This window comes from Frankia sp. AiPa1, assembly GCF_023243075.1.
GTDB lineage: Bacteria > Actinomycetota > Actinomycetes > Frankiales > Frankiaceae > Frankia.
In genome coordinates, this window is record NZ_JALKFZ020000031.1 from 57,672 (window position 1) to 115,342 (window position 57,671).

The following is a 57,671-nucleotide window of genomic DNA, read 5'->3' on the forward strand; positions in this document are numbered from 1 at the left end:
GAGCGCGCCGCACCCTCGAGTACGACGACGATTCGCTCGGGCGGCCTGACCGACTCGGGTGATGCGCGCTGGACGCCGGACTCGTCGATCCACGCCGAAATGGCGGCGATCAGCCGGCGGGCGGCGCCTGGACGGTCGCGCCACCAGCCGTCGGCACCGGCCCCAATCACGTTGGCGCCGTCCATCACCCACGTCTGTGGGTACTCATCCGTGCGCCGAGGCATAGGGTCGGCGCCGGAATCAGGCGTACTCATCCGCCGCGCCGATCTCCAATGGCATTCGTACCGGTCGGTTCCGCTCCCTGCGCCGCCGCCCCAAAGCACCCACCGGCTCATGGCCGCCGATTGCCAGGCAATCACCCGGGGAGTCGGTAGACGAACACGATCGGTGTCCCAAGCTCGGTGGACATGCTCGCCGCCTGGCCGACGGCCGCCCAACTGTCCGGTTGCGGTCGGCGTTTCGGCTGGGAAGGTGTGATTCGCAGAACATGATCACTCCCTATCGCGACGGGCTTGGCACCCAGCTTTGGGTTGCGCACTCCGAGCACCACACCGCCGAGCGCTAGTCCGTCTCTTGGTGTTCGGCAGCTCGAGTTCGCGACTCCGTCCAAGCGCGCGTGACAGTTCCTGGTGTTCTCGTGGTAATACTAGACGCGTGAGTTCTGCGGTCCGCTGACCTGAAGGAGAGTGGCATGGCTCAGAAGACCATCGTCTCGTTGATTGACGATCTCAGTGGAGAAGAGGCCGACGAGACTGTCCGCTTCGGACTCGACGGTGCGCAGTATGAGATCGACCTGTCGGAGAAGAACGCCACGAAGTTGCGCGAGTCCCTGGCTCCGTTCGTCACCGCGGCCCGCCGTTCCGGCGGTCGTGCGGCCGGCAGTCGCCGTGGCGTGCGTACCCCTTCGCGGCGTACCGGTGGAACCGACCGCACCGCCGACATTCGTGAGTGGGCGCGCAGCAACGGATACACGGTGAGTGACCGTGGCCGTATCGCCTCCAACATCGTTGAGGCGTACGACAAGGCTCACTGATCCTGGCCTTGACGGCTTTTCCGGGCCGAGGCGCTTGAAGCAGTGGACCCCGTAGTACCCATCGCGCTCGCGGTATTCCGCCGCGGGCCGCGCGCCTCGCTGGCCCTGGACCTGCCGGTCAGGTTTTCCCGGGGCGTGTTCCTGCCACACCGGCATGGCTGGTGTGGCAGGAACGTTTGACCACCGGCCGCCGACGCAGACTGTCGCCGGCTCTGTTCGTTCCGTCAGTTCGGCAGGTGTTGACCCATCCAGTTTTCGACCTCTTCCGCCGTTCGCGGAAGCGCGGCCGACATGTTCTGGCATCCATCCCTGGTGACCAGGATGTCGTCTTCTATCCGCACCCCGATGCCGCGTAGCTCCGGGGGGACTGTCAGGTCGTCGGGCTGGAAGTACAGGCCAGGTTCCACAGTGAGGACCATCCCCGCGGCGAGGGCGCCGTCCCGGTACGCCTCATCCCGCGCCGCGGCGCAGTCGTGCACATCCAACCCCAGCATGTGGGATGTGGAATGCAGGGTGTATCGCCGGTGCAGGCCGGCGTTCGGCGCCTGCGGATCCTCGGACAGTGAGGCCTGCGCCCCGCCGGGAAGCAGCCCCCAGTCCTCGAGCGCCGTGGCGATGACCCGCATGGCCGCCCGATGCGGATCCAGGAAGGACGCGCCTGGCCGGACCGCCTCGATGCCGGCCTGCTGCGCGTGAAGTACCACGTCATAGACCTTCCGCTGCAGGTCGGTGAACCGACCGGTGATCGGCAGCGTGCGGGTGACGTCGGCGGTGTAGAGAGATCGTCCCTCCACTCCCATGTCCAGCAGGGCGAGGTCACCGGCACGCACCGGGCCGTCGTCGCGGACCCAGTGCAGGGTCGTCGCGTGCTGCCCGCAGGCAACGATCGAGCCGTATCCCACGTCGTTGCCGTCGACCCGCGCCCGGCGCCAGAACGTGCCCTCCAGCCAACGTTCTCCGTTGGCCAGTGTCATGGCGTGGCCGATTTCCCCCACGCACTCGGTGAAGCCGCGCGTGGTGGCCGCGACGGCATCGTCAAGCGCGAGGAGCTCGAAGTCGTCCTTGACCAGCCGAAGTTCGGAAAGTGTCTGGGCCAGTTGGGCGTCGCGATCGACATCGGCGCCGTCGGCTGACCAGCGCAGCACCGAGCGGTCTACCAGCGGATCGATTCCCCGCAACACCCTGGTGTTTCGAGGCGCGAGTCGGGCGAGGGCGTCGGAGAGTTCGGACAGGGGCCGACATTCGATCTCCAACGCTGTCTGGGTCTCGCGCACCCCTGGGCGGGGCCCCACCCACAGTTCGCCGTATCGACGATCGGCGTAGAACGCTGAGGTGGACCGATCCGAGCGGCCGGGGACATACAGCGTTGCCGTGTGCTCGCCGGCCGTGTTCGGTAGCAGAACCAGTACGGCGTCCGGTTCATGACAACCTGTCAGCCAGAAGAAGTCACTTCCCGGACGGAACGGATAATCTGTGTCGTTTGCCCGCACCCGCAGGCCACCGGTCGGCACTACCAGGACGTCCGTGGGGAACCGCGCACCCAACAAGTCGCGTCGTTTCGAGGTGTAGGGTGCGCAGTCATCGCGGGATGGCAGAGCGTTGTCCAGGGGGGCCCAGCCGGCCGCCATAAATCGCCGGAACGCCGCGTGCGGTACCTCATCGTGGCTGACCTGACCCGTTTCGCGCCGGGAAGCGGGCTGGTCTTCCGAACCCGGGCCGCCTTGGTCGGAGTCGGCGGCAGATGTCAAATCCACTCCGGAGCCGATGGAATCGCGCGCCTCGTCCGGCCCATCGGGACGGACGAGATCCGCTCCGCCGGCGCCGATGTTCTGGTCGCGCTCCGCCGAGGCGGTCCCGGGTACGCTTGGGCCGCGCGGTGTGGGTGTGCTTTCGTCGGACTGGCCACTCATACGGTTAACGGTAGGGCGACGGGGCTTCCACGGGTAGTGCTCCGCTCCCCAGGTGGCGCGATCCTTCTCGGGTAGTCCTCTACTACGCCCGCCTGCCGGCAACCCGGCCACGATCCAGATCTGATGTGTCGCGGATGTACCCAGCCATCCGGAGCGTGCGGCAATCTGGTGCGCCGCCACCTGAGTGAACCGTCATCTGAGTGGTCCGCCGCCCGGGCGGCGATCCCGCGCGCATCCGGTCGCCACCGATTGGTGGACACAGACATGCGGCGGGTTGTCTGGGATCGGAATAATCTGCAGATCTGTGACTACCTGTTGCCAAATGTTTACGCATCCCCGGGCGGCGTGATGGGGACGTGCCGGAAGTGCGGCCGGGCTTCTCGGCGGGTGCGGATGTCCATGCGTCCGGTGAAATTCGGGACGCATGGACATATCCCCGGCCGAACGGAGGAACTACCGGAGCCGGAGCGGTGCCACCCCCGACGGGGCGCGCGGCCACCGCAGACGCGGATCCGAGCCGGTCGTGCCGGTGTACGTGCGGGTCTGCGGGCCGATCGGGGACCCGTAAGGACGCTATGGTATAAAATACGCCGCTCTGCCCCTTTTTGTCGCCGTCTGGCGTCGGCCACGCGACAGGCGGGTGGGGCGTCCGCGGTGTTCTCGCCGGAGGATCGGTGAGAAGGTGTCCAGGAGTGTTCCGTTCGCCCGCCGCTGACACGGCTGCCGCTGACACGGCCCCGGCCACTGCCGACACGGCCACGGCCGCGGTCGCTGTGGATATGGCCGCCGACATGGCTGAGGGCTCGCGATCGAACGGGCGGTCCGCCGACGGCCGGGTCCTGCGCCGGCTCCACCGGCACGGATGATGGTGCCCCGGTGGACGAGGGAGGGAAGGCAGCCATGACCTGGCCTCCGGATCGGCCGGAACGCGATGGCCCACCCGAGGCCGGTCGGGGGGACCGCCCCGGACGGGGTACGCCTGCCCCCCGCGGCCGTTCCCCACGGGATCCCGCCCGACGTGATGATCAGCGTGGTTCCCCGGCCGGGAACTGGCCCGCGAACGCGCACCCTCAGCGTCGGCGCCCGGCCGACGATCCGCGCTCCGGGCGGTCCGAGAGAGGCCGTTCCGACCCGCGCGTCGCGCGCCGTGCGCCGAACCATGACGAGCCGCCCACGAGGCGTTACCCGGCTGGCCGTCCCGACCGCGACGGCCGCTTTCCGGACGGCCACCATCCGGACGACGGGTCCCCGCGCGGCCGGTACGGCGTCGGCCCGTACCCAGGGGCCATTCCGCCCACCGAGGTGGATCTGCCCTCGCCGGACGAGCCGGAGCCTGCTGCCCGCCCGGGCGGTGTGCGCCGCACGGTGACCGCACTGGCCGCCGTGGTCGCCGCCGTTGTGCTGATCCTGGCCACGACGGGCTGGGCCGTGCTGCGTCACTACGACGGCCGGGTGAATCATATTCCGCTGACCTTCGGCTCCGGCGTCGACCGACCGTCACCCGCCGGCGGCGGGACGCAGAACATCCTGCTGGTCGGGTCGGACTCGCGGGCTGGCACGAACGGGGCGTTCGGCGAGGCGGAAGGACAGCGCTCGGACACCACGATCCTCGCTCATCTGGACGCGAACGGATCGACCACGTTGATCTCGTTCCCCCGGGATCTGTGGGTGACCATCCCCACGTACACCGACTCCCGCGGCACCAGGCACACCGCCCAGCGTTCCAAGCTGAACGCCGCCTTCTCCTATGGCGGGCCGTCCCTGCTGGTGTCGACGATCGAGACGCTGACCGGGATCCGGGTCAACCACTACGTCCAGATCGACTTCGTCGGCTTCCAGGGGATGACCGACGCGCTCGGCGGGGTCACCGTCTGTGTCAAGGAGCTGCCGGCGTCGCTGAAGGCGCAGGGTTTCGACAATGTGCACGACCACTACTCCGGATGGTCCGGCCAGGTCGGCGAGAACCGTCTCAACGGTGCCCAGGCGCTCGCCTTCGTCCGGCAGCGCTACGGCCTGCCCGAAAGCGACCTGGACCGAATCCGCCGGCAGCAGCAGTTCCTTGGCGTGATCTTCAAACGCATCGCGTCCACCGACACCCTGTTCAACCCGTCGAGACTGATCAACGTGGTGGATGCCGCCACCTCGGCACTGACCCTCGACGACGGCACATCACTGGCCGATCTGCGTCTGCTCGCGCTCCGGATGCAGTCCATCGGCTCAGGCGGAGTGCAGTTCGCCACAGTGCCCGCGACGGCGGGCAGCCGCGCCGGCCAGAGCGTGCTGGTGCCCGATCCGAACCAGCTCGGCACCTTCCTCGCGCCCTTCGGAGGCGCGCCGTCCCAGCAGGGCACGACCGGGGCTCTGGCCGTCCCGGGCGGCTCCGGCTCCGTGGCGCAGGCGGCACGTGAGGCAGGCTGGGGGCAGGCGGACGGCCCGGCGGGCTCGGTGGCGGCCGTCGGTCTCGCCGGTTCCGCTCGTTCCACCTCCCTGGCTGCGATCTGGTCGGAGCCGGTCACGGCACGCGTCGAGGCCGCAGTAGCTCCCGCCGCGGAATCCGGGGTGGGTTGCACCTACTGACCGTCCGGCCCGGCCTCTGGTGTCGGTTCAGCGTCCACCGCTGGACCAGCATCGATCGTCGGCTTGCGGACGTCCTCGTCCAGAGCTGCGTTGAGCTCGGCGCCGAGCAGCACGGCCAGAGCGGTGATGTAGAAGAACAGCAACGCTGCCACCGGCGAGCCCAGCGTGCTGTAGACCAGCTCGTGGCTGAACACGAACTCCAGGTACAACCGCAGCGCGTAACTGCCGACCAGCCAGCACACCAGGGCGAGCGACGCGCCGGGCAGCGCCCGCCACCAGCGGCGGCGCACCGGCAGCGACAGGTGGTAAAGCGAGGTGAGCATGGTGAGCGCGACCAGGCCCACCACCGGCCAGAAGAGCAGGGTCAGCACTCGGTCGACAGACGGGTGCCGGTCGGCGTCGAGGATCCGGGAGATCAGCCCAGGACCGAGCACCAGTGCCGGCAGAATGATCACACCGCTGGTGATCTGACCGACGAACAGCCCGAGTGCCACCAGCCGGCTGCGTACCGCTGACCGCAGGTCACGTTGACCGTAGGCAATGGTGATCGTGTTCACGAAGGTGGCCATCGCGGTCGATCCCGTCCACAGCGACAGCACGAACCCGATGGAGATCACGTCCGGGCGGCCGCGGGAAAGGATCTCGTCGACGGTGGGCCGCACGGCTTCGTCGACGACGGACTTGGTGAGCAGGTCACCGGCGCCGTCGAGGATGCTCGTGCGGATGCTGCCCAACGCGTTGTGCCCGATTGCTTCGGCTACATAGCCGAGCGCCCCGAGCAGTGACAGCAGCAGCGGTGGAAGCGAGAGCAGCTGCCAGAACCCGGCCTCCGCGGCCAGCCCCAGCACCCGGTGCCGCCAGGCGTTGGAGACGGTGTCGCGGATCAGGGCAACGGGCCGGCGAGGCACCCGTCTGCGCTGTTGGTCGAGCCGGTGGTAGACGGCGCTACCGCGCACCTTCGCCTCCGCGACGTCCCGACCCCGCCGGGCCTGCGCCACCAGGCCCGGGGCAGCACCGACGGTCGCCGCGCGCCGCAATACCACCGCGGCACGGCGTGCTCGGCCGCTCTGCGCTGTGGTGGGCGGCCCACTACCGCCGACGGCCACGGTGTCACCGTATGGCCTACTACGGTGCCTGCCACCCAACGGCGCTCGCGTACGGGTCGGATGCCGCTCCCTGACGCGATCGGTCACCTGGGCAAGGCCGTCCACCGGATGGACCCGCGGCCGGGACGTGCCCCGTTCGACCCTGCCCCAGGCAGCGAAAAGGGCACGCCACGTCGCCGTGACATGCCCCTTCGGCTATCTGACGAGCGCGTCAGGAGACGGTGAGTTTGTCGGTCTCGTCGTGGTACTCGACGGCCATCTCACGCAGCTTGGAGTCGTGCGACTTGGCATGGTGCCGGCAGAACAGAAGGTCCCCGCCGCCCGGCAGCACCACACGCACGTATGCCTGGGCACCGCACCGGTCGCAACGATCGAGGTTGGTCAGCGTCGGCTTCGTGGTAGTCCCTGTCACATCTACTCCAACTGTGTTAGGCGGCCAGACGTTCCGGCTGACCATGTGACGGTTTACTCACAGCCGGCTCTCGTGGCGTCTTTGCATCCAGAGCGGCGTGGTGCCTGCGGCGGGTGATGGCCGCAGACGTTCTCGGATCGGACCCGTCGGAGAGTTCATGTCCGCCGAGCACCGAAGACGATGTCGTCCCATGCTGGCACTGACTTGCGCCCGCGTCGACCGCCTGCGGGGCGATCCCCCCCACGGGTGCCGGTGTTCTGACGGCCTCGTGACGCACCGGGTCCGTTTGGCTTCTCTGCGCTTGCATCTTCGCTGCTGTCCGTGCTCGCATCCTCATTTTGGGTAGCAGCCTGCTTGCGTTTGGCGGCGGCCGCGCCCGCGGCCGGTCGACCTCGGGTGGCGGGTGCAGCCGCGCGGGAAGGCGTGGAATCGCCGCTATCGGCCGAGGTCGCGGCGTCGGCGATGGCGGTGTCCGCTGGCTCGGCGTCGGCGGAACGCGCCGCCAGGGCGGGTGATCCGGCGCTGGCCGGTCGGGAGACCGGCGAGGTGGCGGTCGCGGCGGCGGCCCGACTGCGCGCGGGCGTTGCATCCGTGTTCGTCGGACTAGTGACATCTGTCGACTTCGATGTGGCGGAAGTCACTGCCGGGCGGCTGGCCTGGGCGACGGCCGCCCGGGGGGTTTCACCTGTACGTCCGGAACGTGCCGTCGGGGTGGCCGCGGCGACCGCGGCCCTCCCCGTCTCTGTCGGCCGCGCGCCGAGGTCCGGTGCGCGGCGCTCGGCGGCCGGCGGAGCCGTGGCCGGTGGGGGAGCGGCTGGTGAGGCAGCGGCCACGGCGGCCACGGCGGCCGCTGGCGGCGGCGTGGCCGCCGGGCTGGCCGGCGTCGGCGCGGAGGGGACAGAGGAGGTGGGAACAGCGGTGCGGCCGGCTCCCGGCGCGCTGGGAACTCGGCGACCGGTGTTGCGGGGCAGCGAGTTGACCCGGCTGGCGGCGGTCCGCCGCGGTGGCTGTGGCTCGGGCCGACGGGTGTGGCTGCTGTCGGACGCGTCCACCGCCTGGGTGGCCTCGAGCTCGGTCCCCTCGTATCCGGCCTCGTCGTTTCCGACGCCTTCGTTTCCGACGCCTTCGGGCCCGGCCTCATATGCGGTGCTGTCGGAGGCGGGTGCCGCGGACGGTGCCGACGACCTGATCCAGGTCGCCTCCTCGTGCACGTCCGCCTGGAGGTCCGCGTCGACCAGGGAGGCGCCCGCCTGGGGCGCCACGGCCGTCTGCCGTATCCCGGTCGGCGCCGGGTCCGCCGGCCTGGACGGGACGTGGCCGTACCCGGGTGAGTCCGGGGCGGGCTGGTAGGCGGGGGCGGCCGGGTAGTCCGGTGCGCCATGCTGCGCCGCCTGGAGGCCCGGGGCAGCCTGGAAGCCCGGGGCAGCCTGGAAGTCAGAGGCCGCCTGGAAGCCCGGGGCCGCCTCGTAGGCGGATGCGGCCTCGACACCGTGGGCCGGTTCGCCGTCGGCCGTCTCCGTCGGCCCGAGCGTGCCGCCAGCGGCGCCGTGGCCGGCGTAGGCGGGTCCCTGGGCGTCGGCGGCGGGGTAGGGACGCGCGGCCGCTGGTGCCGTCACACCGGCGGCCGAGGTGCGCACGCCGGAGCCGCCAAAGGCGGCCGGAGTCGCCGGCCGGGCCGGCGTCCCCGCGCGGAAGGTTTCGGGCGCGGGAGGAGCGGCCTGCCCGGCGCCGGCGGCCGGCCGCACTCCGGTGGCCGTCGGGACGTAACCACCGGGCCGTGGCGCGGGAGCGGCTGGTTGCGGTGCGAAGCCGGCCGCGGGCGCAGCTGGATGAACCGGGCTCGGCGGCGGTGCCTCCCACTGCTGGGCAGTGGCCGGGTAACGACCGTCAAACCGGGCGGCGGTCCGCAGCGGCTGCTCATCGCCATCCGGGTAGGCGCCACCGGGGTGGGCGCCCGGCCGTGGCGCGGCCGCGGGCAACTGCGCGGGCTGGGGCTGGGTGCGGGCGGCGGGCTCCTGCGGGGCGAGCGGGGCTGGGCGAGCGGACACCGGGGGCCGGGCGGGAACAGCCGTCAGTCCCTGGTCGGGCACGAGTGTGAGCGCCGGGGTACCAGATCTCGGCGCGGACCCGCCGGGTGCAGAGGCCGGCGGTGTGGAGGGAACGCTGGGCGCGGGCGGTTCGACACTCTCCGGGGCGACGAGCGCCCGGGCGGCGTCGTCGTGCGGGCGCACGCGGCGGACCACGGGATCCCACGTCCAGCGCGCGCAGCGGCTCTCCGAGGTGAGCTGGACCAGCCAGATGCCGTCGACCCGGCGCCAGGCATCCCACTGGGCTGCGGCGGGATTGTCCTGGGCGACGACGAGCCGGGCGTCCACGACCTCCCCGAGGGGACGGCCGGGTACTCCACCCGGGTCCTTGGGGAGCAGGGCCGCCCGTGCCTCCTGGACGACGCGGGCGCGTTCGGCCAGCACCGGCCCCTCGTACCGTTCCACCCGTTCCACCGGGATTCCGGCGGCGCGCGCGACCTCGGCGGCCGTCTCGCCGGCTCGGAGCCTGGCCTGGATCTCGCGCGGGGTCAGCGCGCTCTCCGTGCGTACCTCGCTGCGGCGCACGCCGCGCAGTGCGGCCCGGAGCCGGTCGTCCACCGGCACCCGGAACTGCTCACCGTCGGTCCTGCCGGTCGCGTCCGCGAGTACGAGGTAGCCGCCGTCCTCGCTGAGTGCGATCGCCCGCAGCTCACGCATGGCGCCTCCTGTTCTCCTGAAGCCGTACCGTGCCCACCTGGACTGCCGTGCCCATCTGGACTGTCGTGCCCCACCACACGGCCCGCCCGCTCGGGCCGCCCCGCCCGCTCGGGCCGCCCTGCCTGGCCGGGCGGCGGTGCCCGACCGGACTGCCGCATCCGATCGGAGCCGTACCCATCGGACCGCCCCCGACGCGGGACACGCGGCGGGGGACGTTCCAGCGGGCAGGTCGGCATGACGCACCCGAACCCGCCTTCGGCGAGTGCGTCCCGGTAGATGACAGCCTGCCATCGATACGGCCACTCGGCCGGCTGCCGGCGGGCGACACGCGCAGTCTGACCGTGTCGGGCCTGTCCGGTCGGGCCGGATCGGGGCGGATGGCGCCGGGTTCGGGCCGGATCGTCCTACGGACGGCGACCGCCTGGTGGGCGGGTTGCCGGGCCACGACGGCGCGTGGGCCGCGCCGCGGGCCGCGGACGGGACTGGTCACCGAGACCCGCGAGCGCCGCCCCGACGATGCCCGCCTCGTTCTGTAGCTGAGCGGGTACCACCTTCGTCCGGACCTCGAGTGCGTCGAGAAACCTCTCGGCCTTCTTGCTGACCCCGCCGCCGATGATGATGAGATCCGGCCACAGGAGCGCCTCGAGGGCGGACAGGTAGCGGGTCACCCGCCTGGCCCACTTGTCCCAGGACAGGTCCTCGCGCTCCCGCGCCGCGTCGGAGGCGCGGGTCTCCGCGTCGTGCCCGTGGACCTCGAGGTGCCCGAGCTCGGTGTTGGGCAGCAGCTGGCCGTGCAGGAACAGCGCGGTACCGATGCCCGTCCCGAACGTTGTCATGATCACGAGGCCGCTGGCGTCCCGGCCGGCGCCGAAGGCCATCTCGGCGATGCCGGCGGCATCAGCGTCGTTGACCGTTGTGATGTCGGACGCGGCGCCCGCCGGAGCCGGCGGAGGGGGCACCGAGGTGGCGTCGATCCCGGCCTGGGCGAAGGCGGCGGACAGCACCGCGACCGTGTCCGTGCCGATCCAGGAAGCGTCGATGTTCGCGGCCGTCAGTGCCACGCCGTTCTTCACCACCGCTGGCAGCGCGACCCCGACGGGCCCGGACCAGTCGAAGTGGCGCACCACCTCGGCCACGGTCGTCGCCACCGCGTCCGGGCTTGCCGGCTGCGGTGTCACGATCCGGTGCCGAGGAGCGGCGAGCGTCCCATCCTCGACGTTGACCGGAGCGCCCTTGATGCCGCTTCCCCCGACGTCAACCCCGAAGACCTGCATGACCGAGCCCTCCCGTACCTACGGCGTGCGACAGCGGGCCGGCGCCACCGGCCCCCGACGGTCGGATGCACCCGCGGCACACGCGTCGCACAGGACGACCCGTGGCCGGTTCGACGACCGCCGAAGAACAAGTCTCTCAGGCCGGTGGACCATGGTGGCGTCCACCCGGTTACGGCGAGCCGTCCGGGCGGACGAGCACGCCCTGCGGTCGGCGGCCACGGTGCCGTCACGGTCCGGTCGTCGCGCGGTCGCCGTGCCGTCGCGAGGTCGTCATATAGGCGTCGGAAGATCGTCACCAGGGAGTCGCGGGTGGGGTGGACTCCGATCGCCGCGACGTCCCCGCCGCGGCGTGAGCCGAAGCGATCGGTTGAGTCCGGCGAAAGCCTCTATACGCTGGGATGATGCGGCTAGTTGACACTTTTGGTCGGCTCTCGACCGATCTGCGAGTGTCGTTGACCGACCGTTGCAACCTGCGCTGCGCCTACTGCATGCCCGCCGAAGGCCTGCCCTGGCTGCCGTCCGAGCGGCTGCTGACCGACGACGAGGTGGTGCGCCTGGTGGGGGTCGCGGTGCGCCGGCTTGGTGTCACCGACGTGCGTCTGACCGGCGGGGAGCCGACCCTGCGCCCGGGCCTCGCGGATCTGGTGGCCCGGTTCGCCGCGCTGCGTCCACGGCCGCGGCTGGCCCTGACCACGAACGGTCTGCGCCTGGCCGGTCTCGCGACGGGGCTGCGCCGGGCCGGGCTCGACCGGGTGAACGTGTCGCTGGACACACTGGACCCGGCCCGCTTCGCCACCCTGACCCGCCGGGACCGATTCGACGACGTGCTGGCGGGGCTGCGGGCCGCCGCGACGGCCGGGTTGACCCCGGTCAAGGTCAACAGCGTGCTCCTGCGCGGGGTCAACGACGACGAGGCGGTCGCGCTCCTGCGCTGGGCCCTGGACGAGGGTTACGAGCTGCGGTTCATCGAGCAGATGCCGCTGGACGCCCAGCACGGCTGGCGACGCGCCGACATGGTGGGCGCCACCGAGATCCTCGCCGCCCTGCGCACCGCGTTCACCCTGGATCCCGTGCCCGGTCGGGGCAGCGCGCCGGCCGAGCTGTTCGAGGTCGACGGCGGCCCCGGTCGGGTGGGGGTGATCGGCTCGGTGTCCGCCCCGTTCTGCGCGGCCTGCGACCGGGTCCGGCTGACCGCTGACGGCCAGGTGCGCAACTGCCTGTTCGCCCGGCAGGAGAGCGATCTGCGCACCGCGCTGCGGGCCGGCGCGGACGACGACGAACTCGCCCGGCGGTGGTGTTCGGCTGTGTGGGGAAAACACGCCGGCCACGGCATCGGCGAACCCGACTTCCGCCAGCCCGACCGGCCGATGTCCGCGATCGGCGGATGATCAGCACCACCGCGGGCGAGACGCCGGCGGCCAACTGGAGCGCGCTGCTCTGCGCGGGCGGCGCCGCCCGCCGTCTCGGCGGGCGGGACAAGCCGGCTGTGGTCGTCGGCGGGTCGACGCTCCTTGACCGGGTGCTCGCCGCGACCGCGGGTGCCGTGCGGCAGATCATCGTCGGGCCTCGCCGGCCACTGGACGGACCGTCCGACGCCGTGGACTGGCGCCGCGAGGAGCCACCCGGGGGCGGCCCGGTCGCTGCCATCGCCTGCGGACTCGACGCGGTCACCACGCCGTTCGTCGCGGTGCTCGCCGCGGACCTGCCGTTTCTCACCAGCCGTGAGCTCGGTGCACTGCTACGGACGGCCGGCACGACAGAGGTGGACGTCGCGGTCCTCGTCGATCCGGACGGCCGGGCGCAGTACCTCGCCGCCGTCTGGCGGACGGCCCGGCTGCGGGCGGCGATGCCCGCCGACCCTGTCGGCGCCCCGGTGCGCGCCCTGTTCGCCGGACGTCCGGTGGCCACGGTGCCCGCCGACGCGCGTGCCTGCCTGGACTGCGACGCCCCGGCCGACGTCGAACGAGCCCACCGCTGGGCCGCCACAGACGCTCCGTGACCCGCGTGACGTGGGCATCGAACCCGGGCGGTATCGGCTAGCCCATCCGGCCGGGGCCGGCCTCGTCGAGGTAGCCGCGCATGTCGATCGCCATGGTGCGCACGGCGTCCTGGTCGGGCTCCTCGTACGGCTCGCCGCTGCCCGCGCGGGCATAGCCGAAGGTCAGCCTCGGCAGCACCTGGGTGGGTGTGTCCATCCCACCGTCCCAGTCGGGCTCGTCGCCGGAGAAGGCGGCGGGACCGGACGGCAGGTCCTCGGCGCTGGGCGAGGCGGTGACGATCGCCCAGTCGATCACGCCGAGCACGAGGATCACCCCGAGCGCGGGCAGCGCGGCGATCGGGTTCCAGGCCGACAGGCCAACCAGGAGGAACACCACGGCCACGGTGACTGCGCCCACGAGATGGCGGCGGCCGGGGCGAAGCGCTGGAACCTTCCGACCGCGCCGATAATGCGCCATACCACCAGTGTGCCGGACATGGCTCGTGTCCCCAAGTGGCCGGGTGGCGCTGCGCTGATCGTCATCCCTGGCCGTGCGCCACCATGGTCCAGACACCTCGTCCAGACACCTCGGCCAGGCAGGTCGGCCAGGCAGGTCGGCCCAGACACCTCGGCCAGGCAGGTCGGCCCAGGGCGACGCCGTGCCTTGCGGCGGGTGGATCTCCCGGCTCCCTCGGCTCGGGTGACTGTGCGCGGCCACCCGAGGGGGCCGGGTTCGACCGGTGCCCCCCCGGGTATCGCCGGGCGGGATGACTCCGAGGGCCGAGTCGAGTCGTGTCATGGCGTTGCGGAAGGACCGGATGGGGAAACAGGCCGCGGGCTCGCGACCGCAGAGGGTGGCAGCGGCCACCCTTTCTGGTGAATGTTCCGCGCTTCCGCGGCGATCTGGTCCACACTTTCCAGGAATGCGTAGGACCATGGCCCGACGGCGCACCATGCGTTCAACCTCGCGAGGCTGGAGGTTTGCCGTGGAGTCTCGACGCTGGACATCAGGTCCGCGCCGAAGGTCCGTACCGGCTGTCTTCCTGCTGGTCACCGCCGCTGTGGTGCTGCTGGCGGGTGGCTGCGGCTCGCCGAGTTACCAGTATGTGACAAACAAGAAAGACGGCGCGTATCTGCGCGTCCCGAATAGCTGGGATCACCAGGAGATGCCCGGTCCCGCGTTGTTCGGGATCGACGCCCGAAACGTCAGCCCAGAGATGCTGCAGGGGCTGATGTCCCGGGAATGGGTGGTCGGCATCGACGCTGGTGCGCGCTTCGACGCCACCCGGCTGCTCGTTCCGGATGCGGTGCAGCCCAAGGGATTCGTCCAGGTTCGCCACCTCCTGCCCGAGGAGGCGAACGCGGTGTCCACCAACGACCTGCGCAACTTCGTGCTGTCGGTCGACGACGCGCAGGCCGCCCAGGAGCAGGCGGTCCGTCAGGATCCGTACGGAGCCCGGCTTTCCCCGAGCTTCCTGCTGCTCACCGACGAGGTCGTGCACAAGAAGGCCGGCGTACACGGAGTGCACCTCGTCTACCAGGTGAAGACCGATGCCGGGCTGGTGACCATCGACCAGACGAGCCTGCTCGACTCCGGGCAGACCATGCTCTACCAACTCATTCTCGCGTGTTCGTCGCTGTGTTACGCCCAGCACGGAGCGCAGATCAGCGACGTGGCCAGGTCCTTCACGATCGAGCCGACGGATCAGGATCAGTAGGGATGGGCGTGATGGACCACGCAGACCGGATCACGGACGACGCCGGCGCCGGACGGCAGCCCGTGCCACCCCGGGCCGTTCCCAGCACGTCGGCGCCGTCATCGTCGGCGGCTTCGGCGTCGCCACCGTCGGCGTCGGGATCTCCGGCGTCGGGATCTTCGCCGTCGGCGTCACCGGACTCGGCTCCGTCGACCGGACCGGGCAGACGACGGCGGCCGCTGTCGATGTGGGACCGATCGAAGTTCCTCCTGCTGCTCGGCGCGGTGTTCCTCTTCGTGGTCGCCGCGGAGGTCTCCGGCGACCCGCTGATGACCTGGGGTGACGCGTTTCGGATCCAGGCCCGCAAGAGTGCCTGGGTACTGGTCCTGCTGGGCCTCGAAGTGCTGCGCCAGGTGCACATGGTCGTCGGTGAACGCTGGTCGGCCTACTACGTCTTCTGGACCGACCGGGTCTTCGCCCGGGTCGAGCGGCGGTTCCTGCGGATCAAGGACTGGAACCGCTTTCGGCTCTCCCGGGCCGCGAAGTGGGTCGCGGGTCTGGCCCTGGCCCTGTTCGTCTATGCCCGGCTGTCGCACACCTCGGTCTTCGACGCGCTGGTGAACGTACCCGGCGCGGTGTGGGACGCGATTCCCGTCGTGCTGCAGATCGTCCTGCTGATGGTCCTCGTCGTCGGCCAGTTCGTGGTGATGTTCTGGTTCCTGTCCAAGGGTGGCGTCGAGACGTACTTCCCCGAGGACATCACCACCCGCTTCGCCGATGTCTGGGGTCAGGACCACGTCGTGAACAGGGTGCGGGAGAACGTCTTCTACCTGGAGCGCCCCGAGGAGATCGAGAGCCGGGGCGGCCATGTTCCCGGCGGCATCCTGCTGTGGGGGCCGCCAGGAACGGGCAAGACGCTCCTCGCGGAGGCGGTGGCCGGCGAGACGGGCAAGCCCTTCGTCTTCGTTGACCCGGGCGCGTTCTCGGCGATGTTCGTCGGGGTGGGCATCCTGAAGGTCAAGTCGCTGTTCCGCAAGCTGCGCAAGCTCGCGCTCCGGTACGGCGGCGTGATCGTCTTCTTCGACGAGGCGGACACGCTGGGCAGCCGCGGCCAGCTCGGCGGCAGTTTCGGCGGCGGCGGGGTCGGCACCGGCGCCCGCTCCTACTTCGCCCGGCAGGGACCGCTGGCCACCCGCCATGGCGAACGGCCGATCGGCACAGCCGCGGCCTTTGGACGGCGTGCGGGATCGGGCGACCCGTCCGGACAGATGTGCAACGGGCTGTCGTACCTCAGCGCGGCGGCGCGGGCGGAGATCGGCCGCGAGCAGGCCCGGGAGCAGTTCGTGGTCGGTGGGGGTGGGGGTGGCGGCGGCGGGTTCGACGGCACCCTGCAGGCGCTGCTGACCGAGATGTCCGGGCTGAAGAAGCCGCGCGGGTTCCTCAACCGGATCGTGCGCCGCACGCTCGGCATGCGGCCGAAGCCCCCGCCGAAATATCGCATTCTCGTGATGATGGCGACCAACATGCCCCAGGCCCTGGACGAGGCGCTGCTGCGTCCCGGCCGCATCGACCGGCAGTACAAGGTCGGCTATCCGAGCAAGGAGGGGCGGGTACGGACCTTCGAGGGCTATCTCGCGAAGGTCCGCCACGAGCTCACCGGCGAGCAGGTCGACCGGCTCGCCGTGATGAGCCCCGAGGCCACCGGCGCGACGATCAAGGACACCGTCAACGAGGCACTGGTCCAGGCGGTCAAGGACGGTCGGGAGGTGATCACCTGGCAGGACATGCTGCGCGCCCGGGTGATCAAGGAGTACGGCCTCGCCGACGACCACGAGCACATCGACCGGGAGCGGCACAGCATCGCCCTGCATGAGGCCTGCCATGCCGTCGTCGCCTACCGGATGCAGCGGGGGCGGGTCATCGACCTCGCGACGATCGAACGGCGCGGTGGCGTCGGCGGCTTCGTCGCGCACGTCGCGGTCGAGGACCGGATGTTCATGTGGAAGTCCGAGATCGAGATCCAGGTGATGGTCTCCCTGGCCTCACTCGCCGGCGAGCGGATGTTCTTCGAGGGCGACAACACGGTCGGCGTCGGCGGGGACCTTCGCAGCGCCACCATGCTGGTGGCCGGCTACATGTCGTCGGCGGCGATGGGCGACACGCTCGCCTCCCGGCTGGCCATGCTCGAGCAGCAGATGGGCAACCTCTCCCTGGACGCCGACCGCCCCTTCGGGGAGCAGATCGAGGCCAAGCTGCGGGAACTCTACGAGCGCACCGAGGTGGTCCTGCGGGAGAACCGCCGCGAGATCCTCGCCCTCACCCACGCCCTGGAGGAGCACAAGACGATCACCGGCGAGGACGTCGAGGCCATCATGGAGGGCACGGACGGCCCCACCGTCGATGGCCGTCGCTACCGCGAGCCGGACTTCCTCACCGTGTTCGAGGGCTACCACTCCCATGCGGTCAGCGCGCACCGAGGCCAGACCCGGGAGGCGCGTCCCTTCCCCGAGCTGGGACGGGCCGCCGCCAGGAACCGCGCGGAACCCGACCCGTCGGCCGAGCCTGGACGGCACACCGAGACCGGTCATCGCGGCGGGAGCGGGCTCTCCACCGAGAGCGCCCGTCCCGCTGACGGCACCGTCGGCGCCGTCAGTGCAGGGACCCGTCCGGCCGAGAGCGTGGGGAAACGTGGGCGAAGCGAGGCCAACGCGTAGCCGGCGGCCACGAGCGCCGCGACCCCCGCCAGTACCAGGCCAGAGCGCGCCCCGAAGCTCTGCACCACCCAGCCGGCGATCGGCCCGCCGAGCGGCGTCGTCCCGAGGAATGCCACCGACCACAGCGCCATCACCCGTCCCCGCATCGCGGGGTCGGCGGACAGCTGGACGGTGGCGTTTCCGGTCGAGATGAAGGCGACGCTGCCCGCGCCGACCAGCACCAGTGCCGCGATCTCCAGCGGCAGCGTCGGCGCGATCGCCGCCAACAGCAGCGCGCCCCCGAACATGGCCGCGATCCAGCCGAGCGGCCGCACACCGATCCGTCGCCGGCGTGCCACAGCGAGCCCGCCGACCACCGCCCCGGCCCCCATCGCGGACGTCATCAGGCTGTAGGTTCCGGCCGTTCCGTGGAAGGTCTCCCGTGCCACCAGCGGCAGCACGACCTGGAACTCGTACGACAACGCGCCGATGACCACCATCATGATCAATGGAACGCGCAGTGCCCCGGTCCGCCTCGCGTAGCGCAGGCCGGCCCGCAGCTGTCCGGGGGCCCGGCGCACCGATGCCCGGGAGTGCAGCTCGGCGGTGTTCATGAACCGCAGTGCCAGCAGCACCGCCGCGAACGACGCCGCGTTGAGGAGGAAGCATCCCGAGGTGCCGATGCCGAGAATGATGACGCCGGCCAGCGCCGGACCGACGATCCGGGCCGCGTTCATGGTCACCGAGTTGAGCGTGATCGCGTTGGGCAGGTGATCCGGCCCGACCATCTCCTGCACGAACGTCTGCCGGGTCGGGTTGTCCACCGCGTTGCACAGCCCGATGAGGGACGCCGTCACGGCAACCATCCACAGCTGGGCGACACCGGTCAGATCGAGCACGCCCAGGGTGAGCGCCGCCAGCCCCGACCCGGACTGCGTGATCATCAGCAGTCGCCGCCGGTCGGCCCGGTCGGCGATCACACCGCCATAGGGCCCGAACAGCAGCACCGGCAGGAACTGCGCGGCCGTCACCAGGCCCAGCGCCGTACCCGATGCCCCCAGCGACAACACCAGCCAGCCCAGCGCGATCGTCTGCATCCACGTGCCGCACAGCGACACGATCTGCCCGGCAAGGAACAACCGGAAATTGCGGATCCGTAACGCGGCGAACGTGCCCCCGGTCGGCCCCTTCGGGTCCGGCCGGGCCGCCGTGCCCGGCTGGGTGTTCACCTGGGTCGTGGTGTTCAGCTGAGATGTCGGGTGCGGCGGCGGTGTCTCCGCGCGCGGCGGTCGGACTGCGCTGTCCACCTGCAGGACCATGCTTGCACCTCCACCTGCGCGTAACGCCGCCGAGGGCGATCGTTATTTCGCATCAGCTAAAGATTATCCGTCATGGCGATCGGCGGGCGGTTGGCGTGTACGCGATGCCGTACCTGTCGCGTCCGTGCGCGCTGGAAGGTCTGCCGGGGTGGCGGTCTCGCCGGCTCGTCTGCCCGGCCACCCTTGACCCTCATCGTGACGCGTGACCCTCATCGTGACGTGTGACCCTCGTCGTGCCGTGACCCTCGTCGTGACGCAGCCGAGCCGCCGGTTGGCATGCGTTGGCGCCTGATCTATTATGCGAACATGTGTTCGATTCCGGATTGCCGGCGGTCGGTGGGGGCGCTCGCCGCCGCGTTGGCGCGGGAGGGTGGTCGACCGTGATCAATGTCGAGTCGCTGCTGGCCGGTGTCGTCGTGCCGGAGGTGGGCGATCTTCCTGACGTCGAGGTCGCTCTGCTGGTCGTCGAGCTGCGGCGCCTGGTCGATGCGACGGATGCGCTGTGGGCCCGGGCGCTGGCCGAGTTCGACCAGCGCGAGCTGTGGCGGGTCGACGGGGCGCGTTCCGCCGTGGCCTGGCTGCGCCGCGAGTGCCGGCTGGTGCATCCCACGACGGCGACGGCCCTGGTCGTCGCGCGGGCCGCGCGTGTCCTGCCGGCGTCCGGTGCCGCCTTTCGCGCCGGAGACATCAGTTTCGAGCACATGCGGGCGATCGCGCCGGCGGCCGAGCCGCCGCGGCGCGAGGTGGCGCTGCGGGCGGACCCGATCTTCGCTCGTGCGGCGCTGTGGATGAACCCGCGGCAGATGAGCAACGTCGTGCGCACCTGGCTGCAGCTGGCGGACGGATGAGGGCCGGCCCGGCAGGCAGGTGGGGCCGGCGGTGCGCGGGTGGCGGTGTCTGGCCTGTCCGCGAAGCCTTCGCCGGGTGGTGCGGGTCGGCGCTGCGAGCCCGGCCCCAGGGGCAGTGGGGGCCGAGAGCTCCGGGGGGCTCCCGGTGTCGCTGGAGCCCGCCGCCGCTACAGCGGGATGTTGCCGTGGACGTTCTTGTGCGCGCGGGCGTCGGCGAGCGCGCCGGCCAGTGCCGAGGCGACGATGCCGCGGGTCTGGCCCGGGGCGATCTCCGCGTCGACGGCGCCGAGTTCGATGGCGCGCTCGACACCCCCGACGGTGCGCACGTGCTCCTCGGCGAGCTCGGCGAGCACAGTGGGCCGGCGCTGCGCCGGGACGTCCGCGAGCGTGCGTCGGTGCAGGATTCCCACGGCGGCCTCAGCGCCCATCACGGCGAGCTGGGCGCCCGGCCAGGCGTAGACGGCGGTGGCGCCGAGCGAGCGGGAGTTCATCGCGATGTAGGCGCCGCCATACGACTTGCGCGTCACCACGGTGACCCGGGGCACCGTGCACTCGGCGAAGGCGTAGAGCAGCTTGGCGCCGCGGCGCACGACGCCCTCCCACTCCTGCCCGACACCCGGCAGGTAGCCCGGAACGTCCACCAGGACGATGAGCGGCACACCGAAGGAGTCGCACATCCGCACGAACCGGGAGGCCTTCTCCGCGGAGGTCGAGTCGAGGCAGCCGCCTCGGCGCAGCGGGTTGTTCGCGACCACGCCGACCGTGCGCCCGCCGATTCGGCCGAGGCTCGTCACGACGTTCGGGGCCCACTTGGGGTGCAGCTCGATGCCCTCGTCGTCGAGTACCGCGTTCACGAGCGGGCGGACGTTGTAGGCCCGGCGCGGGTTGTCGGGCAGCAGGTCGGCGAGCTCCCGGTCCGGGACCTCGCCGATGTCACGCTGGTCGGCGAGCAGCACCGCGAGCTCGCGGGTGCGCTCCATCGCCTCGTCCTCGGAGTCGCACGTCACGTGCACGACCCCGCTGCGCCTGGAGTGGACCTCCGGGCCGCCGAGGCTGGTGGCGGTGCACTCCTCGCCGGTCACCGAGCGCACGACGTCCGGGCCGGTGACGAAGACCTTGGCCTCGGGGCCCATGATGACGATGTCGGTCAGGGCCGGCCCGTAGGCCGCGCCGCCGGCGGCCGCGCCGAGCACCAGCGACAGCTGCGGAATGCGTCCCGAGGCGCGGACGGTCGCGGCGAAGATCCGCCCGACGCCGTCGAGCGAGGCGACGCCCTCCTGCAGGCGGGCGCCGCCGGAATGCCAGATGCCGACCACCGGGCAGCCCAGACGCGCGGCGGATTCGATGGCGTGCACAATGCGGGCGCAGCCATCGCGCCCCATAGCACCGCCCTGTACCGTTGGGTCGGTCGCAAAAGCCACAACTTCGTTGCCCCGGACCAGGCCATGTCCGGCAACCACACCGGAACTGTCCGCGGCCGCGAACTCGGACAGGGTGTCGGGGTCGAAGAATCGGGCGAGCCGAGCCTCGGGCGCGCGTGGGTCGACTCGGTCGAGCGTGGACAGACTCACCGTGCGTCTCCTTGCCTGGACGGCGTCGAACTGGGATCGGCGGAAGGTCGACGTGCGACCCCCCGGGCCTGCACGCCGGTGTCCCGTCAGATCACGGTCCGGCAACCATGGGCGCCCGTCAGCGAGACGGGCGTGGCCGTGGCATCGGGGGAGCGGCCGGCGTCACGGCGATATAGGGTTGTATGCGGCTTTCTAGTTGGCCTGCGGTGTGGCGCTCAACATGTGCGGTGCGCGGGTTGCCCCTCTCCAGGTCGGTGCGTCCCCACGCGTGCCCGAAGGTGCCGTGGATGCCAGGGAGCCCGGCGTCCACGGTCATCCCGGCGGTGGGTCGGGCAGGTCGGTGGGCCAGTCTGCCTGACCGTGCCGGGCGGCGGCCTGCTCCGCCCGGCACGGCGTGACGCGTCTCGGATTCCACGGGCGACCCGCACGGCAGGAAGATCACGAGTCGACGGTCACACCGTGAAGGCCAGGCACACGTCGTGGCCGCCGAACCCGAAGGAGTTCGACAGGCCCGCGCCGGCGCCGATCGTGCGGTTGTCGACGCTGACCACGTCGAGGGCGATCTCGTCGTCGAGCGCGTCAAGGTTGCGCGTCGCCGGGACGGTCCGCTCGCGCAACGCGAGCAGGGTGGCGATCGCCTCCACCGCGCCGGCCGCGCCGAGCAGATGACCGGTCATCGACTTCGTCGCGGTGATGGCCACCGAGTCGATGTGGCCGCCCAGCGCCGAGCGCAGCGCGACGGCCTCGGCGAGGTCACCCGCGGGGGTGGACGTCGCGTGCGCGTTGATGTGGACGACGTCCGTCGCCGCGAGCGACGCCGAGCGCAGTGCGGCACGCACCGCCCGTGCCGCACCCGCTCCCTCGGGATCAGGAGCGGCGATGTGGTAGGCGTCCGAGCTGATCCCGGCACCGGCGAGCACCCCGTGCACCCGGGCACCCCGGGCGGCCGCGTGCTCGGCGGACTCCAGGACCAGGATGGCCGCGCCCTCGCCGAGGACGAAGCCGTCGCGGGCCTTGTCGAACGGGCGCGATGCGGTCTGCGGCGTGTCGTTGCGGCGGGACAGGGCCTGCATCTGCGCGAACCCGGCGATCGGCAGAGCCGCGATCGCCGCCTCGGTGCCGCCGGCGATGACGACATCCGCCCGGCCGGCCCGGATGATGTCCAGGCCGAGGGCGATCGCCTCCGAGCCGGAGGCGCAGGCGCTGACCGGCGCGTGCACCCCGGCCTTCGCCCCGAAGGCGAGTCCCACCGTGCTTGCCGGCCCGTTGGGCATCAGCATCGGCACGACATGCGGCGAGACTCGCCGTGGGCCCTTCTCTCGCAGCACGTCGTGCTGGCTGAGCAGGGTCTGCACCCCGCCGATCCCGGAGGCCACGCAGGCCGCGAGGCGTTCCTGGTCGACGTCGGGGGAGCCCGCGTCCGCCCAGGCCTCCCGGGCGGCGACCAGAGCCATCTGCTGGCTGCGGTCGAGGGTCCGGGCCTCCACCCGGCCCAGCGGCGGCTCCACCGCGAGCGGCGCGGCGATGTGGACCGGGAGTTCTTCGATCCATGCCTCGGTGATCCGCCGCACGCCGGAGCGGCTGGCGAGCAGCCCCTCCCACGTCGAGGCGACATCGCCACCGAGGGGAGTGATTGCCCCGAGGCCGGTGACGACAACCTGCCTGGGGGTGGTGGTCACGCCGCCACACCCGCCCGCTGGATGTACGACACCGCGTCACCCACGGTCTTGAGGGACTTCACGTCGTCGTCCGGGATCTTGACCGAGAACTTCTCCTCGGCGGCCACGACGACCTCGACCATGGACAGCGAGTCGACATCCAGGTCGTCGATGAAGGTCTTCTCCGGGGTGACGTCCGACGGGTCGACACCGGCGACCTCTTCGAGGATGTCGGCGAGTCCGGCGAGGATGTCCTGGGACATGTGGTGCCTCCTGTGCGATGTGCGATGGGGATGGCGGGTGCGCTCACGGCTGGGCAACCGCCGCGGGCGCAGGCCGCGGAACGTGGGCCGGGGTCAGGGGTGGTGGACGCGGGCGACCCGCCGCGGGCGGAACGTCGCGTCGGATGATGCGAACCGAAGCGAGCGGGTCACGAGGTTCGGGTCATGTAGTGCGCGTGGTGCGGCGGCTCGGCTCACGGGCATCGGATGACCTGACCGCAGAAGGTCAGCCCCGCGCCGAACCCGAACAGCAGCACCGGGTCGCCGCGGCGGATCTCACCGGCGTCGATCAGGCGGGCAAGCCCCAGCGGGATACTCGCGGCGGAGGTGTTGCCAGCGTCGACGACGTCGCGTGCGATGGCGGCGTTCGTGGCGCCGATGCCCGTCGCGAGTGCCTCGACGATCCGCAGGTTGGCCTGGTGCGGAACGATACCCGCGAGCTCCTCGGGTGCCACTCCGGCCCGTTCGCAGATCTGCCGCACCGTCGGAACCAGGGAGATCGCCCAGCGGAAGACCGCCTGGCCCTCCATCCGGAACGCGTTGTCGCCGCCGCCGGGCACACGGATCACCTCGGGGCGGGAGCCGTCGTGCCCCCACACCGGCGGGCCGATCTCGTCACTGTCCGATGCGCCGACCACCGTCGCGCCGGCGCCGTCGGCGAGCAGGATGCAGGTGGTGCGGTCGTCCCAGTCGGTGTAGTCCGACAGTCGCTCGGTGGCGACGACAAGCACGTGGCGCACGCCACCGGCGCGGACCAGGTCGGCCGCGGTGGACACGGCGTAGCTGAAACCGGCACAGCCGCCGTTGAGGTCGAACGCGCCGGCCCGCGCCGCGCCCACCCGGTGCGCGATCTGCGGCCCGACCCCGGGGATCTGCGACGGCGAGGTGCAGGTGGCGGCGATGACCAGGTCGATGCTGTCCGCGGCGAGGCCGGCGGCGGCCAGGGCCTTCTCCGCGGCCGCCGCGCCCATCACGGCCGTGGTCTCCTCAGCGTCGGCGATCCGCCGGGCCGCGATGCCGGTGCGGGTGCGGATCCACTCGTCGGAGGTGTCAACCCGCTGGGCCAGCTCGTCGTTGGAGACGAGCCGGGCGGGCCGGTACACGCCGAGCCCCAGCAGCCGGGCACCGGTGGCGCTCATGCCTGCGCTCCGACGAGTGCCCCGTCGTCCGCGGCGGACCGCGGTCTGGGGCCGTCCGGCAGGCCCCGCACCTGATCGATGCCCACATGCTCGGCCACGAGCTCGCGGGCGGCGGCCAGATCGTCCGGGGACTTCACCGCGAGGATCCGCACGCCGGGCAGCTCGCGGCGAGCGATCCCGGCGAGCGTCCCGGCCGGAGGTAGTTCGATGACCGCGTCGACCCCGAGCTCGCGCAGGGTCGCCAGGCACAGATCCCAGCGCACCGGCGCCGCGACCTGGGCGACCAGCCGCGACAACAGCTCGCTGGCATCGGTGACGAGTGCGCCGTCCGCGTTGGACAGGACGGCCGCCACCGGCGCCGCGGGCCGCAGACCGCCGGCCACGGCGGCCAGCGCCGCCCGGGCGGGTTCCATGTGGTGGGTGTGGAAGGCGCCGGCGACCGACAGCGAACGCAGGCGCACACCCGTGGGTGGCTCCTGCGCGAGGCGGGCCAGGTCCGACATGGTTCCGGCGGCGACGATCTGGCCGGCGCCGTTGCGGTTCGCGGCGGTGAGGTCCAGCTCGGCGAGGCGCGCCGCGACCGCCTCGGGATCGCCGCCGAGCAGCGCCGTCATGCCGGTCGCGGCGCGGGCCGAGGCCTCGGCCATCGCCCGGCCGCGCAACGCGACCAGCGTCAGGGCCTGCTCGACCGACAGGCCGCCGGCGAGCGCCGCCGCGGTGATCTCTCCGACACTGTGGCCCGCGAGGATCAGCGCGTCCGTTCCGACCGGGGTGGTCAGCGGGAGGCCGAGCTGTTCGGCGGCCAGCAGACCGCTGGCGACGATCAGCGGCTGGGCGATCGCGGTGTCCCGGATCGTCTCCGCTGGGGCGTCACACCCGACCTCCAACAGGTCGACGCCGGCCGCGGCCGACCACCAGCGCAGTCTGTCCTCCACCCCGGGGAGATCGCGCCAGGCACGAAGCTGTCCGGGGGTCTGTGCACCCTGGCCGGGTGCGAGGATCGCGAGCACCTGTCTACCTAACCCTTCGCGGGGACCACTTGTCGCTGGCGGCGAGTCACCGATGTGTCGACCGGGTGTTGTAGAAGACCTACAAACCTACGGGTAGTCGAGAGAACTTCGTTGGAGCTGCGCGTATAGGTCGGATTCGTGTCAAGGACCAGCGAACTAGCCAGGCATGACCGGTTTCGCAGTGCGCTGCTCCGGGGACGGACCGGCTACGACGATCACGGTCCTCCTGTAGATGACACACCGTCCAGTCGGCCCAGCACGAGCGCGACATGCAGGATGAACCGCTCCCGGTGGTCTGCCGGATCGAGACCGCAGACCTCCGCCGCCTTGCGCAGACGGTAACGCACCGTGTTCGTATGCAGGTAGAGGGCGCGTGCTGTGGCCTCCAGCGACGACCCGAAGTCCAGGTAGGCTCCCGCCGTTTCCAACAGCGGCGTGCCGGCGTCGCGCAGCGGTCGGTACACCTCGTCGATCAGGGAGCGGCGGGCGTCGGCGTCGCCGGCGAGCGCGAGTTCCGGCAGCAGCGCCCGGGCCCGCACCGGCCGGGGTGCGGCGGGCCAGGCGGCGACCACATCGGAGGCGGCCAGCGCGATCCGGGCCGAGCGGGGCGCACCGGTGAGATCGCCGGCCACCGGACCGACGACGACCGGCCCCGGCTCGCAGACCGGCAGCAGGGCACGCGCCGCATCCAGCGCGGTGTGCACGTCGGCCTTCGACATCGCCGGCCGGGCGGGCGCGGAGGCAGTCGTGGAACCCGAAGCCGCCGTCGCCGCGGCCTGGGCGGAGGCGCCGCCCCGGGCCGCGGCCGCACTGCCGGTGACCGGGCCGGGCAGGGGCACCACCGCGTCCTCGGGGCGGCCGATGCCGTCGTCGGTGGCCGCGAATCCTCCGCCGACGATCATCACCAGTCGGTTGTGGTGCACTCCGGCGAGCAGTTCCAGACCCGTCAGCCGGGCCAGCCGGTGGGCCTCGTCGACCACCACCTCCGGCGCATCACCGCCGGCTCGCGCGATGATCACCGTGACGGCCGGCGGATTGCGCCAGCCCGCCGCCGCAGCCCGCGACGGCAGCGCCCGATCAGCTTCGCCGCGGACCACGTGATCGACGATGAGGGCTTCCAGTCGGGCGTCCCAGGCGCCGCGTTCCTCCGCGGCGCGGGCGTAGACCACCGCGCCGGCGAACGCGATGTCGCGCGAGTAGCGCAGGACGTCGGCGAGGAGCCGCTGGTTGTCCTGCGGCTCGACCAGGTTGGGCACCTCGGTCTCGACCGCCTCCACGGCGACCCGGACGAGGTCCACCAGCCGGCGGAACGTCACCGCGCGCACCAGCTCGCGCGGCGCGACCCGGAAGACGTCCTCCGACAGCTCCCGAGCATGTTCGGGACGGCGGCACCACGCGACGAAGGAGGAGATCCCGGCCTGCACGACCAGCTGGATCCCGGCCCGGTGGCTGGCCGACATCGCCGGGAACCAGGGCAGGACCTCGTGCATCCGGGCGACCGCGCGGGTGGCGAGCAGGCCGCTGGCCAGCTCCACCCGCCGTACCGCTTGTTCGCTCGCCGCACCCGTTCCCACCAACCCGCCGCGGGCGGGTGGGCCGCCCACCGCGGTGCCGCCTGCATCTGCGCTGCCCGGACCCGTATTTGCCGCCCGCAGCTGGTCCAGGCGGGGAACGCGCTGGTCGGGCAGCTCGTCGAGGTTCGGCAGCTCGCCGGGTGCCGTCAGGAAACCACTGTCGGTGTCCCGCGCGTCCGGCGGGTCCGACGGATCCGGGGGGGTACCTGCCACGCCCGTCAGCATGCCTCAGCGGCGCCCGGGGCGGTCGGATTGCGGCCGCCAACGCCCAGGCGTGCCCCGGACAGCTCGGCAGGGGACGGGCCTGACGACGCTGCGGCGTCGATGGGCGATGCTGGTGGCATGCGTCAGGTGAGTATCCAGGGTGAGGCGATCCGGCTCGGCCAGTTCCTCAAGCTTGCCGATGTCGTCGGCGTCGGCTCGGACGTGAAGGGACTGCTGGCCGGGGGCATGGTGCTGGTCAACGGCGAGGTGGAGAGTCGCCGCGGGCGCCAGCTCCTGCCCGGCGACGAGGTGCGGGTGCCCGGAGAGGAGCTACGGGTCGGCTGAGAGCCCCGGCCCGTCAGGATCGCCGGGTGATCAGAGCTGTCCGGCGTAGGTGCCGGCCCAGCTGTGCACCTTCGCGACGTAGTGCCGGGTCTCACCGATGTCGGGGATGCCACCCGCGGCGCGCACGGTGTCGGGCCCGGCGTTGTAAGCGGCGAGGATCAGCGAGATGCGGTCCCCGGGCAGGCCCGAGACCAGCGATGCCAGCCGTGCCTCGTAGCGGGCCGCCGACGGGATGGCGTCCTGCGGATCCATCGGGTCGGCCCGGCCGTCGTGGTTACCGTCGAGGCCGACCTCCTGCCAGGTGCTGGGCAGGAACTGCATGATGCCCTGGGCGCCGGCATGGGAGACCGCCCGCGGGTTGAACTTGCTCTCCACCCGCGCCTGCGCCGCGAGCTGCACCGGGGTAAGCCCGCCGCCGTAGGCCGCCGCGGCGGCCTGGAACACCGGTATCAGATCAGCGGGGACGCGGCGGGGGCGGCGAAGGACGTCGCAGCCCACCATCGTCGAGACGGCGAGGACCGTCAGCAGGGCGGCGACGATCGTTCGTCCGCTCACCCGGTCACCCATCGTCGTATTGTCCGTTTCGCCGATTCCGCGACGCGAGGGGGGACCGTCAGACGTGCCCTCGGCACCGCGTCGCGGCCGGGCGGCGGTGCTGGTCGGCCGGGGCGCGGAAGATCAGCCAACCAGGGTGGTGCGCAGGGCCCGCAGGTCCGACTCGGCGAGCCCGGCCGCCCGGGCCCACCCGGCCGGGCTGCCCCAGCCGGCGTCGACGCCATCCAGGAAGCCCGCCATGACCTCCGGCAGACAGGACAGCTGACCGGAGTTGTTCGGGTTGACCTGCCGATGATAAGAGGGCCGGTCGGCGAGCCGGGCGTTGACACGGTCGATCCGCTCGTTGGTCTGCGTGTAGTCGTCGATGATCGCCGCCCGGTCGACGCCGGCGATGCTGAGCACCATGGCCGCGAGCACCCCGGTGCGGTCCTTGCCGGCCGCGCAGTGGAACAGCGCGGGGCCGGTGGCCGGCTGGGCCAGGATCCGCAGTGCCTCGGCGACGGCGGAGCCGGCCAGGCGCAGATAGTCGAGGTAGTGCTCGACGCGGTCCTGCGGGTTCAGGTCGCGGACGATCGCGGGAAAACGCGGATCGTCCGGCATCACCCATTCGCCGGGCAGAAACGACAGGTGATGGTAGGCGACGTCCTCCATGGCGAGCGGGCCGCGCCCCTCTCGAAGGGCCTCCTCCTTCGCCCGCAGGTCGAGGACGGCCCGCAGGCCGAACGTCGCCCGCAGCAGGGAGACGTCACCCTGGGTGAGCATCTGCACCGAGTCGGCCCGCAGCAGGACGCCGTACCGGGTGTGCGCGCCCTCGGCGGTCGGCAGACCGCCCAGGTCGCGTACGTTGTCGCAGCCTGTGAGGTTGAACCAGCGATCCACAGATCGATCCTAGGATGCCCGCCCGCCCGGTCGCCCGTTCTTGTCCTGCTTTCTATGGATGAATTGCATCCGCCGCAGTGCCGAGGACGCCGCAGTGCCGAGGACGGGGTACCGACGTCGACGGTCACCGGGCGGTCACCCGGGCGCAGCTTTCCCCCGCTACCCGGGCTGCTCGGGTAGCGGGGCATCCCGCCGCCCGGCAGGGGGGTCGCGGGGTCGGGGCGCGGCGCGCGGATGGTCCGCGATGGTGTCGATGGGCCTGGCCGGCACGCCGGTGACGACGGCAACGGCGCGGATGTCGTCGGTGACGACCGAGCCGGTCCCGACCACCACCCGTTCGCCGATCCGGCGCCGTCCGACGATGCTCGCCTGGGCACCGATCCACGCCTGCGCGCCGATGGTGACCCCGCCGGCGATCCGCGCTCCCGGCGCGAGGGTGACGTAGTCGCCGAGCCGGCAGTCGTGGGCGACGCTCGCCCCGATGTTGACCACCACATGCCGGCCGGTGCGAACGTTCGTGGTGATGCTGGCGAGTGCGTACACGACGGTGCCCGGGCCGAGCTGGACGTCGCCACCGAGACTGGCCCGGGGATGGACCAGCGTGACGGGGCGCCGCCCGTGCACGGAGGCGTACCGGTCGACGCGGGCACGGGCCAGGGCGTCCTCGACCCCGATCAGGTAGTCGGCGTCGAGGCTGCCGAGCAGGTCCAGACCGCCGAGCAGGGCAGCGCCGCGCCGGGCCACGGCGCCCGGATCGCCGCCGTGACCGTCGTCGAGAAACCCGAGGAACGCGTACGGCGCGGGGGAGCTGGCGGCGTTGACGGCCTCGACCACGTCGAGCAGCTCCCGGCCATGGCCCCCGGCACCCACGATCGTCAGCGGGCGGGGAGTGTCCGGCACGCGACGCACACTAGAACGTCGACTCATTGCAATCAATTCAATGCTCAGGGTGGCGACCGTGGCGACCGTGGCGACCGTGGCGCGGGAGGGCGGGCGCGGTCAGGGTCGGTGGGGATCTTTGCGGTGTGGGGTGGGCCCCGGTGGATGGTCCGGGGCGTGGCGCGCTTGACCCCGGCCCGGACCGGCTACTATCGGCATCCTTATGATCTCGAAGGGTGATGATCGGTGAAGGTAGTAGTGACGGGCGGTGCCGGCTTCGTCGGTGCCCACCTGACCAGGGCGCTGCTCGCCGCTGGCGCAGAAGTGATCGTGATCGACGATCTGAGTACGGGCGCGGTGGCGAACCTCGCCGGCCTGCCCGTGCGGCTGGTCGTCGGCAGCGTCACCGACCGTGCGACAGTCGAAGAGGTCTGTACGGGTGTCGACAGCATCGTGCATCTGGCGGCCAGGCCCTCGGTCGAGCGCTCGCTGCTCGACCCGATGGCGACCCACGCCGTCAACGCCACCGGAACGCTGACGGTTCTCGACGTCGCCCAGCGGGATGAGACCCACGTCGTCGTCGTGTCCTCGTCGTCGGTGTATGGGGCCGGTGGAACGCTGCCGCGCACCGAGGATGCCCCGTGTCGCCCGCGCAGCCCGTACGCGGCGTCCAAGCTGGCCGCCGAGGGCTACGCCCTGAGCTACCAGGCCGGCTTCGGCCTGCCGGTGCTCGCCGTGCGACTGTTCAACGTCTTCGGGCCGTACCAGTCGGTGGGGCATCCGTATGCCGCGGTCGTGCCGACCTTCATCGAGGCCGCACTCTCCGGGCGGCCACTGACGGTGCACGGCGACGGCCGGCAGACCCGCGACTTCACCTACGTCGCCGACGTCGCCGGGATGCTGTGCGACGCGGCACTGCGGCGACTGAGCCATCCGCACCCGGTCAACATCGCCTTCGGTACGCGCACCGACCTGCTCACGATGATCGGGCAACTCGAGCGGCTTCTCGGCCGATCGCTTCCCGTCCGCCATGATGCCCCCCGTTCCGGGGACGTCCGCGACTCGCAGGCGTCGACGGAGACGATGCGCGCCCTGTTTCCCGATGCCGCCGGTCTGGACCTCGCCAGCGCCCTCGAGGCCACCCTCGCCTGGTACCTCGACCGGGGAACGGAAACCACCGGCACCGGGTCCGCCGCCGCTACCGGGTCCGCCGCCGCTACCGGGTCCGCCGCCGGCACCGGGTCCGCCGCCGGCACCGGCACCTCTGACGAGTCGGCCGCCGGCTCCGTGGTGTAGGACGAGCCGGCGAGGCGGTGGTCGGTTGTCAGGGGGACGTGCTCCGTCGGGCTGGTTCGGCATGCTGTTGCCGGGACTGGCGGGGAATCAGCGCCGCGCCGGATGCCGGAGCCGGATCAGGCATCGCCTCCTGAGCGGTTCCCGGGGCCTGCGGCGGCGACCCGCGTCTCGGCTCCGGGTCCGCCTCGGGCCCGCCGACCTGGGCGGGGATGGCGGTGGCGGGGTGGACCGGGGGGGCGGGCTGGGCGGCGGGGGAGGTGGCCACCTCGATGAGGTCGGCGAGGACCTGGGCGGGGGGTGCCCAGGGGTCCAGGGCGAGGGCCGTGGTCGGATCCAGGGCGGGGACGTCCACATGCGAGATGAGCGGATGGCACGGCCGACGGTCGGACTCGCCGTCGCCGAGGAGCTCCTCGTGCAGTTTCTCACCGGCGACCAGCCCGGTGTAGATGATGTCCACCGGCCGTGGCTCGCGAGCGGCCAGGCGTCGGGCGACGTCGGCGATGCGTACCGGCTCGCCCATGTCGAGCACGAGCGCCTCCCCGGGCGCGCCGAACGCGCCGGCCTGCAGGACGAGCTGAACGGCCTCGGGGATCGTCATGAAGTAACGGGTGACGTCGGGATGGGTGACGGTGAGCGGTCCGCCGGCGGCGAGCTGGCCGGCGAAGACCGTCAGTACGGAGCCGTTGCTGCCCAGCACGTTGCCGAATCGGACGCTGACGAACGTCCCGGCCGCCTCATCGGCGACGTGCGCGGTGAGCCGCTCGGTGATCCGCTTGGAGTAGCCCAGGGCGCTTGCGGGATTGGCCGCCTTGTCGGTGGAGATGTTCACCAGGCGGTCGACGCCACAGGCCGCGGCCGTGCGCAGGATGGTCAGCGTGCCCCAGACATTGGTCTGCACGGACTCGCCCGGGAAGCGTTCGAGCAGGGGCAGGTGCTTGAGGGCCGCGGCGTGGAAGACGACCTGCGGGCGCCGCTGCTCGAACAGGTTGGTCATCAGGTCGACGTCGCGGATGTCACCGAGCACGATCGACTCGTCGTCGAGCATCGCCTGCCCGGAGATCGACAGCTGGACGGCTCGAAGCGCTGACTCGTCCCGGTCGAGCATGATGAGCTCCGCCGGGGCAAACGCGGCGATCTGCCGGCACAGCTCCGAGCCGATGGAGCCGCCGGCACCGGTGACCAGCACGCGGCGCCCGCTCAGGTAACTCGCGGCGGCGGTCATGTCAGTGGAGATCTGACGCCGGCCGAGCAGGTCGGCAAGGTCGAGGTCGCGGATGTCGCCGACGCCGACCCGTCCGTCGATGAGGTCGCCCACTCGAGGCACGACCTTCACGGCAAGCCCGGCCTCCTCGGCGATTCCGGTGATCTCCCGGAGCAGGGCCGCGTTCGCGCTGGGAATGGCCACCAGCAGCGTGCGGGCGCCGCTGGCGGCCGCGGCGGGGGCGATCGCCTGCCGTCCGCCGCGGACCGGGACGCCGAACAGGCGCAGATTGTGCAGCTTGGGGTCGTCGTCGAGCAGGGCGACCGGATAGTAGGGACTGTCCACGGTGCGCAGCATCGCCGCGAGGATGCTCTCGCCTCCCTGCCCGGCACCGAAGACGAGCAGGGGCTCGGCGCGGGCCCGGTCGGGGCGGCGCAGCTGTTCCTCGACGAGACGCCACGAGTAGCGCACCCCGAACATCACCACCAGGGTCACCGTGCCGCCCAGGGGCGGGACGCTCAGCGGTATCGGCCGGGGCGAGCCGAACGCGGCGATGACGACGAGTACTCCGACGATCGTCAGGACCACCGCGACGAGCAGGCCGAGGACCTCCTCGAACCCGCCGAAGCGGTAGCGCCCCAGGTAGAGGTGCAGGGCCGTGCCGAGGAAGTGGAGCAGGCAGACCGCGAGTGCGCAGATCACCCAGAAGTTGAGGCTGGACAGGGCGCCGAGGGTGCGGTCGAACCGGCCGATCTGCGCCGCGGTGAGTCCGAGGACCATCGCCAGGCTGTCGAGGGTGATCTGCAACCCGACCCGCTTACGCAGGTCGAGGCGCGACACGCGCCGGGCCAGGTGTGCCGTCCACCGGCCATCCACCGTGACGTCTACTCTACGTCTCCACATGAGGCCATAGAGTAAACGTAACGGAGAGTAAAATAATCGCTACCCATCAAGTATGTTGAGGTGGTCCTCGATGACAGCGGGTGGTCGGGATGTTCGTCCCGGGAGGGTGGTCGACGAGTGGAACTGCGCGACTATGTCCGCGTCCTTCGCCGCAGCTGGATGCTGATACTCGCCGTCGTGGCGCTCGGTGGTGGACTCGCCGGTGTTCTGACATGGCGCTCGGTGAAGGTGTACGCCGCATCGGTGACCATGGTCGTCTCCTCGCCGGACAACGCCGAGGGCGCCGCGTCCGCCTACCAGGGCAGCCTGCTGTCCCAGCAGCGGGTCAAGTCCTATGCCAACCTGGTGGCCAGCGATCGGGTGGCTGCCGCGGTCATCACCACGCTGCACCTGCGCACCACGCCGGAGGAGCTGCGTAAGAAGATCACCGCGGCGGCGGTGCCGGACACGGTGTTGCTCAAGGCCACCGTGCGGGACCGGGACCCGCGCCTGGCCCGGTCGATCGCGAACGCCGTGGGTGAGCAGTTCTCGAAGGCCGTCTCCCAGATCGAGGCGCCCCCCGAGGAGGATCGGCCGCCGACGGTGCGGGTGAGAGTCTGGGAGCGGCCGAAGCAGCCCACCTCGCCCGTGTCGCCGCAGCCCACCCGCAACTACGCGCTGGGCATCCTGCTCGGTCTGATCCTCGGCATCGGCACGGCCGTGCTGCGCTTCCGCCTGGATACCAGCCTCACCGGCCAGGAGGACGCGCGCGAGGCCACCGATCTGCCGAACCTCGCAATGATCATCTTTGATGCGGACACGGTCCAGCATCCGCTGATCACCAGTGCCCGGCCGCACTCTGCCCGGGCCGAGGCCTTCCGCCAGCTGCGGACCAACCTGCAGTTCGTCGACGTCGACGCCGACCCGCGCTCGATCATCGTCAGCAGTGCGGTGCCCGGAGAGGGCAAGACCACGACCGTCTGCAACCTGGCGATCAGCCTGGCGCAGAGCGGCCACCGGGTCTGCCTGATCGAGGGCGACCTGCGTCGCCCGTCCTTCGCGGCCTACCTCGGCGTCGAGTCGGCGGCGGGACTGACCTCCGTGCTCATCGGCGCTGCCGACCTGGACGACGTGCTGCAGCCGTGGGGTGAGGGCCGGGTCGGCTCCGGGCGGATCGAGGTGCTCGCCTCCGGCCCGGTCCCACCCAACCCCAGCGAGCTGCTGGGCTCGCGCAACATGGCCGACCTGCTCGACGTCCTGCACGCCCGGTTCGACTTCGTGCTCATCGACGCGCCACCGCTGCTGCCCGTCACCGACGCCGCGGTGCTCGCCAGCCGCGCCGACGGTGTCCTGCTGGTCGCCCGGATCGGTAAGACCCGCCGCGAGCAACTGCGCCGAGCCGCCGACGCGCTGCGCGCCGTCGACGCGCGGATGGTCGGCACCGTCCTCAACATGGTCCCGGCCAAGGGCCCGGACGCCTACTACTACGGCCAGTACAGCAGCTACGCTCCGCACGGCCGGCATACCCGGGGTGCCGAGCGGGCCCGCGCGCGGCGGGACGCCGCCACGGACGCGGGCATCCGCCCAACCCGGCCGGCCCGCTACGCGCCCACCGTCCTGGGCGGTGACGCGGAGATCGTCCCGGCTCGGAGCGAACCCGCCCGGGCCGATCACTTCGGGGCGGCCAGGGACGCTCTGCCTGCCAGGGATGGCCTGCCTGCCAGGGACGCTCTGCCTGCCAGGGATGGCCTGCCTGCCAGGGATGGCCTGTCCACCGACGGACCTTTGCCCACGGACGAGCCTCTCGCCACTGACGTCGGCCTCAGCGACGAGGAGTTCACGGAGGTGGAGACGGAGCTCGGGGCCGACGACGGCGAGCTGGTCGACACAGCCACCGTCACCTCCGACGGCGGCCAGCCCGGCCCCGGGCGCGAGGCGGCCGGCCTGGGGCGCCACGTCGATGACCGGGCCGGGGTGGGCGGGCGCCGTAGCGCGGCGGGCGCCGTGGCGGTGCCGTCGGCGCGGGAGCCGATCGAGGCCGAGCGCCCGCGGGGGGCCGGCACCAGCCGGGCATCGGCGAAGGTGGCTCCGGGCGGACGGTCGAGGCTCGGGGGGCGGCGCGGTGATCGGGCGCGGGCGAGTACGGACGAGCTGGATTCGGGCGGCGATGCGCGCGCGCGGACGACGGACGACGCCGGCGTGGACCCGGACAAGCGGCCGACCGGCGGCGGTGCAGATGGCGGCGCAGGCGGTGACGGACGGTCCCCGCATCCTGGCGCGGCGGTCGGTGGGCGGGACAGCGCCCGCCCACCGTCCCCTCGGTGACGGCGCAGGAATCGGGGGGAACAGACCAGTCCACGACCGCACCGGAAGCTGACCCGCACGTCACAGACCCGCACGTCACAGATCCGCACGTCACAGATTCGGATTTCACAGATTCGGATGGCGAGGTCAGGTCGTCCGTCGACCCGGCCGTGCCCACTGATCCGGCCGCGCCGACCGACGTGACCGCCCTCACCCATCTGACCGGGTCCACCGGCTCGGCCGCACTCACCGACCGGGACGTGACCCGTCTCATCCCGCGTCAACCGTCCGCGGAGCGCAGCGCTCAGGGCGACATCAGCCTGGACGGCGTTGTGAGTCGCAGGGGCGGTGCGGGCCGGGATGGCGGTGCGGGCCGGGATGGCAGTGCGGGCCGGGATGGCAGTGATGACCGGCAGGGTGATGGCGGCGGGGCGGCCGATGCGACGGCGGCCGGAGCTGCCGAGGGCTGGGGGCATCGGCACCGGCAGCTGGTGGGGAGCGCCGCCGCTCTGGTGGTCGTGGTCGCGGGCCTGGTCGGTTGGGTGGCGGTGCACGCGCTGCTGGCCCGCGAGCAGCTCGACCAGGCGCGTTCGCGCATCGCCGTGCTCCAGCGACAGGTGCTGACCGGAGACATCCCGGCGCAGGCGGAGCTGCGTGCCCAGGTCGCGGCGATCGGTACGCGGGCCCGGTCCGCTCGGTCACTGACGGCCGACCCTGTGTGGTCGGTGTTCGGGCACCTGCCCTGGGCGGGCTGCCCGCTGCGCTCGGCGTCGGTCCTGGCACGGGCGTTCGGCACTATGACGGACACCGGCCTGCCGGCCGTGGCCGATCTGGGTGATGGCCTTAACCCGGCCCGGCTGCGGCACCAGCTGACCATCAATGTGAACGCGCTGGCTGGGGCGCGTGCGCCGGCGCAGCGCGCCGCGGCCGCGCTCGATGCGCTGCGGGCGGCGGCGCAGGCAGCCCCGGACTGCGGGTGGATCGGCCGGGTCACCGGCGTCAGCGCGGCCCGCGCGGAAGTCGTGGACCGCGGGGAACGCCTCGCGGGGGCGCTGGACACCGTGAGCCTGGCGGCACGGATCGGCCCGGGGATGCTCGGCGCCGACCGGCCGCGGCGCTACCTGCTGATCGTGCAGAACCCGGCCGAGTCCCGGGCGAACGGCGGGATCATCGGCGGGTTCGGTCTCCTTACGGCGCAGGGCGGGCAGCTGACGCTGAGTGGCATCTCGGGGAACGGTTCGCTGCCGGGCGGGCCGACCCAGGCGAGTCCGGTCCTTGCCTTGAACGGCTCGTTCGCGGCGCGCTACGGAGCGTTCTGGCCGGACCGGGTGTGGGCGAACGCGAACCTGACCCCGGACTACCCGACCGCCGGGCGGCTCTACACCGGCCTGTACAAGGCCGGAACGGGCGTCAAGGTGGACGGCACGATCAGTCTCGACCCGACGGCGCTGGCCTACCTGCTGAGGGCAAGCCGGTCGGCAGTGCTTCCGGATGGCCAGGTAGTAACCGCGGGTAACCTCGTCGATCTGGTCGAGTCGAAGGCGTATGCGACCATCCCGACCGTCGCCGGCCGCGACCGGTTCTTCGCTGAGGTCGGTCAGGCCGCCTATGCCGCGGTCGAATCCGGCAGCGGTAACACGACGAAGCTGCTCAGCGCCTTGACACAGGCAGCCCAGGAAGGGCGTCTGCTGGTGTCAAGCAACCACGCCGATGAACAGGACGCGCTTTCTGGAACGGCGTTGGGTGGCGCGCTCCCGACCGGCAACGAGCCCTACCTTGCTGTGGTCACGCAGAATGCGGCGGCGAGCAAGCTTGACTACTGGCTGCGACGGCGGGTCAGCTATCAGGTTCGGCCTATGCCGGGCGGCGCCGGCGCCGTGACGATCGTGGTCAAGCTGACCAACACCGCCCCGGACGGGCTGTCGGCCTACGTCCGCAACCGGGGAGACGAGGAGAACTCCGACGGCAATCCCCTCGCGCAGAACAACATCTGGCTGTCGATCTACACCGGTCGCGGCAGCCTGTTCGCCGGTGCCCGGCTCGACGGCCACTACATCGCCATGGATGCCGGCACCGAGAACGGTCTGCCGGTCGTCTCCACCTATCTGACCCTCGATCGCGGTCAGACCCGCACTCTCGTGCTCAAGGTGCTCGAGCCGCACGCCGAACCGGTGGTCGCCGTCCGTCCGCAGCCGCTGCCCTTTCCCGAGCAGATTCTTGTCCAGGGGGTTCGGGTCGCCCCCCCGTGGTCACGTAGAGCTATCGATCGGCGCCAGGGGTCGTAGACACGGAGAGTAGCCATGGGTACTCTCCGTGACATCACTCGTTCATCTACTTGGCGTGATCATCTGCAGGGAGAGTGCCTGTATGAAGTTCCGACCCCTCGGAGTCGCAGTGCTGGCCGGCGGCACGCTCGCCACCCTGGCGGCGCCTCCGGCAATTGCTCTCGACACACCCGTCGTCAATCCACCGAACATCGACCTCCCCGCCGTCGGTCCGCCTGGCGGTCCGGATCTGCCTACTGATCCCGGCGGGCCGGGTCAGCCCGGCGGTCGGGGTGGCCCCGGTTGGCCTGACCGGACCCACAAGCCGATCTTCGATAAGTCAATTTTCGACAAGCCGATCTTCAGGGACGACAAGCCGGGCCATCCGGGCTACCCCGGTGACCCCGGTGACCCCGATGACCCTGGTGATCCGGGTGACCCCGGTGACCCCGGTGATCCGGGTGACCCCGGTGATCCGGGTGATCCGGGCACGCCCTATCCGCCGTCCGCGAGCAGCGAGCCGATCGGGGCCGGCGGGTCGATCGGGGCCGGCGGGTCGATCGGGACTGGTTCCGTCAGCAAGTCCGTGGTGCTCGCTGGTGAGAGCATCATCTTCAGCGGTGGCGGTTTCGTGCCGGGCAGCATCGTTGGGATCACTATCAACGGTGAACCGCGGGGTAGGGCGATCGTGGGCCGCCGTGGCATCTTCAGCCTGCCGTTGAACCTTCCCATCGCCGGCCAGCAGAATCTGGCGGCCAGTGGCAGGGGCCTGCACGGCTACCGCATCGTCAACGACTCGGTCACCGCCATCGGCTTCGGCAAGGACGGCATCGAAGGCCTGCCGTTCGACCCGGGCTGGGTCGCCAACTTCATCGGCACCTTCCTCGACAAGGACGGCAGGCACCACCACCGTCACGACGACGATTCTGATGGCGGTGTCGGCGACGAGGGCTGCTTCGGCGGCTTCGCCGACAAGAACGGCAGGAACGGCAAGGACATCAAGGATGTCAAGGACGACCGGGACAGCAGGGATTTCAAAGACGACCGGGACAGCAGGGATTTCAAAGATGGCCGGGACAGCAGGGATTTCAAAGATGGCCGGGACAGCAGGGATTTCAGGGATGGCCGGGATGGCCTGAGGGAGCCGCAGGCCGCGGCCTTGGATGACGACAAATCGGGCCACAGGGACGGCCACAACGACGGCGACAGGGGCGACGACTGGTTCGCCGACAAGGACAACGACCACGGCGACAGGGACCGCGGCGACAAGGACCGGCACCACGGTCCGACCTGTGTGGCGGCCGGGCTTGGTGTCGGTGTGTTCGGCGCCGGCGCCGGTGCCGGAGCCGGAACCGGACTCGGCGCCGGTGCCGCTACTCCCGGCGGCGGCGCCCTGCCCTTCACCGGTGTCCAGACCGGGGCCATGGCCTCGATCGCCGTCACCCTGCTCGGCGGCGGTGTGCTGCTGCGGGTCGCCGCCCGTCGGCGGCGGACCACGGTTGCCGTCCCCAGCGCTGTCACCCGCACCGAGGCCTGATCCGGCGCCTCACCGCATCTCCTGACCCGGCAGTGCACCGTCGGTCAGCACTGACCGAATATCGGCTGACCACCAGGTGGCCGGCGCGGACCAGTACGACCCGCGCCGGCCACCACCAGGCCCGGCCCGGCGGCAGATTTCAGCGCAATGGATCGAACGGGGTCAGCGCGGCGGCGGGTGTTCCGGTCACGACCGCATCGGCGAGCAGCCGTCCGGTCACCGGGCCCAGCGTGACACCCCACATGCCATGCCCGCCGGCGACGAAGACCCGTGGTGACGAGGTCCGGCCGATCAGCGGCAACCCGTCCGGCGTGCAGGGCCGTGGCCCGACCCATTCGTGGGTGCGAACTTCGAGATCAACACCGGCCAGCAGACCGCGACTGGCCTCCACCACGGCCTGGATCCGCCGCGGGTCCGACGGAGCGTCCGGTCGCCGGAACTCCATCATTCCAGCGATCCGCAGCCCGTCTCCGACCGGCGTACATGCCACCCGGGCCGCCGGAAAGTAGATCGGCCCGCTCGGCGGCTCGGGTGTCGCGACGTGAAAGCTGTACCCGCGCCCGGCCTGCACCGGCACCCGTACCCCGAACGTCCTGGCCAGCCGAGGCAGCCACGCTCCGGTGGCCAACACCACCGCATCGAAGCGCCCACCGCCCGCATGCCCACCGCCCGTGTGCCGGTCCGCTCCAGGCTCGCCGACTGCCCGCCCACCCGTTGCGTCACTGGTGGAAACGTCGAGCGACCCTCCCGAAACATGGCCGCCTGCGCCGTCACCGGTGCCAGCACCAGGCCCATCCAGCAGGTGCACACCGCGTACCTCACCACCGCGTACCTCACCACCGCGTACCTGAACACCGCGTACCTGAACGCCGTGTACCTCGACACCGCTGGCGGACGTGTGCACCGCCTCGACCGCCGTGCGCTCGTGCACGAGTCCACCGCGTTCCCGCACCGCGTCGACGAGCGCGGCCACGTAGCGTCCCGGCTCGCAGAACCGTTGCCCGTGCACCTGGGCAACGTGCCGGACCTGCTCACCCAGCAGAGGTTCAAGGTCGCGAGCGGCGAGCGGATCGAGGATCTCGGCGTCCACCGGCTGCCCCGCCGCACGCACCTCCTCGAGCTCGCGCAGCAGCGCGTCGAGGTCGGCGCGTTCCCGATAGCCGGCAAGGAACGGCGCGGCCGCCCGGGTCGGAGCACTCACGCCACCCGCGGCGAGCAGGTCGAACGCCTCGAGAGCGGTGGTGGTCAACGGGGCGAGCGCCCGCATCGACGCCTGCCAGCGACGGTGCGTACTGTGCCGGACGAACCCGGCCACAAAGCGCGCGAGCCCCGGGTCCGCCACCGGCGGGACGTACACCGGGGAGTCGGAACGCCACAGCACCCGCAGCCCGTAACGCAGAACCGCCGGCTCCGGCAGCGGCGTGGCCAGCCCCGGGGTGAGCCATCCGGCGTTCCCCCAGGACGATCCCGAGCCGGCTGGGTCAGGCCCGGTGGTCAGTGAATCCCGGTCGAAGACCGTGACCCGCACGCCGCGTTCCTGCAGGAACCAGGCCACACACAGCCCGACCATCCCACCGCCCACGACCGCGACCTGATCGGGTGCGCCGGTGTTCCTGGGTGTGCGGGTGTTCCCGGGTGCATCGTGCGCTCCACCATCCACTCGCACCATTGTCCTCCGTTGCCCACATGGAACTCGAGCCTGTCGCACAGTCGTCGTACCCGCGGAGCGCGTGGCAGGCCGTATGGTCGTCGCGGAGAGTGATCTCGAGCTGCGGGCGGGGGCTAGGCGCGATCTATCTCCCGCATCCGTCACCGTCCGTCCGTTCAAGGGGGCGGGTGAGGGAGATCGCCCGGCTGGCGGTGGCGCGGTGGCGCGGTGGGAGATGTGGGCGGTGGGCCCGCGATGCAGGCACGTCTGCCCTGGGGACGACGGAAATGATCGTCCCCAGGGCAGACGTCGGTGCCCTTGTGCATCGCGCGCCGCCGGCCCGCCGATCCGCCGGCCCACCGATCCGGTGAGGCCCCGCCGGCAGCCGGCGAGCGGCAGTCGGCTGGCCCTCACCGGGCCGCGGGGCTACTTGCGGCCGAGGGAGGCGCGCAGGTACTCGCGGTTGAGCGTGGCGATGCTGTCCATCGGGATGCCCTTCGGGCAGGCCACGGTGCACTCGCCGGTGTTGGTGCAGCCACCGAAGCCTTCGGCATCCATCGCCTCGACGATGTTGAGAACGCGTTCGGTGCGCTCGGGGGCGCCCTGCGGCAGGCTGTTGAGATGCGTCACCTTTGCCGAGGCGAACAGCATCGCCGCGCCGTTCGGGCAGGCCGCGACGCAGGCGCCGCAGCCGATGCAGGTGGCGTTGTCGAACGCGGTGTCCGCGATCGGCTTGGGCACCGGGGTGGCGTGCGCCTCGGGGGCGCTTCCGGTGTTGACGCTGATGTAGCCGCCGGCTCGGATGATCCGGTCGAGGCCCGAGCGGTCGACCATCAGGTCCTTGACGACGCCGAACGCGACCGAGCGCCATGGCTCGACGTCGATGACGTCACCGTCGGAGAACTCACGCATGTGCAGCTGGCAGGTGGTGGTCCGCTCGCGCGGCCCGTGCGCCTGCCCGTTGATGACCACGCCACAGGCGCCGCAGATGCCCTCGCGACAGTCGTGGTCGAAGGTCACCGGGTCGTCACCCTCGAGGGTGAGTCGCTCGTTGAGCACATCGAGCAGCTCGAGGAAGGACATGTCCGGGTTGGCGTCCGGCACCTCGTAGGCCACCATGCGGCCGGGTTCGGCCGGGCCGGCCTGGCGCCAGATCCGCAGGGTGAGCTTCACGTTCCGCTCCTTGCGCTGTCGCTGTCGTGATCGGATAGGAAATCGGCTAGGAAGCCGTGCAGGAAGGGAGAGCCCGTCGCTGCTGTCACGTCGCGGGTCCCTGCCTCACGCGTCGTTGGCCTCACGCGTAGTTGCGCTGGGCGAGGTGGACGTAGTCGAAGGTCAGGTTCTCCCGGTGCAGGGTCGGCTGCTCGCCGGTGCCGTTGAATTCCCAGGCTGCGGCGTAGGCGAAGCGGTCGTCGTCGCGGCGGGCCTCACCGTCGGGTGTCTGGCTCTCCACCCGGAAGTGACCGCCGCAGGACTCCTCGCGGTGCAGCGCGTCGACGCACATGAGCTCGCCGAGCTCGAGGAAGTCCGAGACCCGGTTGGCCCGCTCGAGGCTCTGGTTGACCTGGTTGCCGTTGCCGGGCACCTTCACCGAGCGCCAGAACTCCTCGCGCAGTTCCGGCAGACGGCCGAGTGCCTTGCGCAGGCCGTCCTCGCTGCGGGCCATGCCGCACTCGTCCCACATGATCTCGCCGAGCTCGCGGTGGAACGAGTCCGCCGTGCGCTCGCCGTTGACCGAGAGCAGCTTGGTAAGTCGGCCGGTCGCCTCGTTGACGGTCTCGACGACGTCCGGGTGCGCCTCGGTGACCTTGTCGAACTTGTTGGACGCGATGTAGTTGCCGAGCATGGGCGGCAGCACGAAATAGCCGTCGGCCAGGCCCTGCATGAGGGCGCTCGCGCCGAGCCGGTTCGCGCCGTGGTCGGAGAAGTTCGCCTCGCCGACGACGAAGCAACCCGGAATGGTGCTCTGCAGGTCGTAGTCCACCCACAGGCCGCCCATCGTGTAGTGGACGGCGGGGTAGATCCGCATGGGAACCTTGTACGGGTCCTCGCCGGTAATGCGGTCGTACATCTCGAACAGGTTGCCGTACTTCTCGCGGACCTTGTCCTCACCGAGGCGCCGGATGGCGTCGGCGAAGTCGAGGAAGACGCCGAGACCGCCAGGGCCGACGCCGCGGCCGAGGTCGCACTGGTTCTTCGCGGCGCGCGAGGCGATGTCGCGGGGTACCAGGTTACCGAATCCCGGGTAGATCCGCTCGAGGTAGTAGTCGCGTTCGGCCTCGGGAATCTGGTCGGGGGAGCGGGTGTCGCCGGCGTTTTTCGGTACCCAGATCCGGCCGTCGTTACGCAGCGACTCACTCATCAGGGTGAGCTTCGACTGGTAGTCACCGGAACGCGGAATGCAGGTCGGGTGAATCTGCGTGTAGCACGGATTACCGAAGTACGCGCCGCGCCGGTGCGCCCGCCAGATGGCACTCGTGTTCGAGTTCTTGGCGTTCGTCGACAGGTAGAACACGTTGCCGTAGCCGCCGGTGGCGAGCACGACCGCGTCCGCAAGGTATGTGGAGATCTGCCCGGTGACCAGGTCGCGGGCGACGATGCCACGCGCGCGGCCGTCGACCACGATCAGGTCGAGCATCTCGGTGCGCTCGTGCATCTCGACGTTGCCGGCGTCGATCTGGCGCGAGAGCGCCTGGTAGGCGCCGATCAGCAGCTGCTGCCCCGTCTGGCCCCGGGCGTAGAAGGTCCGGGCGACCTGCACACCACCGAACGAGCGGGTGTCGAGCAGACCGCTGTACTCGCGGGCGAACGGCACGCCCTGCGCCACGCACTGGTCGATGATCTGCGTGGACGTCTGCGCCAGCCGGTAGACGTTGGACTCCCGGGCACGGAAGTCACCGCCCTTGACCGTGTCGTAGAACAGCCGGTAGACGGAGTCGCCGTCGTTGCGGTAGTTCTTCGCCGCGTTGATGCCACCCTGCGCGGCGATGGAGTGCGCGCGCCGCGGCGAGTCCTGGTAGCAGAACTGGATGACGTTATAGCCCTGCTCGGCCAGGGTGGCGCCGGCGGCGCCACCGGCGAGACCGGTGCCCACGATGATGACGGAGTGGCGGCGGCGGTTGGCCGGGTTGACGAGCTTGGCGTCGAAGCGGCGCTTGTCCCAGCGCTGCTCGATCGGGACGTCCGGGGCGCACGTGTCGGCGATGTCGTCGCCGAGCTTGTAGAACGTCATGTCAGCCTTCTTCTCAGTCCACCAGGCCGGCGAGGACTGCCACCGGAACGATCAGGAATCCCACGGTGAGCAGCACGGCCAGTCCTGTGGCCAGCCCACGGACGGCGCGGTCACGGCTCGGTCGATTCAGCCCCAGGGTCTGCGCCGCACTCCAGAAACCATGCTGGATATGCAGTCCCAGGCAGATCATCGCGACGATGTAGATCGCGGTGACCCACCACACACTGAAACTGGACACCACGTTGTCGTAGGCGGCGCCTTCGACACCATGGCGGTTCAGCGTGAGCGTGGTGAAGTCGAGGATGTGGTAGATGATGAACAACGCCAGCGTGATGCCGCCGTAACGCATGACATGCGTAGCGTAACCGGCCTGGGCCCTTTGGTGGTGCGCGTATTTGGTGGGTCGGGCCTTGAGATCACGTCGGCTGAGCTGGTACGCGGATGTCGCATGCAGGACAACGGCCAGGAGGAGGACGAAGCGCTGGATCCACAGATACCATGCTCCGTGTAGGACCGGTTCCCCGATCGTGCGGAGCCAGCCGGCATAGTGATCGAAGTCATCTCGGCCATAGAAGATCTTCAGGTTCCCGAGCATGTGAACGATCAGGAACAGCAGCATCAGCAGGCCGGTGACGGCCATCACGGTCTTCTTGCCGATCGTTGAACGCCAGAAGTTCAACGGGGCGAAGGAGGACCGTGCGGGACGCGCTGGGCGTGCTGGCGGCGCCGGTCGCGTCGGAGTTGTTACAGCCACGCCCGCACCCTAGGACCGCAGCCACCAGAGGTCCAAGACATGATAAAGCTGGAGTCCATAGCCGGGCCCTATGAAGGTCTACGCTGGCGGATGTGCAGCTCCACCAGCTCGCCTATTTCGTCGCCGTCGCCGAGACCCGGCATTTCACCCGGGCCGCGCAGCGCATGCATGTGGCGCAACCCTCACTGTCCCAGCAGGTTCGGTCACTCGAACAGGAGTTGGGAGCACCACTGTTCAACCGCGCCCGCGGCAACATCAGCCTGACCGCCGCCGGCGAAACGCTCCTTCCGCTCGCTCGTCGTATCCTCACCGACACGGAGACGGCCCGCCAGCGAGTCCACGAGCTGCTGGACCTGCGCCACGGCACCGTCCGCCTCGGCGCCACCCCCAGCCTGTGCACCGGCTTCCTGCCCGACGTCCTGCGCCTGTTCCACCAGCGCTACCCCGGCATCCGCCTGCTCGTCGAGGAGGGCGGCTCCCGCGACCTCGTCCACGACCTCGCCGGCGGCGACCTCGACCTCGCACTGATCATCCTGCCGCTGCAGAGCTCCGACCCGGCCCTGGTCACCTCGCCGCTGATCCGCGAGAGCCTGGTGCTGGTGACGTCCCGGGACGAGCCACCGGTGGTGACTGGACGTCCACTATACGTGTCTGATCTGCGGGATCGTCCGTTGGTGATGTTCCGTCGGGGTTATGACCTGCGCGAAGCCACCGTGTCGGCGTGTCGGGAGGCCGGCTTCGAACCGATCTTCGCCATCGAGGGCGGCGAGATGGACGCCGTGCTCGGCTTCGTCGCCGCCGGCCTCGGTAGCGCCGTCATCCCGAGCATGGTGGCGCGCCGGCTGGGCATGCGCGTCACCCCGTTCTCCCCGCCTGGGCTACAGCGCACCATCGGACTGGCCCGAAGGCGCGACGTCGAGCCCACCCGAGCCGCCGTCGAACTCCAGCGCGCCCTGTGGGAATACCTCCGCGACGCCGCCACCACCAACAACCTCCCCGACGGCACCCGCCTCCTACGCGACCCGGAGTCCGACGCCCCGCCCGGTGTCGCCTCGCCCGGCGACCCCCAGCCTGGTGTCGCCTCGCCTGGTGTCGCCTCGCCTGGTGTCGCCTCGCCTGGTGTCGCCTCGCCCGGTGTCGCCCCGCCCGGCGACCCCCAGCCTGGTGTCGCCCCGCCTGGTGTCGCCGGTGACCTTGTCGTCCCCGCCGCGGACTGCCCGTCCTCCGCCGGCCAATTCGGGGGGGTGCCCGTCACGACCGGCCCGCCTGGTACCCACTCTGGACGACCCCCGGCCCGCCCCTGGTGATTTCAGCCCTGCGGGCAGGTCCCTGCGCCGATAGCCACTGCGGCCGCCGATCCGGCCCCGCCACGCCGATGACCAGACGCTCAGCCACGCCACCCATCGTCCCACTGGCGGGAACCTCAACCCATGATCGATACGTAACGCAGCCAGTCACCGAGCAAGATCCTCCTATGTAGGTCGCCGTGGGGGGCAAATCGGACACCAAAGCCCCCACAACGACCTGTTTGGATCTAGAGCCGGAAGCCTCCGTCACGGAGGGTGGCATTTGCTGTCGGGGATCTCCCTGACGGGCCTGCGGGCGGCCAGTTTGTTGGGGTGGTCGGGGATGTAAACCGCGCCGGTCGCGAGACGGTCGTTGGTCGGATCCCCTCACGATTGCCTCGCCCCCGGTCCTGAGCTCCTCGAGCCCTGACGGCCCGAGCGGTCGCGGATCCGCTCAGCCGGCGAGGCCGGCGGAGGCCAGGGGAGGCCAGGGGAGGCCAGGGGAGTCCGGCGGAGGCCAGGGGAGGCCAGGCCGGAAATGCGCATCGTCTGATGGAACCGCCGCCGTCAAGGCTGTGGTCCGATCGGACCCGGCCCGCCGACGGGCGCGCCATCGGAGCAAGGGCCTTCCGTCTGCCCGTGTGGGCGGGCCCCTACCGGGCGGCACGGCGAAATGCCACAGCGGGCACCGATAGGCTGGTGGCATGGCGCTCACGGCCCTCACGGTGGAGAGGTACAGGTGTTCGAGCGCCGCCAGACGCTCGAGTTGCGGCCCGTCACCGTGCTGTTGGGGCGGAACAACTCCGGTAAGAGCGCGCTTGCCAGGCTGCCGGTTTTCCTCGAGACAGGTCTGCGGACCGACTCCGAAGCGCCGCTGGAGCCCGAGGCCGTGGATTTTGACATTGCTGACGCCTTCACCGACCTCATCTACGGCCAGCGACCACACGGTAAGGTCACCTTCGGGCTCCGTCTGGACAGCGCGGAACGGGGCCTCCTCGAAATAGAGGCAAGCGTCCAGAACATTGACGAGTTCCGGCTCCAGGTGGTCAGCGACTTCCAGGTGCGAATGCCGAATCAGGGCGCCGATTTCGCTTTGACCTGGAACATTGACAACCCGACCCGGCCGACCTGGAGTTACTCCGGGCCGGAGTCTCTCGCCTCGACGATCGGCGACCCGGTCTTTCGAGGTCTCCTGCCGCGACCTCGTTCAACCGTCCCCCTCTCGGAGTCGAAGCCATGGCTACGCCGCCTGAGCCTGGCATCTAGAGAGTATCCGACGATCAGATATGTCGGCCCTTTCCGTGACCGTCCGCAAAGATACTATCGTCTGCCGTCGCGTGCACCTGGTGCCGTTGGGGTGGTCGGTGAAAATGCCCCGCACATCCTGGCGGACGACGTTATTCGCGGGAACTCCGGACTACTTACCGCCGTGAACGACTATCTTCGCCGAGAACTGCCCGGGTGGTCGCTTGACGTCACCCCGAACACCAATCTTTTCTCGCTGGTACTTGCCTCGGCCACGGATCCGGCCATACGCGTGAATCTTGCCGACACGGGCACCGAACTCGCCCAGGTCCTGCCCATCCTCGTCCAGCGGACAATGGACGCGATCCGCTCGCCGGGCGAGGAAGTCCTTGAAGTGGTGGAACAACCCGAACTGCACCTGCACCCCGCAGCGCACGCCGCCCTGGCTGACCTTTATCTGTCCGGAGCGCAAAACGGACGTTGCCGTTTTCTCATTGAGACCCACAGCGAGACATTTGTTCTCCGCCTGCGTCGCCGGGTGGCTCAGGGCGACGTCTCACCGGACATGATCGCGCTGTACTTCGTGGAGCACGACGGAACCTCCGCGACGCTACGTCGTATCGACCTGGACGAGCTCGGAAACGTGGCGAACTGGCCTGACGGCGTCTTTTCGGAGGACTACGTCGAAGCACGTGCCCTCGTCGCTGCCCAGATCGAGCGGACCTGACCACGTCATGCGTGTACTGACCGATCCCGACGTCTTCCTCGACGACGAGCTGTTCGAACCGTTGGTACGGTTCATGAGCATGGTGGTGGAAGGTCGCCATCAGTGGGATATTGATCAGTCGAGCGAGCGGCAGGCCGCCGAGTACTTCGAACGACACGCGCCGCTGAGAGCCCCGACCTACCACCAGATCGCGCAGAAGAGCGCGACGGACGCCGTGTACCGGCCGCCGGGACGGGCGAACAGGCCTATGATCACCCGGAGAACGGCGCCTGGCGTCGTGGACGACCTCGGTCGGCCCGCGCTGGTGGTCCTCGAAAACCAGGAATCGGATGGTACGTTCCTCCGGTCCGTTTTTCGCGCGTTCGATCGACGTGACCTTCTCGAGGCACTTGCCCGAAACTGGCTTGTCCTCCGGCACGCAGGTGGCGGTGGCGTCATGTATCAAAAGATCGCCTTACAGGGTGCGGGCGAGTTCTCGTCGGTTGTGCGTGTGTGCGGCTTCCTTGACAGCGACAGCCTGCATGCGGGAAGTCGCACCAAGGGGCATACCGTCGCCGAGCAACTGGAATCGGCCAGGATTTCGGTGCTGGTACTCTCGCTTCGAGAGGTGGAGAATTATATTCCACTGGCAGCACTTGCCGGCTTTCGTGCCGATGCTGTCTTCAGTCGCGCGGTTGCTATCTCGCGCGATGAAGAAATTTGCTGGGGGAGAGGGAGTTCCGGACGGCTGCGACGAGAGGGCGCGTCCTTTCCCGGACCGCTTCGACATGCGAAGCGCCCGTATACGGACTTATCTCCTCTGGGAACTCAGGGAGTACCCTCGCCGTCTCGGTGCGAACGGACAACCCTTTGTGGCAGCCGACGTCCTGGCCAGGTCGGACACGGGCGCCTATCGCCATATCGTGACGACAGATGTCGGTGATCGCCCCGAGCGCGGTCCCGCCAACCGGATCATCCTGCCGACGCCACGTGGCCTGTCGGTGCGTAGGGCGCTACTCAATCTGGCGTCGATGGATCCCGGTGAGGGCCTGCAGAGCCATGCGATTCCGGAAAGCGCGGTCGAACGGCTGCGTGCGGGAGACGATGCCGGTTTCCTTCGAGAGCGGAAGAAATACCTGGTCGCAGGCGAGCAGGATTTCATTCTTGCGCAGGGCCTGGTTCTGGCGGACACGACGGTCGGGGAACCGGAGATCGACACCGAGTAGCGTGCCGGGCGTTCATACAGAGAACGACGCCCATGAGACGGCACGTGACTGAACCTCGCCCGCAACCGGTCGGCCTGACCTCGCGACAGCCAAGGCCGCGGGTGCGCGGCCAGACCCACCGACCTCGGCTTCGGCGTGACCGGTGGCCGCGACCGTGGCCGCGGTGCCCCTGAGTGGTCGAGGGATGCGACGCGGCCAGTGATCGGGGCTGAGATCTGGGCGGCGGGCCGGGCTGGGACGACGGGGGTCCACTTGGGCAGCGGCAGTGCCTGTCGCCATCCACAGGCGCTCGAGGCTGACGTGTCCATCCGCGGCGCCGTCTTCGCCGTTATGATCAAGATTCGTTGATCGCCATTGGTCTGGTGATCGCGGGGGAGGTTGTGGGGGCCGGTGGCTGCCCAGACGGGTGAAGCGGACGGTTGCATGTGTACTGATGTTTCCGTCCGTGTTGAACCCTGGTCATCTCGGGCTGTGAGCGTCGCCACGGACGCCGTCGGGACATGGCGTCTACGCAGGAGGGCGTCGTAGGGATGCGGCGCCTTCTCACAGGGATGCCGTCGTGACAACGGCGTCCGCGAAGAGGAGACGTATGTCAGTGGACCGTCGACAGATGCTGGCCAGCGCGGGGACCGTCGGCTTTGGCTTTGCCTTGTCGGGGGCGGTGGACGCGGTGTTCGGGGGAGTGGCCAACGCGGGCACCCCGGCGGCGTTCAAGGGGTATGGGGAGCTCGTCGCCGACCCCAAGGGAGTCATTGACCTGCCGAAGGGGTTCCGTTACGCGGTGTTTTCGCGGGCAGGCAAGGACACGCTGAACGGCGGCGGCCTCGTGCCGGCCGCACATGACGGGATGCGGGCATTCCCGGCGGGGCTGGGGCGCAGTGTGCTGGTGCGTAACCACGAACTCTCGCCGGGGACGACCGACCCGACGGTGCCGCAGCGCAAGGGGCTGGTGTACGACCCGGCCGCGCCCGGCGGGACGACCACACTCTCCGTCGCGGAGGACCGGCTGCTCAGCCATGTGCCGAGCCTGGCCGGCACGTACCGTAACTGCGCCGGCGGCGGGACGCCGTGGAACACCTGGCTGTCCTGCGAGGAGACCGAGGCGACCCCGACGTCCGAGGCGGGGCTGACGAAGAAGCACGGCTACGTCTTCGAGGTCGACCCGTTCGGCCGGCTGCGCGACTCGGCCCCCGTGCCGCTGACCGCGCTCGGGCGGTTTCCGCACGAGGCCGTCGCCGTCGACCCGGCGGACGGCACCCTCTACCTGACCGAGGACGCCGCGAAGCCCTATGGCCTGGTGTACCGGTTCCGGCCGCGCAGGCCGCTCGGCGGGCCGGGCAGCCTGCGGGCCGGCGGGAAGCTGCAGGCCCTGCAGGTGCCGGATGTGCGCGACCTGTCCGCCGTCGTGAAACTCGGCACGAAGCTCTCCGTCACCTGGGTGGACGTCCCTGACCCGGACGCCGCCACCGTTTCGGTGCGCGCCCAGATCGCGGACGCGAAGGTCACCCGCGTCCCGAAGGCCGAGGGAATCTACTGGTCGCGGGGTCGCATCTACATCGTCTCCAGCTACGCGAAGAAGTCCGCAGGTGCCGCGCTGGACCACTCGGGCCAGGTGTGGCGGTTCGACCCGAAGCGCTCCACCCTCGAGCTTGTGCTGCGGCTCGCGGTTGGCGGGCGGTTCGACGGGCCCGACAACATCACCATTTCGCCGTTCGGCGGCATTGTGCTGTGCGAGGACGGCGACGGGGAGAACTACCTGGTCGCGCCCTCCGCGGACGGCACACCGTACCCGCTGGCCCGTAACGCGGGAAGCGACAGTGAATGGGCGGGTGCGACTTTCTCCGCCGACGGAAAATGGCTCTACGCGAACGTTCAGGGCGACGGGCTGACGGTTGCCATCACCGGCCCCTGGTGGCGCGGCTGAGGGGCCCTCCATCCCCTCCCTCGTCCGCGACAGGCTGCGGGTGCAGGGTGACAGAATGTTGACCATTGGCCCGGCTGTTACTGGTAGGTGATGAGGTCCGGCGGGGGCGTGAGGGTCAGCGCCTCGGCCGGGCTGAAGATGTTCGTGTCCTGGGTGAGGAACAGCTTCACTCCGGTGAAGAACGGTGGCCCGGCGTGCAGCAGGGCGTACTTCTCCAGCTTGTCCTGCCGGGCGCCGAACCCGTCGATGTGGAAGACCGTGGCCAGTTCCGGGCGGGCCACGATGTTCGCCCGGTCCGGCAGCATCGACTGGGTGAACTGGTGCACGACGAACAGTTTCTGCGGTAGCCGACGCGCGGTGACGAGGCCGGCGAGCCAGGCCGACACCTCGTTGATGTCGGCCGCGTCGCTGCTGCCGATCTGACGGCCGGGAACCTGGCCCGGGCCCATCTTCCATTCCGGGTCCAGGGCAAGCCCGACATCGGGTTCCCGGAGGAAACGCTCATACCGTTTCGCCTGGTCAAGGAATCGCCCGCGGCCCGGCTGCAGATCCAGGATGAGCAGTATCCGGTGCGCCCGCGCGGCGTTCAGATACGGCTCGACGGAGTCGTCGGCCAGCATGTTGCTGTAGAGCCCGTCCGGGCCCGGCGCCGCTGCGGCGACGGTGGTGATCAGCTCCATCGCCGGCTGCACCGGGTGGTCGCCCGCGCCGAACGGTGCAGCCGCGGCCAGCACCCGCTCGGCTGCCTGCTCGGGTGTCCCCTCGCCGAGCACGCCGAGCGCCCCACCGCCGACCGATCCGTAGTGCGCCACGATCCGGTAGTGCGGCAGTAGCGTGCGCCCACCCATCGGCTCCTGGGACGTTCCCGGTCCGCCGCCCGTCCCGGCGGTCCCCGGATCGTCGCCGCGCCGCGCGGTCCCGCGGGACCGTCGGTCGGCTCCGGTCCCGGTCCCGGTCCCGGTCCCGGTTTCGGTGCCTGGGCTCCGGGACGGCGACCCTGGTCCCGTCGTCGATGTGTGCGGTCGCCCGCCGGTGCCGGCCGCCGATGCGCGCGTCGCGTCCGCGGCTGCCGTGGGCGCGTCGTTCCCGCATCCCGTCCACAGCAGCATGGCGACGCTGACCAGCAGCGTCCCCCCTAGCCACGGCCTCCTGGCCGCGGGTCCCGGCCGGGCTGCCGGAGGCTGGGCCGGGGCAGGTTGGGCGGCGGGAGGCGCCGGCCGAGATGGTGCCCGTCGCCGGCAGGACGCCGTCGCGGGCCGGCTCGAGCCACGTTGATCGACCATGCCGGCGCTACTACCCGCGAATCGATGCATCACCACCTTTGCGGCGTGCAACCAGCACAAGGAGGACAAGGGCCCTGGCGGGAGCGCGAGCTTGGCCTCCCCCGCAGGGCGGGTGCTTCCGCTCGATGATCTCTTCGGTGGTCCAGCCGCGACCGACGGGAATGGCGACGGCAACCCCGGCAATGGCAACGGGGGCGGCGACCACTGCGGCGGCTTCGACGGCAATGGTGACGTCGACGGACATCGTTTGCGGCGCGCCGAGAGGTCCACGAGTGCTTTGTATCAGATACCTGAATCTGTTCTTCGTTATTTCTGTGCCTGGCTTTCCTGGTTGACGATCGATCGCTTGACGATACTTTCCGTGTCTGCCGATGAGGTCGGTGTTGTCCTCCTGTCCGCGCGGCCTTTTTCTTATTCCTCCGGCCTGGTGCGGTACCGCTCTTGTTGGCTAGACTTCGCCCAGGCAGTCGGAGATCGGACGTTTAGGCGACGAGGGACTGTGATGCGGGGACGGATGTCGGCGCGCGGTTCGCGTGAGCCGGTGACGGTTACCGGCGATGGCGGCGGTACGGGAGCCATCGATTCCAAGAATGCTGGAGGAGATATGAACAATGTCGATATCGCGCTGAAGGAGACGCTGGAGATCGGTGGTGCGCTCGGAGTCGCGCTCGTCGACTTCACCAGCGGCATGACCCTGGGCACGGCCGGTAACCCGCACTCGCTCGACCTTGAGATCGCGGCGGCGGGAAACACCGAGGTCATCCGGGCGAAGCTGCGCACGATGGAGAGCCTCGGTATGCAGGACACCATCGAGGACATGCTGATCAGCCTTGGTCGCCAGTATCACCTCATCCGACTCCTGCAGAGTCATTCCGGCCGGGGCCTGTTTCTCTATCTCGTCCTGGACAAGAACCGGGCGAACCTGGCCCTGGCCCGCCACCGCCTGCGTTCCATCGAGTCCCAGCTCGACGTCTGACGTCCATCGGTCCCTCCACTCGGGTCGTCGGATGGCCGTCCGACGGTCTCCGTCTCGGTGCCTTGGTCGGTTGCCGGCTGGGAGCCGGTCGAGCGCCGAACGGGCAGACTGGGAGTCGACAAGCTCTCGGTAGGCCGAGGAGGTGCCATGGCGCCATCGACCGGACAGTCGTCGACCGGATCCTCGGCGACGGGATCGTCAGCGTCTGGATCGTCAGCGTCTGGATCGTCGTCCTCGCGGATGGGTGGGCCGACGCTGCGGGTTCGGGGGGCCGTACTCGTCGGTCCAGACGAGGTCGTCGACGAGGTGTGGGTCATGGGCGGACGGGTCAGCTTCTCGGCGCCGACCGGCGACGCGGCCCGCGATGTCCGGACCGTGTCCGGTTGGGCTCTCCCCGGGCTGGTGGATGCCCACTGCCACGTCGGTCTGGACGGGCACGGCGCCGTTGACAAGCCCACCACCGAGGAGCAGATTCTCGCCGATCGTGCGGCCGGCGCACTACTGCTGCGCGACGCCGGGTCGCCGGCCGACACCCGATGGATCGATGGGCGTCCCGACCTGCCCCATCTCATCCGCGCCGGCCGGCACATCGCGCGGACCCGCCGCTACATCCGTAACTATGCGGCGGAGGTCGAGCCAGACGACCTCGTCGCCGAGGTGATCACTCAGTCGCGGCGGGGCGACGGTTGGATCAAGATCGTCGGCGACTGGATCGATCGTGATCATGGCGATCTGGCTGCCTGCTGGCCCATGGACGCTGCCAAGGCCGCCATCGACGCCGCGCACGCCGCCGGCGCCCGGGTCACCGCCCACTGCTTCGCCGAGGCCGCCCTCGCGGACCTCGTCGAGGCGGGCATCGACTGCATCGAACATGCGACCGGGCTCACCACGGACACCATTCCCCTGTTCGCCGAGCGCGGCGTCGCGATCGTCCCCACCCTGGTCAACATCGCCACGTTCGAGAACATCGCGCGCAGTGCCGAGGCCAGGTTCCCGGCCTACGCCGCGCACATGCGCGCCCTGCATGCTCGCCGGTACGACACGATCGGCGCCGCCCACGACGCGGGAATTCCCATCTACGTCGGCACCGATGCCGGCGGCAGCCTGCCTCACGGCCTGGTCGCGGACGAGGTCGCCGAACTGCGCCGTGCCGGTCTGTCCGTGACGGCGGCGTTGTCCGCAGCCACCTGGTCCGCCCGCGCGTGGCTCGGCCACCCTGCTCTGACCGAGGGTGCCCCTGCCGACCTCGTCCTTTACCCCGCCGACCCCCGCACCGATCTCGCGGTCCTCGCCACCCCGGACCTCGTCGTCCTGCGTGGGCGCCCCGTCGCTCCCTGAGTTCGATGTGGAGTCGCTGCCTGCGATTGGTTACCGGGCGAGCGGGTCCGCAGGGCGGTCTGGTCTGGCGACGGGCGGAGCTGCCTGGTCAGAGCTGCCTGGTCAGAGCTTGGTGCCGAAGACCTGTGTCCAGTAGGTGCCGTATTCACCACCGACGGCGTGGCCGACGCCGATCTCCCGCAGCTGCGGCAAAAGGATGTTCGCCCGGTGACCGGGGCTGTTCATCCAGCCCGAGACGACCTCCTGCGCGGAGGTCTGACCGGCGGCGATGTTCTCCGCGACGCGCGAGTAGCGGTAACCGAGCGCGGTCACCCGATCCGAGACCGTCCGACCATCCGGACTGGTATGCGCGAAGAACCCGCGCCGCGCCATGTCCGCGCTGTGACCGTCAGCGGCGGCGGTCAGCACCGGATCGACGCTGAGCGGCAGGAGCCCGGCCTGCTGCCGTTCGACGTTTGTCAGCGTGACGACCTGGGCAAGCATCGGCGCGAGCCCGTCGCCGCCGGGCGGAGTGGCCCCACCGTGCCATGCCGGTGAGGCACTGGACCGGGGCGGGAGGGGGACGGGTGGAGGGGGCGCCTGCGCCGGGTCGGCTGCTTGCGGGGGTGTGAAAGGCGGCGCGGGCGCGAGCGGGCGTACGGGTGGTGTCGGCGGCGTGGGTGGCGTCGGGGCTGCGGGTGGCGACGCGGCGGGTGGGTGGGACCCCTGTCCCTCATCGCTGATCACGACGCCGAAGTCGCGTGCCACGCCGGCAAGGCCGTCGGCGTAGCCCTGGCCGACGGCGCGGACCTTCCAGTCCTGGCCACGCCGGTAGACCTCGGCCAGGGTGAGCACGGTCTCGCGGGACAGCGACGACGGCGTGAAATGCACCAGCAGTGTTCCGCGCAGGTTGTGCAGGGTCACGACGGGCGGCGGCAACCGGCCGAAAGGGGTGGAGCCGTCCTCCGGACTGGCTACGAGCACGACGCGCTCGGCGCCGGGACGCAGGGCCGCCGGGTCGATGGTGATCTCCGCGCCGGCCAGTGTGACGCCGGGGGTTCGTGGCTGGTTGTAGAAGACGAAGTCGTCGTCTCCCTGTACCTTGCCGTTCGCCGAGATCACCAGGGCACAGAGGTCGAACGGACCGCGCAGGCGCACCAGGACAGGGCCCGGCGGCAACGCTGAGTTCGCCCCGGGCACCAGCTCTGTCATCTGCCCCACTTCCGTCCGCCGGATCCGGCAGGCACCGTATCCGTCCTATCTAGGTGTACCGGGTGACGAGCGTCATCACCATCCCCGGTCCGGGCGCCGGCACATCGCCACTCCGGCCCGCCTGGGCGATGTGGCGTCAGACCGGATGGCGCGCCGACAGCCAGGATCCGGCCCGCTCTCGATCCAGCCCGCGGCGGGGGGCGGCTGTCCGGCGTGATGGCCCGTGCGGGCTGGGATGGAGTCGTGCCGCCCAAAGGCCTGTGGCCCGTGCGGGCTGGGATGGACCGTGCAAACCAAGGCCTGTGGCCCGTGCGGGCTGGAATGGCGCGATTGTGGGCCCCACCTGCGGTGACAGTTGTGGACGGTTTGCTTGCCTTGCTTGATCGGAGAGCCGTAGCGTCTCGTCCGTTGCCGTAATCGGGGATCCGGGTCTTCGACGGCCTGGCCCGGACTGGCCACCCCGATCGGGCGCGATCAGACCTGATCTGGCGCGATTGGGCTGGGCCGGTGGCGGCGGTAGGGGGGAACCGCCCAGGGATGACGGTAGGGCGCGGCCGGCGGGCCTGCGTCCGGAGCAGATGTGGACCGGTCGTGGACGACGTCATGGGTTTCGCCCTGCTCAGCCTCGGGTCAGGTGCGCTGTACGCGCTGGTCGCGGCAGGAGTCGTGGTCATCGCGCGCGGGGCCGGGGTGCTCAACATGGCCCAGGGCGCGCTGGTCGCCTGGTCGGCCTATGCCCTGCACGGAATGCATGGCCCATGGGGGCTGCCCCTGCCCTTGGCCGCGGTGCTGGCCATCGCCTCGACGTCTGCGATCGGTGTTGCCTTCCACGTTCTGGTCATGCGTCCACTGCGTGCGGCGACGGCGTTGCTGCGGCTGATGGCGACACTCGGACTGCTGATCATTCTGGAGTCGTCGCTGACACTGATGTTTGCCGGTGCCGTGCGGACGTCGCCCACGGTTCTCCCGGGTGGCAGCGTGAAGCTTGCCGGCACCGAGATCGACGTCAGTGTGTTCGTCCGACTTGGCGCGGTTGCCGCGCTCATTGGGGCGTTGTGGGTGGTGTTTCGGTTCACCACGCTCGGGCTCGCCGCGACTGCCGCCACCGAGAATCCGCAGGCCGCAGCCACGTTCGGCTGGTCGGTAGACGCGCTGGCCGCGGCGGCCTGGGGGGTCGGCGCGGGCCTGGCGGGCCTCGCGGGGGTGTTGCTGGCTCCCTTGCAGAACCCGTTGTCCTCGACGAATCTGCTGCTGCTGATCGTGCCGGCACTGGCTGTGGCCCTGATCGGCCGGTTCCATTCCTTTCCCGTCGTGTTCGTCGGTGGACTCGCCCTCGGCCTGGTCGAGGTGGAGACGCAGTACGAGCTGGTCGCGCACCACCCGTTCTGGCGGGGCGTCGACCGGGCGATCCCGCTCGCGGTCATCGTCTTTTACCTGGCGGTACGTGGCCGCGGCCTGCCCGAGCGGGGGCATGTCGCCGAACGCCAGCCGGTGCTCGGCAGCGGACGGGTCCATCCTCGTGCGCTTGCCGTGCTGCTGGCGGCGACGCTCGCCATCACCTGGTGGGTGCTGCCTACCGACTGGGTGGACGCGCTGGACGCCAACGCTCTGTGGGCACTGATCATCCTGTCGGTGGTGGTGCTGGTCGGATTCACCGGGCAGCTCTCCCTCGGTCAACTCGCCTTCTCCGGA

At 70.7% G+C, this 57,671-nt stretch carries 42 protein-coding genes and 1 pseudogene (2 of these 43 cut by a window edge); 19 read left to right on the plus strand and 24 right to left on the minus strand.

Annotated features, from left to right (window positions below; all coding sequences use genetic code 11):
• Positions 1-185, minus strand: the start of a protein-coding gene (locus MXD95_RS04355; protein ID WP_250639219.1) for a hypothetical protein. 307 nt of this gene lie to the left of the window's left edge; the window shows 185 of its 492 coding nt (coding positions 1-185); its start codon is at positions 183-185; the stop codon falls past the left edge of the window.
• A 506-nt stretch (positions 186-691) separates the two neighbouring features.
• Between MXD95_RS04355 and MXD95_RS04360 the strand changes: the two genes are divergently transcribed.
• A complete protein-coding gene (locus tag MXD95_RS04360) occupies positions 692-1,033 on the plus strand; it encodes a histone-like nucleoid-structuring protein Lsr2 (protein ID WP_250639220.1) in 342 nt (113 codons plus the stop codon).
• A 224-nt stretch (positions 1,034-1,257) separates the two neighbouring features.
• Here MXD95_RS04360 and MXD95_RS04365 read toward each other — a convergent pair whose 3' ends face one another.
• Entirely contained in the window at positions 1,258-2,661 is a 1,404-nt protein-coding gene (locus tag MXD95_RS04365) for an aminopeptidase P family protein (RefSeq protein WP_285223513.1), read from the minus strand.
• Between the two features lie 1,584 nt (positions 2,662-4,245).
• Between MXD95_RS04365 and MXD95_RS04370 the strand changes: the two genes are divergently transcribed.
• Positions 4,246-5,520, plus strand: coding sequence for an LCP family protein (locus MXD95_RS04370; protein WP_308301442.1), 1,275 nt, complete (start codon positions 4,246-4,248; stop codon positions 5,518-5,520).
• On the opposite strand, the gene MXD95_RS04375 is transcribed toward MXD95_RS04370, so the two are convergent.
• The 4 genes from MXD95_RS04375 to MXD95_RS04395 form a co-directional block, all read right to left on the minus strand.
• On the minus strand, positions 5,514-6,626 hold the full coding sequence (locus MXD95_RS04375; protein ID WP_250639223.1) for a YihY/virulence factor BrkB family protein: 1,113 nt from the start codon (positions 6,624-6,626) through the stop codon (positions 5,514-5,516). The two genes, MXD95_RS04370 and MXD95_RS04375, sit on opposite strands and share 7 nt — an antisense overlap.
• A 211-nt stretch (positions 6,627-6,837) precedes the next feature.
• Positions 6,838-7,038 carry a DUF7455 domain-containing protein gene (locus MXD95_RS04380; RefSeq protein WP_163547434.1) on the minus strand — a complete coding sequence of 67 codons (201 nt, stop codon included), beginning with the start codon at positions 7,036-7,038 and terminating at the stop codon, positions 6,838-6,840.
• A 155-nt stretch (positions 7,039-7,193) separates the two neighbouring features.
• Positions 7,194-9,782, minus strand: a complete 2,589-nt coding sequence (gene sepH / locus MXD95_RS28405; protein WP_285223514.1) for a septation protein SepH — start codon at positions 9,780-9,782, stop codon at positions 7,194-7,196.
• Between the two features lie 404 nt (positions 9,783-10,186).
• On the minus strand, positions 10,187-11,056 hold the full coding sequence (locus tag MXD95_RS04395; protein ID WP_250639225.1) for an ROK family protein: 870 nt from the start codon (positions 11,054-11,056) through the stop codon (positions 10,187-10,189).
• A 401-nt stretch (positions 11,057-11,457) separates the two neighbouring features.
• On the opposite strand from MXD95_RS04395, the gene moaA reads away from it, so the two are divergent.
• Both moaA and mobA read left to right on the plus strand, forming a co-directional pair.
• Complete coding sequence (gene moaA, locus MXD95_RS04400; protein WP_250639226.1) at positions 11,458-12,444, plus strand: GTP 3',8-cyclase MoaA; 987 nt, start codon at positions 11,458-11,460, stop codon at positions 12,442-12,444.
• A complete protein-coding gene (mobA, locus tag MXD95_RS04405) occupies positions 12,441-13,055 on the plus strand; it encodes a molybdenum cofactor guanylyltransferase (RefSeq protein ID WP_250639227.1) in 615 nt (204 codons plus the stop codon). The genes moaA and mobA overlap by 4 nt, the downstream gene beginning before the upstream one ends.
• 37 nt (positions 13,056-13,092) lie before the next feature.
• Here mobA and MXD95_RS04410 read toward each other — a convergent pair whose 3' ends face one another.
• Positions 13,093-13,512 (minus strand): hypothetical protein, encoded by a 420-nt coding sequence (locus tag MXD95_RS04410; protein ID WP_250639228.1) that lies wholly within the window; start codon positions 13,510-13,512, stop codon positions 13,093-13,095.
• A 568-nt stretch (positions 13,513-14,080) separates the two neighbouring features.
• Here MXD95_RS04410 and MXD95_RS04415 point away from each other — a divergent pair.
• Positions 14,081-14,752: a hypothetical protein gene (locus MXD95_RS04415; protein WP_374121966.1), complete on the plus strand. Its 672-nt coding sequence runs from the start codon at positions 14,081-14,083 to the stop codon at positions 14,750-14,752.
• Between the two features lie 224 nt (positions 14,753-14,976).
• On the plus strand, positions 14,977-17,445 hold the full coding sequence (locus MXD95_RS04420; protein ID WP_250639230.1) for an AAA family ATPase: 2,469 nt from the start codon (positions 14,977-14,979) through the stop codon (positions 17,443-17,445).
• Here MXD95_RS04420 and MXD95_RS04425 read toward each other — a convergent pair.
• Positions 17,421-18,743: pseudogene (locus MXD95_RS04425) on the minus strand (MFS transporter); the annotation flags it as partial. The gene MXD95_RS04420 and the pseudogene MXD95_RS04425 overlap by 25 nt on opposite strands.
• Before the next feature lie 380 nt (positions 18,744-19,123).
• On the opposite strand from MXD95_RS04425, the gene MXD95_RS04430 reads away from it, so the two are divergent.
• Positions 19,124-19,591 carry a DUF222 domain-containing protein gene (locus MXD95_RS04430; RefSeq protein ID WP_250639231.1) on the plus strand — a complete coding sequence of 156 codons (468 nt, stop codon included), beginning with the start codon at positions 19,124-19,126 and terminating at the stop codon, positions 19,589-19,591.
• A gap of 167 nt (positions 19,592-19,758) precedes the next feature.
• Here MXD95_RS04430 and MXD95_RS04435 read toward each other — a convergent pair whose 3' ends face one another.
• The 6 genes from MXD95_RS04435 to MXD95_RS04460 all read right to left on the minus strand — a co-directional run bounded on the left by MXD95_RS04435 (position 19,759) and on the right by MXD95_RS04460 (position 27,037).
• Positions 19,759-21,162, minus strand: coding sequence for an acyl-CoA carboxylase subunit beta (locus MXD95_RS04435; RefSeq protein WP_250639232.1), 1,404 nt, complete (start codon positions 21,160-21,162; stop codon positions 19,759-19,761).
• 452 nt (positions 21,163-21,614) lie between these two features.
• Positions 21,615-22,841, minus strand: a complete 1,227-nt coding sequence (gene fabF / locus MXD95_RS04440; RefSeq protein ID WP_250639233.1) for a beta-ketoacyl-ACP synthase II — start codon at positions 22,839-22,841, stop codon at positions 21,615-21,617.
• Positions 22,838-23,083, minus strand: a complete 246-nt coding sequence (locus tag MXD95_RS04445; protein WP_250639234.1) for an acyl carrier protein — start codon at positions 23,081-23,083, stop codon at positions 22,838-22,840. Before MXD95_RS04445 ends, fabF begins: the two co-directional genes overlap by 4 nt.
• A 212-nt stretch (positions 23,084-23,295) precedes the next feature.
• Complete coding sequence (locus MXD95_RS04450) at positions 23,296-24,240, minus strand: beta-ketoacyl-ACP synthase III (RefSeq protein WP_250639235.1); 945 nt, start codon at positions 24,238-24,240, stop codon at positions 23,296-23,298.
• Positions 24,237-25,250, minus strand: a complete 1,014-nt coding sequence (locus MXD95_RS04455; protein WP_250639236.1) for an ACP S-malonyltransferase — start codon at positions 25,248-25,250, stop codon at positions 24,237-24,239. Before MXD95_RS04455 ends, MXD95_RS04450 begins: the two co-directional genes overlap by 4 nt.
• Positions 25,251-25,465: 215 nt before the next feature.
• On the minus strand, positions 25,466-27,037 hold the full coding sequence (locus MXD95_RS04460; protein ID WP_462165502.1) for a PucR family transcriptional regulator: 1,572 nt from the start codon (positions 27,035-27,037) through the stop codon (positions 25,466-25,468).
• Positions 27,038-27,166: 129 nt separating this feature from the next.
• On the opposite strand from MXD95_RS04460, the gene MXD95_RS04465 reads away from it, so the two are divergent.
• Positions 27,167-27,373, plus strand: a complete 207-nt coding sequence (locus tag MXD95_RS04465) for an RNA-binding S4 domain-containing protein (protein WP_250639237.1) — start codon at positions 27,167-27,169, stop codon at positions 27,371-27,373.
• Positions 27,374-27,403: 30 nt separating this feature from the next.
• Here MXD95_RS04465 and MXD95_RS04470 read toward each other — a convergent pair whose 3' ends face one another.
• The 3 genes from MXD95_RS04470 to MXD95_RS04480 all read right to left on the minus strand — a co-directional run bounded on the left by MXD95_RS04470 (position 27,404) and on the right by MXD95_RS04480 (position 29,707).
• The gene (locus tag MXD95_RS04470; protein ID WP_250639238.1) at positions 27,404-27,940 is read right to left on the minus strand and encodes a lytic transglycosylase domain-containing protein; all 537 of its coding nucleotides are present in this window, start codon (positions 27,938-27,940) and stop codon (positions 27,404-27,406) included.
• 111 nt (positions 27,941-28,051) lie between these two features.
• Entirely contained in the window at positions 28,052-28,807 is a 756-nt protein-coding gene (locus MXD95_RS04475) for a tyrosine-protein phosphatase (RefSeq protein ID WP_250639239.1), read from the minus strand.
• Positions 28,808-28,966: 159 nt separating this feature from the next.
• Positions 28,967-29,707, minus strand: coding sequence for a NeuD/PglB/VioB family sugar acetyltransferase (locus MXD95_RS04480; RefSeq protein ID WP_250639240.1), 741 nt, complete (start codon positions 29,705-29,707; stop codon positions 28,967-28,969).
• A 225-nt stretch (positions 29,708-29,932) separates the two neighbouring features.
• On the opposite strand from MXD95_RS04480, the gene MXD95_RS04485 reads away from it, so the two are divergent.
• On the plus strand, positions 29,933-30,982 hold the full coding sequence (locus MXD95_RS04485) for an NAD-dependent epimerase/dehydratase family protein (protein WP_250639241.1): 1,050 nt from the start codon (positions 29,933-29,935) through the stop codon (positions 30,980-30,982).
• A gap of 28 nt (positions 30,983-31,010) precedes the next feature.
• Here the strand turns inward: MXD95_RS04485 and MXD95_RS04490 are convergent, their stop codons facing one another.
• Positions 31,011-33,086 carry a nucleoside-diphosphate sugar epimerase/dehydratase gene (locus MXD95_RS04490; RefSeq protein ID WP_250639242.1) on the minus strand — a complete coding sequence of 692 codons (2,076 nt, stop codon included), beginning with the start codon at positions 33,084-33,086 and terminating at the stop codon, positions 31,011-31,013.
• 117 nt (positions 33,087-33,203) lie between these two features.
• Between MXD95_RS04490 and MXD95_RS04495 the strand changes: the two genes are divergently transcribed.
• The 3 genes from MXD95_RS04495 (at position 33,204) to MXD95_RS04505 (ending at position 39,170) form a co-directional block, all read left to right on the plus strand.
• Positions 33,204-35,390 carry a tyrosine-protein kinase domain-containing protein gene (locus tag MXD95_RS04495; protein WP_250639243.1) on the plus strand — a complete coding sequence of 729 codons (2,187 nt, stop codon included), beginning with the start codon at positions 33,204-33,206 and terminating at the stop codon, positions 35,388-35,390.
• 149 nt (positions 35,391-35,539) lie between these two features.
• Complete coding sequence (locus MXD95_RS04500) at positions 35,540-37,654, plus strand: DUF4012 domain-containing protein (protein ID WP_250639244.1); 2,115 nt, start codon at positions 35,540-35,542, stop codon at positions 37,652-37,654.
• An 82-nt stretch (positions 37,655-37,736) separates the two neighbouring features.
• The gene (locus MXD95_RS04505; protein WP_250639245.1) at positions 37,737-39,170 is read left to right on the plus strand and encodes a hypothetical protein; all 1,434 of its coding nucleotides are present in this window, start codon (positions 37,737-37,739) and stop codon (positions 39,168-39,170) included.
• A 139-nt stretch (positions 39,171-39,309) separates the two neighbouring features.
• Here MXD95_RS04505 and MXD95_RS04510 read toward each other — a convergent pair whose 3' ends face one another.
• From MXD95_RS04510 to MXD95_RS04525, 4 genes are all read right to left on the minus strand, one after another.
• Complete coding sequence (locus MXD95_RS04510) at positions 39,310-40,740, minus strand: FAD-dependent oxidoreductase (protein ID WP_250639264.1); 1,431 nt, start codon at positions 40,738-40,740, stop codon at positions 39,310-39,312.
• Positions 40,741-41,244: 504 nt separating this feature from the next.
• Positions 41,245-41,991, minus strand: a complete 747-nt coding sequence (locus MXD95_RS04515) for a succinate dehydrogenase/fumarate reductase iron-sulfur subunit (protein WP_250639246.1) — start codon at positions 41,989-41,991, stop codon at positions 41,245-41,247.
• A gap of 121 nt (positions 41,992-42,112) precedes the next feature.
• The gene (locus tag MXD95_RS04520) at positions 42,113-44,050 is read right to left on the minus strand and encodes a fumarate reductase/succinate dehydrogenase flavoprotein subunit (protein ID WP_250639247.1); all 1,938 of its coding nucleotides are present in this window, start codon (positions 44,048-44,050) and stop codon (positions 42,113-42,115) included.
• 13 nt (positions 44,051-44,063) lie between these two features.
• Positions 44,064-44,729: a succinate dehydrogenase cytochrome b subunit gene (locus MXD95_RS04525; protein WP_374121962.1), complete on the minus strand. Its 666-nt coding sequence runs from the start codon at positions 44,727-44,729 to the stop codon at positions 44,064-44,066.
• A gap of 167 nt (positions 44,730-44,896) precedes the next feature.
• On the opposite strand from MXD95_RS04525, the gene MXD95_RS04530 reads away from it, so the two are divergent.
• The 4 genes from MXD95_RS04530 (at position 44,897) to MXD95_RS04545 (ending at position 51,191) form a co-directional block, all read left to right on the plus strand.
• Positions 44,897-46,111, plus strand: a complete 1,215-nt coding sequence (locus MXD95_RS04530; protein WP_250639249.1) for a LysR family transcriptional regulator — start codon at positions 44,897-44,899, stop codon at positions 46,109-46,111.
• A gap of 718 nt (positions 46,112-46,829) precedes the next feature.
• A complete protein-coding gene (locus tag MXD95_RS28815) occupies positions 46,830-48,062 on the plus strand; it encodes an AAA family ATPase (protein ID WP_250639250.1) in 1,233 nt (410 codons plus the stop codon).
• Positions 48,063-48,913: 851 nt separating this feature from the next.
• On the plus strand, positions 48,914-49,267 hold the full coding sequence (locus tag MXD95_RS04540) for a hypothetical protein (protein ID WP_250639251.1): 354 nt from the start codon (positions 48,914-48,916) through the stop codon (positions 49,265-49,267).
• 589 nt (positions 49,268-49,856) lie between these two features.
• Positions 49,857-51,191 carry an alkaline phosphatase PhoX gene (locus MXD95_RS04545; protein ID WP_250639252.1) on the plus strand — a complete coding sequence of 445 codons (1,335 nt, stop codon included), beginning with the start codon at positions 49,857-49,859 and terminating at the stop codon, positions 51,189-51,191.
• 77 nt (positions 51,192-51,268) lie between these two features.
• On the opposite strand, the gene MXD95_RS04550 is transcribed toward MXD95_RS04545, so the two are convergent.
• Complete coding sequence (locus MXD95_RS04550; RefSeq protein ID WP_250639253.1) at positions 51,269-52,039, minus strand: hypothetical protein; 771 nt, start codon at positions 52,037-52,039, stop codon at positions 51,269-51,271.
• Positions 52,040-53,078: 1,039 nt separating this feature from the next.
• Between MXD95_RS04550 and MXD95_RS04555 the strand changes: the two genes are divergently transcribed.
• The gene (locus tag MXD95_RS04555) at positions 53,079-53,450 is read left to right on the plus strand and encodes a hypothetical protein (RefSeq protein WP_250639265.1); all 372 of its coding nucleotides are present in this window, start codon (positions 53,079-53,081) and stop codon (positions 53,448-53,450) included.
• Between the two features lie 240 nt (positions 53,451-53,690).
• Complete coding sequence (locus MXD95_RS04560) at positions 53,691-54,788, plus strand: amidohydrolase family protein (protein WP_250639254.1); 1,098 nt, start codon at positions 53,691-53,693, stop codon at positions 54,786-54,788.
• Between the two features lie 102 nt (positions 54,789-54,890).
• Here MXD95_RS04560 and MXD95_RS04565 read toward each other — a convergent pair whose 3' ends face one another.
• Complete coding sequence (locus tag MXD95_RS04565; protein WP_250639255.1) at positions 54,891-55,979, minus strand: CAP domain-containing protein; 1,089 nt, start codon at positions 55,977-55,979, stop codon at positions 54,891-54,893.
• 591 nt (positions 55,980-56,570) lie between these two features.
• On the opposite strand from MXD95_RS04565, the gene MXD95_RS04570 reads away from it, so the two are divergent.
• On the plus strand, positions 56,571-57,671 hold the 5' portion of the coding sequence (locus MXD95_RS04570) for an ABC transporter permease subunit (protein WP_250639256.1). The gene runs 2,223 nt beyond the window's last position; the window shows 1,101 of its 3,324 coding nt (coding positions 1-1,101); its start codon is at positions 56,571-56,573; its stop codon lies beyond the right edge, outside the window.

Bases quoted from the DNA above. Each gene is read 5' to 3' on its own strand.
- MXD95_RS04360 (WP_250639220.1), top strand. From the start codon at position 692: ATGGCTCAGAAGACCATCGTCTCGTTGATTGACGATCTCAGTGGAGAA.
- MXD95_RS04365 (WP_285223513.1), bottom strand. From the start codon at position 2,661: ATGGCGGCCGGCTGGGCCCCCCTGGACAACGCTCTGCCATCCCGCGAT.
- sepH (WP_285223514.1), bottom strand. From the start codon at position 9,782: ATGCGTGAGCTGCGGGCGATCGCACTCAGCGAGGACGGCGGCTACCTC.
- MXD95_RS04395 (WP_250639225.1), bottom strand. From the start codon at position 11,056: ATGCAGGTCTTCGGGGTTGACGTCGGGGGAAGCGGCATCAAGGGCGCT.
- moaA (WP_250639226.1), top strand. From the start codon at position 11,458: ATGCGGCTAGTTGACACTTTTGGTCGGCTCTCGACCGATCTGCGAGTG.
- mobA (WP_250639227.1), top strand. From the start codon at position 12,441: ATGATCAGCACCACCGCGGGCGAGACGCCGGCGGCCAACTGGAGCGCG.
- MXD95_RS04410 (WP_250639228.1), bottom strand. From the start codon at position 13,512: ATGGCGCATTATCGGCGCGGTCGGAAGGTTCCAGCGCTTCGCCCCGGC.
- MXD95_RS04420 (WP_250639230.1), top strand. From the start codon at position 14,977: ATGTGGGACCGATCGAAGTTCCTCCTGCTGCTCGGCGCGGTGTTCCTC.
- MXD95_RS04445 (WP_250639234.1), bottom strand. From the start codon at position 23,083: ATGTCCCAGGACATCCTCGCCGGACTCGCCGACATCCTCGAAGAGGTC.
- MXD95_RS04450 (WP_250639235.1), bottom strand. From the start codon at position 24,240: ATGAGCGCCACCGGTGCCCGGCTGCTGGGGCTCGGCGTGTACCGGCCC.
- MXD95_RS04465 (WP_250639237.1), top strand. From the start codon at position 27,167: ATGCGTCAGGTGAGTATCCAGGGTGAGGCGATCCGGCTCGGCCAGTTC.
- MXD95_RS04470 (WP_250639238.1), bottom strand. From the start codon at position 27,940: ATGGGTGACCGGGTGAGCGGACGAACGATCGTCGCCGCCCTGCTGACG.
- MXD95_RS04490 (WP_250639242.1), bottom strand. From the start codon at position 33,086: ATGTGGAGACGTAGAGTAGACGTCACGGTGGATGGCCGGTGGACGGCA.
- MXD95_RS04505 (WP_250639245.1), top strand. From the start codon at position 37,737: ATGAAGTTCCGACCCCTCGGAGTCGCAGTGCTGGCCGGCGGCACGCTC.
- MXD95_RS04510 (WP_250639264.1), bottom strand. From the start codon at position 40,740: ATGGTCGGGCTGTGTGTGGCCTGGTTCCTGCAGGAACGCGGCGTGCGG.
- MXD95_RS04520 (WP_250639247.1), bottom strand. From the start codon at position 44,050: ATGACGTTCTACAAGCTCGGCGACGACATCGCCGACACGTGCGCCCCG.
- MXD95_RS04545 (WP_250639252.1), top strand. From the start codon at position 49,857: ATGTCAGTGGACCGTCGACAGATGCTGGCCAGCGCGGGGACCGTCGGC.
- MXD95_RS04550 (WP_250639253.1), bottom strand. From the start codon at position 52,039: ATGGGTGGGCGCACGCTACTGCCGCACTACCGGATCGTGGCGCACTAC.
- MXD95_RS04555 (WP_250639265.1), top strand. From the start codon at position 53,079: ATGAACAATGTCGATATCGCGCTGAAGGAGACGCTGGAGATCGGTGGT.
- MXD95_RS04560 (WP_250639254.1), top strand. From the start codon at position 53,691: ATGGGTGGGCCGACGCTGCGGGTTCGGGGGGCCGTACTCGTCGGTCCA.
- MXD95_RS04565 (WP_250639255.1), bottom strand. From the start codon at position 55,979: ATGACAGAGCTGGTGCCCGGGGCGAACTCAGCGTTGCCGCCGGGCCCT.